The organism is Meiothermus sp., from assembly GCF_037443965.1.
GTDB lineage: Bacteria > Deinococcota > Deinococci > Deinococcales > Thermaceae > Meiothermus.
The window spans coordinates 1-56,302 of sequence record NZ_JBBINI010000011.1; the positions used below are offsets into that span (position 1 = coordinate 1).

At 61.7% G+C, this 56,302-nt stretch carries 55 protein-coding genes and 1 tRNA gene (1 of these 56 cut by a window edge); 27 read left to right on the plus strand and 29 right to left on the minus strand.

The window, feature by feature from the left end; all coding sequences use genetic code 11:
• Positions 1-484 precede the first annotated feature (484 nt).
• From cas2 to cas10, 11 genes are read right to left on the minus strand one after another with little or no spacing between them, the layout of a single operon-like run.
• Positions 485-760 (minus strand): CRISPR-associated endonuclease Cas2, encoded by a 276-nt coding sequence (gene cas2, locus WKI89_RS07705; RefSeq protein WP_337868593.1) that lies wholly within the window; start codon positions 758-760, stop codon positions 485-487.
• Between the two features lies 1 nt (position 761).
• Entirely contained in the window at positions 762-1,733 is a 972-nt protein-coding gene (gene cas1, locus WKI89_RS07710) for a CRISPR-associated endonuclease Cas1 (RefSeq protein WP_337868594.1), read from the minus strand.
• On the minus strand, positions 1,730-3,118 hold the full coding sequence (locus WKI89_RS07715) for a TIGR02710 family CRISPR-associated CARF protein (protein ID WP_337868595.1): 1,389 nt from the start codon (positions 3,116-3,118) through the stop codon (positions 1,730-1,732). The genes cas1 and WKI89_RS07715 overlap by 4 nt, the downstream gene beginning before the upstream one ends.
• On the minus strand, positions 3,066-3,869 hold the full coding sequence (gene cas6, locus WKI89_RS07720) for a CRISPR-associated endoribonuclease Cas6 (protein WP_337868596.1): 804 nt from the start codon (positions 3,867-3,869) through the stop codon (positions 3,066-3,068). The genes WKI89_RS07715 and cas6 overlap by 53 nt, the downstream gene beginning before the upstream one ends.
• Positions 3,866-4,243, minus strand: a complete 378-nt coding sequence (locus WKI89_RS07725; RefSeq protein ID WP_337868597.1) for a type II toxin-antitoxin system VapC family toxin — start codon at positions 4,241-4,243, stop codon at positions 3,866-3,868. The genes cas6 and WKI89_RS07725 overlap by 4 nt, the downstream gene beginning before the upstream one ends.
• Positions 4,243-4,509 carry a type II toxin-antitoxin system VapB family antitoxin gene (locus WKI89_RS07730; RefSeq protein ID WP_337868598.1) on the minus strand — a complete coding sequence of 89 codons (267 nt, stop codon included), beginning with the start codon at positions 4,507-4,509 and terminating at the stop codon, positions 4,243-4,245. Before WKI89_RS07730 ends, WKI89_RS07725 begins: the two co-directional genes overlap by 1 nt.
• A gap of 31 nt (positions 4,510-4,540) precedes the next feature.
• A complete protein-coding gene (gene csm5 / locus WKI89_RS07735) occupies positions 4,541-5,671 on the minus strand; it encodes a type III-A CRISPR-associated RAMP protein Csm5 (RefSeq protein WP_337868599.1) in 1,131 nt (376 codons plus the stop codon).
• Positions 5,668-6,555, minus strand: a complete 888-nt coding sequence (csm4, locus tag WKI89_RS07740; protein ID WP_337868600.1) for a type III-A CRISPR-associated RAMP protein Csm4 — start codon at positions 6,553-6,555, stop codon at positions 5,668-5,670. Before csm4 ends, csm5 begins: the two co-directional genes overlap by 4 nt.
• Positions 6,552-7,226, minus strand: coding sequence for a type III-A CRISPR-associated RAMP protein Csm3 (gene csm3, locus WKI89_RS07745; RefSeq protein ID WP_337868601.1), 675 nt, complete (start codon positions 7,224-7,226; stop codon positions 6,552-6,554). The genes csm4 and csm3 overlap by 4 nt, the downstream gene beginning before the upstream one ends.
• Positions 7,223-7,633, minus strand: coding sequence for a type III-A CRISPR-associated protein Csm2 (gene csm2 / locus WKI89_RS07750; RefSeq protein WP_337868602.1), 411 nt, complete (start codon positions 7,631-7,633; stop codon positions 7,223-7,225). Before csm2 ends, csm3 begins: the two co-directional genes overlap by 4 nt.
• A 9-nt stretch (positions 7,634-7,642) precedes the next feature.
• Positions 7,643-10,087 carry a type III-A CRISPR-associated protein Cas10/Csm1 gene (gene cas10, locus WKI89_RS07755; protein WP_337868603.1) on the minus strand — a complete coding sequence of 815 codons (2,445 nt, stop codon included), beginning with the start codon at positions 10,085-10,087 and terminating at the stop codon, positions 7,643-7,645.
• A gap of 141 nt (positions 10,088-10,228) precedes the next feature.
• On the opposite strand from cas10, the gene WKI89_RS07760 reads away from it, so the two are divergent.
• Positions 10,229-10,315, plus strand: a tRNA-Leu gene (locus WKI89_RS07760).
• A gap of 15 nt (positions 10,316-10,330) precedes the next feature.
• Here the strand turns inward: WKI89_RS07760 and WKI89_RS07765 are convergent.
• From WKI89_RS07765 to WKI89_RS07775, 3 genes are all read right to left on the minus strand, one after another.
• Positions 10,331-10,876: a DUF4256 domain-containing protein gene (locus tag WKI89_RS07765; RefSeq protein ID WP_337868604.1), complete on the minus strand. Its 546-nt coding sequence runs from the start codon at positions 10,874-10,876 to the stop codon at positions 10,331-10,333.
• Positions 10,877-11,093: 217 nt separating this feature from the next.
• On the minus strand, positions 11,094-11,783 hold the full coding sequence (locus WKI89_RS07770) for an ABC transporter ATP-binding protein (protein ID WP_337868605.1): 690 nt from the start codon (positions 11,781-11,783) through the stop codon (positions 11,094-11,096).
• A complete protein-coding gene (locus WKI89_RS07775; RefSeq protein WP_337868606.1) occupies positions 11,783-12,922 on the minus strand; it encodes an ABC transporter permease in 1,140 nt (379 codons plus the stop codon). The genes WKI89_RS07770 and WKI89_RS07775 overlap by 1 nt, the downstream gene beginning before the upstream one ends.
• Positions 12,923-13,193: 271 nt before the next feature.
• Between WKI89_RS07775 and WKI89_RS07780 the strand changes: the two genes are divergently transcribed.
• Complete coding sequence (locus WKI89_RS07780) at positions 13,194-13,667, plus strand: DinB family protein (protein WP_337868607.1); 474 nt, start codon at positions 13,194-13,196, stop codon at positions 13,665-13,667.
• A gap of 2 nt (positions 13,668-13,669) precedes the next feature.
• Here the strand turns inward: WKI89_RS07780 and WKI89_RS07785 are convergent, their stop codons facing one another.
• Entirely contained in the window at positions 13,670-14,782 is a 1,113-nt protein-coding gene (locus WKI89_RS07785) for an IMP dehydrogenase (RefSeq protein ID WP_337868608.1), read from the minus strand.
• Between the two features lie 238 nt (positions 14,783-15,020).
• Here WKI89_RS07785 and alaS point away from each other — a divergent pair, with 238 nt between their 5' ends.
• Positions 15,021-17,672 (plus strand): alanine--tRNA ligase, encoded by a 2,652-nt coding sequence (gene alaS / locus WKI89_RS07790; protein ID WP_337868609.1) that lies wholly within the window; start codon positions 15,021-15,023, stop codon positions 17,670-17,672.
• Between the two features lie 12 nt (positions 17,673-17,684).
• Here alaS and WKI89_RS07795 read toward each other — a convergent pair whose 3' ends face one another.
• Positions 17,685-18,311 (minus strand): hypothetical protein, encoded by a 627-nt coding sequence (locus WKI89_RS07795; RefSeq protein ID WP_337868610.1) that lies wholly within the window; start codon positions 18,309-18,311, stop codon positions 17,685-17,687.
• Positions 18,312-18,477: 166 nt separating this feature from the next.
• Between WKI89_RS07795 and ruvX the strand changes: the two genes are divergently transcribed.
• A complete protein-coding gene (ruvX, locus tag WKI89_RS07800; RefSeq protein WP_337868611.1) occupies positions 18,478-18,882 on the plus strand; it encodes a Holliday junction resolvase RuvX in 405 nt (134 codons plus the stop codon).
• Positions 18,883-18,914: 32 nt separating this feature from the next.
• On the plus strand, positions 18,915-19,991 hold the full coding sequence (gene mltG / locus WKI89_RS07805) for an endolytic transglycosylase MltG (protein ID WP_337868612.1): 1,077 nt from the start codon (positions 18,915-18,917) through the stop codon (positions 19,989-19,991).
• On the opposite strand, the gene WKI89_RS07810 is transcribed toward mltG, so the two are convergent.
• From WKI89_RS07810 to WKI89_RS07830, 5 genes are all read right to left on the minus strand, one after another.
• Positions 19,988-20,392: a restriction endonuclease gene (locus WKI89_RS07810; RefSeq protein ID WP_337868613.1), complete on the minus strand. Its 405-nt coding sequence runs from the start codon at positions 20,390-20,392 to the stop codon at positions 19,988-19,990. The genes mltG and WKI89_RS07810 overlap by 4 nt on opposite strands.
• A 6-nt stretch (positions 20,393-20,398) precedes the next feature.
• Entirely contained in the window at positions 20,399-20,893 is a 495-nt protein-coding gene (locus tag WKI89_RS07815; RefSeq protein WP_337868614.1) for a winged helix-turn-helix domain-containing protein, read from the minus strand.
• Positions 20,894-20,937: 44 nt separating this feature from the next.
• Positions 20,938-21,648, minus strand: a complete 711-nt coding sequence (rlmB, locus tag WKI89_RS07820) for a 23S rRNA (guanosine(2251)-2'-O)-methyltransferase RlmB (protein WP_337868615.1) — start codon at positions 21,646-21,648, stop codon at positions 20,938-20,940.
• A 24-nt stretch (positions 21,649-21,672) separates the two neighbouring features.
• Entirely contained in the window at positions 21,673-23,754 is a 2,082-nt protein-coding gene (locus WKI89_RS07825; protein WP_337868616.1) for a hypothetical protein, read from the minus strand.
• Positions 23,755-24,056: 302 nt separating this feature from the next.
• Complete coding sequence (locus WKI89_RS07830; RefSeq protein WP_337868617.1) at positions 24,057-25,169, minus strand: PilT/PilU family type 4a pilus ATPase; 1,113 nt, start codon at positions 25,167-25,169, stop codon at positions 24,057-24,059.
• Between the two features lie 337 nt (positions 25,170-25,506).
• Here WKI89_RS07830 and WKI89_RS07835 point away from each other — a divergent pair, with 337 nt between their 5' ends.
• Both WKI89_RS07835 and WKI89_RS07840 read left to right on the plus strand, forming a co-directional pair.
• Positions 25,507-25,941, plus strand: coding sequence for a universal stress protein (locus tag WKI89_RS07835; RefSeq protein WP_337868618.1), 435 nt, complete (start codon positions 25,507-25,509; stop codon positions 25,939-25,941).
• Positions 25,942-26,114: 173 nt separating this feature from the next.
• On the plus strand, positions 26,115-26,900 hold the full coding sequence (locus tag WKI89_RS07840; protein WP_337868619.1) for an ABC-2 family transporter protein: 786 nt from the start codon (positions 26,115-26,117) through the stop codon (positions 26,898-26,900).
• Positions 26,901-26,961: 61 nt separating this feature from the next.
• Here WKI89_RS07840 and WKI89_RS07845 read toward each other — a convergent pair whose 3' ends face one another.
• Positions 26,962-28,857, minus strand: a complete 1,896-nt coding sequence (locus WKI89_RS07845) for a tetratricopeptide repeat protein (RefSeq protein ID WP_337868620.1) — start codon at positions 28,855-28,857, stop codon at positions 26,962-26,964.
• Between WKI89_RS07845 and WKI89_RS07850 the strand changes: the two genes are divergently transcribed.
• The 14 genes from WKI89_RS07850 (at position 28,822) to WKI89_RS07915 (ending at position 44,353) form a co-directional block, all read left to right on the plus strand.
• Entirely contained in the window at positions 28,822-29,454 is a 633-nt protein-coding gene (locus WKI89_RS07850; protein WP_337868621.1) for a S8/S53 family peptidase, read from the plus strand. The genes WKI89_RS07845 and WKI89_RS07850 overlap by 36 nt on opposite strands.
• Before the next feature lie 218 nt (positions 29,455-29,672).
• Positions 29,673-32,807: a tetratricopeptide repeat protein gene (locus WKI89_RS07855; protein WP_337868622.1), complete on the plus strand. Its 3,135-nt coding sequence runs from the start codon at positions 29,673-29,675 to the stop codon at positions 32,805-32,807.
• Between the two features lie 206 nt (positions 32,808-33,013).
• On the plus strand, positions 33,014-33,730 hold the full coding sequence (locus WKI89_RS07860; RefSeq protein WP_337868623.1) for a hypothetical protein: 717 nt from the start codon (positions 33,014-33,016) through the stop codon (positions 33,728-33,730).
• A 27-nt stretch (positions 33,731-33,757) separates the two neighbouring features.
• Positions 33,758-33,970, plus strand: a complete 213-nt coding sequence (locus WKI89_RS07865; RefSeq protein ID WP_337868624.1) for a zinc ribbon domain-containing protein — start codon at positions 33,758-33,760, stop codon at positions 33,968-33,970.
• Entirely contained in the window at positions 33,970-36,600 is a 2,631-nt protein-coding gene (locus WKI89_RS07870; protein ID WP_337868625.1) for a C1 family peptidase, read from the plus strand. Before WKI89_RS07865 ends, WKI89_RS07870 begins: the two co-directional genes overlap by 1 nt.
• Before the next feature lie 63 nt (positions 36,601-36,663).
• On the plus strand, positions 36,664-36,807 hold the full coding sequence (locus tag WKI89_RS07875) for a hypothetical protein (protein WP_337868626.1): 144 nt from the start codon (positions 36,664-36,666) through the stop codon (positions 36,805-36,807).
• A gap of 212 nt (positions 36,808-37,019) precedes the next feature.
• Entirely contained in the window at positions 37,020-38,345 is a 1,326-nt protein-coding gene (locus WKI89_RS07880) for a TolC family protein (protein WP_337868627.1), read from the plus strand.
• The gene (locus WKI89_RS07885) at positions 38,346-39,404 is read left to right on the plus strand and encodes a TolC family protein (protein WP_337868628.1); all 1,059 of its coding nucleotides are present in this window, start codon (positions 38,346-38,348) and stop codon (positions 39,402-39,404) included. It abuts the gene before it with no gap.
• A gap of 40 nt (positions 39,405-39,444) precedes the next feature.
• Complete coding sequence (locus WKI89_RS07890; RefSeq protein ID WP_337868629.1) at positions 39,445-39,666, plus strand: hypothetical protein; 222 nt, start codon at positions 39,445-39,447, stop codon at positions 39,664-39,666.
• A gap of 143 nt (positions 39,667-39,809) precedes the next feature.
• A complete protein-coding gene (locus WKI89_RS07895) occupies positions 39,810-41,144 on the plus strand; it encodes an efflux RND transporter periplasmic adaptor subunit (protein WP_337868630.1) in 1,335 nt (444 codons plus the stop codon).
• On the plus strand, positions 41,141-41,854 hold the full coding sequence (locus WKI89_RS07900) for an ABC transporter ATP-binding protein (RefSeq protein WP_337868631.1): 714 nt from the start codon (positions 41,141-41,143) through the stop codon (positions 41,852-41,854). Before WKI89_RS07895 ends, WKI89_RS07900 begins: the two co-directional genes overlap by 4 nt.
• Entirely contained in the window at positions 41,851-43,143 is a 1,293-nt protein-coding gene (locus WKI89_RS07905) for an ABC transporter permease (protein ID WP_337868632.1), read from the plus strand. The genes WKI89_RS07900 and WKI89_RS07905 overlap by 4 nt, the downstream gene beginning before the upstream one ends.
• A 69-nt stretch (positions 43,144-43,212) precedes the next feature.
• A complete protein-coding gene (locus WKI89_RS07910) occupies positions 43,213-43,755 on the plus strand; it encodes a hypothetical protein (protein ID WP_337868633.1) in 543 nt (180 codons plus the stop codon).
• Positions 43,756-43,765: 10 nt separating this feature from the next.
• Positions 43,766-44,353 (plus strand): YceI family protein, encoded by a 588-nt coding sequence (locus WKI89_RS07915; RefSeq protein ID WP_337868634.1) that lies wholly within the window; start codon positions 43,766-43,768, stop codon positions 44,351-44,353.
• On the opposite strand, the gene WKI89_RS07920 is transcribed toward WKI89_RS07915, so the two are convergent.
• A complete protein-coding gene (locus WKI89_RS07920; RefSeq protein WP_337868635.1) occupies positions 44,328-44,876 on the minus strand; it encodes an LOG family protein in 549 nt (182 codons plus the stop codon). The two genes, WKI89_RS07915 and WKI89_RS07920, sit on opposite strands and share 26 nt — an antisense overlap.
• Positions 44,877-44,936: 60 nt before the next feature.
• Complete coding sequence (locus WKI89_RS07925) at positions 44,937-45,776, minus strand: DMT family transporter (protein ID WP_337868636.1); 840 nt, start codon at positions 45,774-45,776, stop codon at positions 44,937-44,939.
• 338 nt (positions 45,777-46,114) lie between these two features.
• On the opposite strand from WKI89_RS07925, the gene recF reads away from it, so the two are divergent.
• Together recF and WKI89_RS07935 are read left to right on the plus strand one after the other, a co-directional pair.
• Positions 46,115-47,194: a DNA replication and repair protein RecF gene (gene recF, locus WKI89_RS07930; RefSeq protein ID WP_337868637.1), complete on the plus strand. Its 1,080-nt coding sequence runs from the start codon at positions 46,115-46,117 to the stop codon at positions 47,192-47,194.
• 4 nt (positions 47,195-47,198) lie between these two features.
• Positions 47,199-47,579 carry a hypothetical protein gene (locus WKI89_RS07935; RefSeq protein WP_337868638.1) on the plus strand — a complete coding sequence of 127 codons (381 nt, stop codon included), beginning with the start codon at positions 47,199-47,201 and terminating at the stop codon, positions 47,577-47,579.
• Positions 47,580-48,068: 489 nt separating this feature from the next.
• On the opposite strand, the gene WKI89_RS07940 is transcribed toward WKI89_RS07935, so the two are convergent.
• A complete protein-coding gene (locus WKI89_RS07940; RefSeq protein ID WP_337868639.1) occupies positions 48,069-48,821 on the minus strand; it encodes a sulfite exporter TauE/SafE family protein in 753 nt (250 codons plus the stop codon).
• 136 nt (positions 48,822-48,957) lie between these two features.
• Here WKI89_RS07940 and WKI89_RS07945 point away from each other — a divergent pair, with 136 nt between their 5' ends.
• The 4 genes from WKI89_RS07945 to WKI89_RS07960 all read left to right on the plus strand — a co-directional run bounded on the left by WKI89_RS07945 (position 48,958) and on the right by WKI89_RS07960 (position 52,138).
• Entirely contained in the window at positions 48,958-49,758 is an 801-nt protein-coding gene (locus WKI89_RS07945) for a DUF721 domain-containing protein (protein ID WP_337868640.1), read from the plus strand.
• 304 nt (positions 49,759-50,062) lie between these two features.
• Positions 50,063-51,022 carry a branched-chain amino acid transaminase gene (locus WKI89_RS07950; protein WP_337868641.1) on the plus strand — a complete coding sequence of 320 codons (960 nt, stop codon included), beginning with the start codon at positions 50,063-50,065 and terminating at the stop codon, positions 51,020-51,022.
• Positions 51,023-51,266: 244 nt separating this feature from the next.
• Positions 51,267-51,779: a hypothetical protein gene (locus WKI89_RS07955; protein WP_337868642.1), complete on the plus strand. Its 513-nt coding sequence runs from the start codon at positions 51,267-51,269 to the stop codon at positions 51,777-51,779.
• A 140-nt stretch (positions 51,780-51,919) separates the two neighbouring features.
• Complete coding sequence (locus tag WKI89_RS07960; RefSeq protein WP_337868643.1) at positions 51,920-52,138, plus strand: hypothetical protein; 219 nt, start codon at positions 51,920-51,922, stop codon at positions 52,136-52,138.
• Here WKI89_RS07960 and WKI89_RS07965 read toward each other — a convergent pair.
• From WKI89_RS07965 to ada, 4 genes are all read right to left on the minus strand, one after another.
• On the minus strand, positions 52,135-52,737 hold the full coding sequence (locus WKI89_RS07965; protein WP_337868644.1) for a GNAT family N-acetyltransferase: 603 nt from the start codon (positions 52,735-52,737) through the stop codon (positions 52,135-52,137). The two genes, WKI89_RS07960 and WKI89_RS07965, sit on opposite strands and share 4 nt — an antisense overlap.
• Positions 52,738-52,850: 113 nt before the next feature.
• Positions 52,851-55,028, minus strand: coding sequence for a primosomal protein N' (priA, locus tag WKI89_RS07970; RefSeq protein WP_337868645.1), 2,178 nt, complete (start codon positions 55,026-55,028; stop codon positions 52,851-52,853).
• Positions 55,029-55,073: 45 nt separating this feature from the next.
• On the minus strand, positions 55,074-56,021 hold the full coding sequence (locus WKI89_RS07975) for a diguanylate cyclase (protein WP_337868646.1): 948 nt from the start codon (positions 56,019-56,021) through the stop codon (positions 55,074-55,076).
• 82 nt (positions 56,022-56,103) lie between these two features.
• Positions 56,104-56,302 carry the 3' portion of a bifunctional DNA-binding transcriptional regulator/O6-methylguanine-DNA methyltransferase Ada gene (gene ada / locus WKI89_RS07980; protein WP_337868647.1) on the minus strand. The gene runs 863 nt beyond the window's last position, so 199 of the gene's 1,062 nt are visible here — the last part of the coding sequence; its start codon lies off the right edge, out of view; the stop codon is at positions 56,104-56,106.

A 56,302-nucleotide genomic window follows, 5' to 3' on the forward strand; every position in this document is an offset into this window, starting at 1 on the left:
CAATCCCCTTACGGGGCTTTTTGTTTGCAACAAGATCGAAAAAGTCAAAATGACCGACGGAAGCGAAAAGCTCGTTTCAATCCCCTTACGGGGCTTTTTGTTTGCAACAGCATACCCCGTTAAACACCGTGCTGTACAGGGGTGCTGGGGGGGGTATTTATGAGAAACCGGAGTTATCCACAGCCCCCCTGTGGATAACTGGGGTAAAAAGTGTGTTTTTTGCGATGAGGGCTTACTTTCCCGCACTTTTAGATTTTTTGTGGCGTGGGTTTGCCTTTTTTATCGCAAAAGCTGGCTTTCAATGTGCGTTGTCGAATTGCTCGACAACAGCATTATAGCATTTTGCGCAAAACATAATGGGTTATTTGGTGAAAGTGCTTCCATGCTGTACTGGACTGGTTTTAGGTTGGGTTTAGTGTGTGGTGAGGTGCGATCGCGCAGGCGTTTTTGGTGGGTGGTGGCAAGGTTACGGGGGGTGTAACGCCTAAAGAATCAGGAAGTCGGGGCTTTGGGTGAGGCGGCCCAGGCCCAGCACCTCCACCGTTCCGCCGATGGGGTAGATGCGGACACTGTCTTGGGAGAGCTCGAGCTTCTTTTGCAAAAACTGCTTGAGTTGCTGTAGCTGCCCTGGGGCCAGCCAGCACTCGAACACCGAAAGCTGTACCCGCTCGCCAAAACTCTTGAGCACGTTGGCCACCTTGACCCGACGGCCATCGTCGGGGATGTCGTAGGCAATGGTGTAGAAGCGTTCGTCGGGCATTTCACCTCCAAAGATAAAAGGGGGTGTAGGCTTCGCGGCCCAGGATGGCCGCCTTGAGGCGGGCCGCCTGGGTTTCGATGAGTTCCTGGTAGGGCTTGCGGAAGCCCTTAGGGTGCTGGGCCTCCTGGCTCAAGCGCTCCTCGAGCCGCCTGAGCAGCACCTTGCGCCCGGCTTCGTTCAGATAAACCCCGCCGTTGCGGGCCTCGCTGTGCTGCTGGGGGGTTAGCTCGCTGCGCAAAAAGGCCGCAATTACCACCGCGTCCACCACCGGAACCCTAAACTCCTCCATCAGGTCGAAGGCCAGGGCGGGGGCCCGGCGGCCCTCGGTATGCAGCAGGCCCAACTCGGGGTGCAGGCCGGCTATTCCAAGGGCCAGCAGCACCCGGCCCAGCAACACCATGTAGCCATAGGAGAGCGCGGCATTCACGGCATCGGTGGGGGGGCGGCGGTTGCGCCCGGAAAAGCCATAGGGCGCAAGTACCGCTTGCAGCCCGGCAAAGTAGGCACGGGCGGCGTTGCCCTCAATGCCGCGCAGGGCCTCGAGGCTCCGGGCCTGGGGCAGGGCCTCAAGGGCGGCCTCTATCTCGGCCTGCTGAGGCGCGGTGGGGGCCTGGCGTGCGAGGCGCTCGAGCAGCATCTGCTCCGAATGCAGCTTGCCTTGCAAAAAGCTTTGGGCCAGCGGAAGAGGGTCTTGCTGAGCCCGCATCTGTGCCCGCAGCACCTGGGGGGCAAGGCTCTGGGGGGCCTGGGCCTGCCCGTAAAGCTGCCCCTCCAAGGTGGCGTACAGCACCGGAACCTCCTGGCGCAACAAGAAGGCCAGGGCCGGGGTGGTAAGCCGCACATTGCCCCAGACCACCACCCCCCGCACCTTGCGGGCGGGAAGTTCGGCCAGGGCTTGCTCGTCGAGCTCTACCCGCAGGCGGCCCTGGGAGAGGCGCAGGGTGGAGGACTGTTCGGTGAGGTGGAGGGTCACGACAGGCTTACTGGCTCCACTGCTGGGTTCAAACCAGCTTCCTCCTGTGCTTTTTGGTAGAGCTTACGGCTAAACTCACGCAGTTTCTCCAGCTCACCTCTTTTACTCACCTGCAAGCCGTGTATCAGGAGGCTCTTATTCCGTCCTTTGAGTACACCCTGATAGCCTTGCATATCGCTATCGGAAAAACCGACGCTGGAATCACCCAGGTGCCGAAGCAGGGCCACAGCCTCCAGAAGCCCAAGTTTGCCAGAGATTCGTATATTCTCTGGCTTCTCGCCTAACCAGCGACCCAGATACTGCCGCATGCTTTGCTGTTCATCCTCGCTGAGGTTAGGGCTATCGGCATCCCGTCCCTGCCGGGCCACGCGGTGCTGCAGGATTAGCTCGAGGCTGCGGTAGTAGTAAAGTGCTGCCAGCACCGGTTGCCGCTCCCTGCGTTCGTTACCAAGTTGAATCAGGGAGGCTGTAAGCCACAAAGCGCCTTTGGTTTCGCTCAGGTTCTGCGATCTGAGCAAAGTCACAATGGCCTCGAGGCCTTCCTTCTGCTCCTTCAAACGTCCTGCGTGACGCACCAAGAAATGGTTTCGATACGCATCCTGTCCTATAAACTCCAAGAGCCGCCTGGCATTACTTAGAGCAGTCTCGAAGTCCAGCGCGTACCAGTACTTGTACATTTCACAAGCCGTAGCGTGAAGATCGAATCCTCCTTGCCCAGTTTTTCGCCTCAATGAGACAAACCGTTCCGCAGCCTTACCAAATTCACGCGCATCATATAGTTCCTGGGCCAAGTGTTCGTCTAGATCACCCAACACCTCGTGGGGGTTAGGAAGCAAAATTAGCCGCTCAGTTCCAGCAACTGGTTTTCTAAGCGTGGCATCAAAGGCTTCGTTATCCACATAAGCTACCCGTAGATTGGGATAAACCCGCTGGAGGAAATAGCCTGCTGCAGCCATACCTGCGCTCATGGCCTTGGTTCCGCTGGTGAGATCGAGGGCTATCTTTTTACCTGGATGCTTGCGCACTTGCTCGCCTACCGCTTGGTATAGGCGGGTCACGTCGCTTTTGCCGATTTCTATCGGGTAAACGGAGCGGCCTAGGTCGCGCTGAAGCTGCTCGAGGTAGCGTTTGCTCTCGGGCGTGTGCAGAACGTATACCTCACCCGCGCCCAGTCCCAAAGCAGCCAGGGTGGTGGCTTCCGGGCTGGTGCCCAGGGTATGAATCGAGACGTCAAACTGTTCACGGAGCGGATATACATGCGGCTCCCGACGCCAGAGCTCGAGCAACAGCGGCCAAACGGTTTGGTTATACAACTCCTGGGCCTTTGCCCCCTCAAGCTCCTGCGTCTTGAGGTTCTGCCAGGCTTGTTGAATTTTCTGCTTCAAATCCTCCATTGCTTGCTTCCTCCTTGCGCAGGGGGTCAAACATCCGCACCCGCCCAAACCCCAGGCTGGTCTTGGCCCCTACCCCGGCGTAAAAGGCAAAGCGCCCCAGGGCCTGGAGCCACTGGGCCTCGGTGGGGCTGGCTTTGGGCAGGTAGTAGACCACCCGGCCCACAAAGCCCACCCCCCGCTCGTCCTGGTTGGGCACGATGTGGTGGGTGCGGCCCTGGAACTGGCCCACCAAAAGGCGCTCCCAGGCTTCCTGCACCTCGAGGGGCACCTTTACTGGAGCAAAGGCGTTCCAGCGCTGGGTGAGCGAGTCGAAGACCAGCCGGGGCTCGGGCAGGGGGTAGCTGTGCCCCTTGCGGCGAAAAAAGGTAGGGCTGGCGAACTGAAGCCCCAGGCTGGCGGTGGCCTGGCCCTGGAATAGCTTGGGATAGGTGCTCACGCCGGCCCAGGGGTGCTCTTCTTGCAGCACCGCGCGCACCCGGAAGGGCTCCTTGAGCCGCACGGTCTGGCCTGCCAGGCCAAACAGATGGGGCGAGAGCCGGGCATACAGGCCCTCCTCCAAAAAAGCAATCCGCACCCACCACTGCCCCAGGGCCCCGCCCAGTCCCAGGCTGAAGGGGTTGTGCTGGGCTGCGTGCAGCTCGGGGTCGAGGGTCTTGAGCAAGCTATACACCAGGCCGCGCCAGCCGTCGGGGTCGGGGCGGGCGGGGCCCTCGAGGGGGAGTACCAGTGCTGCAAGCATCATGCTAGGTGGGTCTGGGCGAAGTCGTCGCCTACATAGGCCAGGGGCATCCCCGCCACCTTAGCCACCGTGTAGCTCAGGCAGTCAAAGTTAAGGGCCGCAGGGTGGCGGCCCTTGCCGTAGCGGCGGAAGGCCGAGAGGGCTTGGTATGTATGGCTTGTCTCAAAGGGAACCACCTGGGCCTCGAGGCGCATCAGAAGTTCGTCCAGGAGGTACAGGTTGTCCGGCCCCAACCGACTGGTCAACACCATACCCACCTCGACCAGCGTGGGTGCCCCCACCACGCGCACCTCGGCCTCAAGAATGCGCTCGAGCGCCTCCCGATGCCCTGGCTCGGCAAAAATAAGCTGTACCAGAACCGAGCTGTCCAGCACCATCAGTAGCCCTCCGGGCCAAAGCCCAGAATTTCCTCTTGTTCGGCCCTGGTGGGGGCTTTACCTAGGCTTTCGGGCGGCAGTTTGGGCCAGACCTCGCGCTCTAAAAATTCCAGCACGCTCTCTTTACTGGGGCGCTGCGGGTACAAAAGCCGGGCCTTGCGTTCCAGAAGGGCCTTGCGGATGGCCTCGGTCTTGGTCTCGCCGGTCAGACGGGCCACTTCTTCGGCCAGGCGCTCGACTTCGGGGTTTTTGACAGTCAGGGCCATGGGTTCAGTATAGGTTGAAAAAGGCAGGCTTTCAGTAAGGCTCGAGCCTGGCAATAGCCCAGCCCATGGGGAAGCCGTCCTTGGGATTGGCCGAGCCGGCGGTTTTGCGGGTTTTGGGCTCCTGCCCCTCTTCGCCATCGAGCAGCAAGGCGAGGCGGATGGACATACGGCCAGAGCCAAACCCAATGCGCAGGGGAAAGGCCTTTGGGTCGTTTTGCAAGCGCTGCTCCAAATCCTTATAAATGCTCAGGGCCTTCGTCAGGTTGTGTTCTTTGGCGAATTCTTCCTCCCGTGCGGCCACTTCCTGGTAATACTCTCGACAAGCTGCTTTTAGTGCATCGGCAGAGATGGCGTGGGAAACCGTTTTTTGGCTGCTTTGCCGGGATAGGCCGGTGTGGAGGCGCAGGATTGAGGTGAGCTTCGATTTGCTGCGGAAGGTTTCGGCCAGTAGCACTGTATCATCCATGCTGCCCTTGGGATGAAACACCCCAATACGGTTAAGCAGCAGGTTATCGCAGGGCTCCGTATCGCCTACCCGTATCTGTCGAAAAGGGTCTTTGTATAGGTCTGGGCTGCGCTCGGTGGCGTAGTCCAGCACCAGGGCCTCAAACTCCTGGGCGACCCGGGTGTTGATGCTTTTGGGAGGCTGGATAAGGGGCCATTCGCCTTTCGGGGATGTCCTGCCCCATGCCCAACGACCACGGTACTCGATATCCTGACCTCGCTTTAGGATTCGCTGGAACATCCAGGCTGTGCGCAAAGCTCCCTTGATGCTCGAGCCTGGCAGGTAGGCCCCCAGCGGGCTCCTGGGCAGGGTGCGGAACTCCAAGCCCGCGGCGTCGGTGGCGTTTTGCACGGTTTGCAAGAACGGCATGCTCACTGGCACCTTCCGCACCACCGCCGGGCTGGGATCTACCAAGCGGCTATTCCATAAAGAGCGCAGGCTCTCCTGGGCGAGTTTGGGGCCCTGGGCTACAGCGTCCAGGAAATTCTTTCGCTGGCTCTCGTTCAGCAGTTCCAGCAAGCGGCCCGGATCCAGAATAAAGGCCTCTTTGTCCTTCGCATCTACCAGGTAGCTGTAGGCTGGAAAAGCCTCCCCAGTGCCCACGTGGACAGGGCCCAGGAGCTCGAGCTCGAGGCGATAAGCCTCCAGAAAACTCATATCCGCACCCCCAAGCAGAAGGGATAGAGATACTCCCACACCCGCACACCCGCTTCCGGGGCCGGTGCTGGGGTCACGTCCAGCAGGCCACCTCTGGGCTTCTCCTTGAACACGCTTCCCTCCACCGTCCGCAGGTAGGGCCGCTTGAAGGGGGTCTCGGCCAGGGCATAGTGCCCGCCCAGGCGGCCCCAGTAGGTCTCGAGGGCATAAAACCCCTCGCCCTGGGGCAAAGTGGACGATAGGGTGACCCAGTGGGTGGGGTTCTCGGCCTCGGGCAGCTCGAGTTCCTGGGTGTCTACTACCTCGAAGCGCCCCAGCCCCACGCTGGCCTTACCGCCGTAGCCAAAGGCGCCTACCTCCCGCAGGGCCTGTTCCAAGTAATCGGCCTGCTGCCGAACCTGGACATACACCGTCCAGGTCTGCCTTTGCTCCTTGTCGTTCAGCCAGTACACCCGGTCGGTAAAGAGGATGCCCTCCTGCGCAGTGCCAGTGGTGCGGTGGATGCCCACGCGGGTCTGGGTGGCCAAAGTGGCCTTGGGGGCTTTCCTCTCTTTGAGTTCGGGCGCTTCTCGTAGCGCTTCTTCGCCTTCCTGAATGACCCTCGCAAAGGTTTTCAGGCTCAGGTAGCGGATCTTCTTGAGGGCTTTGCGCGCCTGGGTGTCCTCCACCTGAAGCTGAGGGAGGTAGGGGCGGGGCAGATAACCGGTGGGGAAGGCCGAGGAAAGCAGGAAGGGCGGGTCGTGCTGGAAGGCCTCGAGCCACCCTTTCAGCTTTTCCTCTCCCTGGGTATAGCGCACCCACCAGGCCAGGTGGCCCCACAGGGTGGAAGCCCTGGGCGGGGCGGTGATGCTGGAGAGCTTGAGGTGAAAAGCCCGAACCCTCATTTTTCCTCGACTTCGTAACGCAGCTCGACCTGGCCGTACCCCCGGCTGATGTAACCCCCCAGGCCGTCGAGTTGCAGCAGCTCGAGGGCCTTCTCCACGTGGCGGAAGTTGCCCCGGTCGGTCTGGCCGCCGTCGCCGGTGTCCATCACCCGGTAGACCATCTCGAAGGCAAACTCGGCCCCAGCCGGCACGCGCTCGGCGGTGCGGGGGTTGGCGTTACCGCCAATGCGCGGAATAAACACCTCCTGCTTGACCTCGGTCAGGTAGCCGCCGCGGGCGGTCATGGCCTCGAGGGCTTTTTTGGATTCGGGCGTTAGGTAGGCATCGCGCACCAGGAGGCGGGTGGGGCCACGCTGTTGAGCTAGTTCTTTACTGCGACGGTCGTTGCCGGGAGCCACACCGAAAATGCGCCCGATGGGGCCATCCTCGTCCTTGTAGACATGGTACTGGTCGGACTCGGTGATGTATTTCCCGCCGAGGTGCCACTCGAGCAAATACCGCATCTTGCCCTTGAGCGAAGAGCCGGGGATGTAGGGTTCTTCGGTCAGGGGGTTGCGAATGACCGGGTTGTCCACGTCCCCAATGGCCATCTGGTCTTTGCTCATGCCGATGCGCAGACCGCTTTTGAGGCGAATAATGCCGTGGATACGCTTGTAGCCGAGCAATTTCATCTACGTCCCCCTTGGTTTTGCCCTTCTTTGGCATAAAAGTAGGCCAGCACGGCCTCGAGGTATTGCATCATGGCCTCGAAATCCTCCGGGCTCTTTTTTCCTGCATCAATCAGGCGGTTCATAAGGTTGACGAATCCGCCGGCATTTTGCAGAGGGCCGTTTTTGCGCTGCCCGTAGGCCAGCTTGGCCTTCAGGAGTTCAAGCTGGGGTACCAGCTTGGCAAAAGCCAAGGCATCGTCCATCTTGGCGGCGCGCTCGTAGTTGGCCTCGAGGGTGCGCAACTCGTGAAAGTAGTTGCGGAACTGGCTGGACTGGATGCCCTGCACCCCATCGGCGTCCTGTCGGGCCTGGCTGTCGAACAAGCCGGGTTTTAGGATTCGGTTATGCCTGTCCTGATAAAACTCCATACGCGCCTCCTATCGCTCCAGATAAAGCCCCCACTGCACCCAGACCGGCAGATATCGCCAGGCGGCTTGGGTGTGGTCGGTGAGTTGCAGGTAGTGCTTGCGAATCCCCTCTTCCCGCTCGCGCAGGGCATAGGCCAGAAGCGGCTTGTAGCGCATCCGCCGGGCCTCGTCCTCATCCTGATGCCCCCTCCACAGCCTGAGCAGGCGGTAGGCCAGGGCGCTGCTCAGGCCTGCTTTGCCCTCGGCCTGGAGGTGGCGGCGGAAGTCCCGCACCCAGGGGCGCAGGTTACGCAACTCGTCCCAGAGCACGCCCTGCCCGAACAGGTGCAGCCGGTTGCGGCCCGCATTTTTAGCTGCTTGCTCGGCCTCCTGCACCGCCTCCGCCAGCAGCGGGATGGGCAGGCTGGGGCTCACCAGCACCAAGCCGCCGGAGAGGGTGAGGGCGGGGTGCTGGGTGAACTGCCGATACAGCGCCTGCAGATCCAGGGCGAACTCCAAAAGCACATCCCACGGCCCCAGCAAGAAGAGGTCGTCGCCCCCGGCATACACCGAGTAGATGAGGGGGTAGCGCGCTGCTTTTTCCTTGGTCTCCAGCTCTTCCCAGCCCAGGCGCTTGGCGTAGGTTCGGGGGTTTTTGATCAGCTCCAGCACTTCTCCGGCGAAGAAGAGCTCGAGCATCCGCGATAAGCTGGCGATGCGGCTGGGGCTACTGCTGTCCTGCCCGTTTTCGTCTCTGAAGCCGGTGGCGAAGGCCTCGCCCATGCGGTCGGCGTCGAGCATCAGGGCCCCCAGGTACTTGGCCCCGGTGGAGAACTCGGCCAGCTCGGCCAGGGTGAGGGGGTCGTCGGCCTTGCGTTCACCTTCTTCCTCTTGCCAAAGCTTCTGTTCTTTAGCCCAGGCCTGGTACTCGGCCAGATCGCGCCAGCGGCCCTGGCGCAGGGCGTCCGCCAGGGTAGGGATATGCCCAGCCAGGAGGCGCACCTCCCAGGGGTGGGCCGCCGGGGTGAAATCGGGCCGGGTGCGCAGGGTGTGGACGGTGGAAGTCTCCAGCGCCACCTGCCAGGCCGGAAAGCGGTAGCGGGGCCTGGGGGCATCCTGAGGGAAGAAGCCGATCTCTGTTCGCTTGGGAATAAGCCGGCCCATATGCCCATCGCGCTCACAACCACGGCAAAGCTCGTCGTTGGCGGATTTTGCTGGCTGCACCCCGCAGGCCGTGCAGGGGCGCAGGCTGGCGCTGCCCGAGGTCAGGTAGGGCGTGGAAAGCTGGCTCGAGAGCGGCTTTAGTTTGGCCTCGGCCAGCTTCTGGTGCGCTTCTTTTAGCACCTGGCTAAAGGCCCGGAAGCCCCCCGGTGCGAAGGGATGGGCCGCCAGGAAGGGCAGCAGGGTGGCCCCTTGCTGCAGGGCCCATGCCTCCCACTCCCTGCGCACCTCATCGAGCGCCTTTAGCACGGCCTCGGTGTTGGGCAGGAGCAGGTAAAACTTGCCCCCCGCGCTCATAATGCGCTGCAAGGGAGTGAAGCCGGTGCGTTGCAGGAGCTCGAGGCCCATGGCTTCGGCGGCCAGGGAGACCTCGAGGCTGCGCGCCCGCAGCCGCTTGGCCAGGCCGCCCACCCCGGTCTGCGCTCCCTGAATGCGGTAGATGTGGCCCTGGATACCCCCCAGGTCGCCCAAAACGAGCAAGAACTTCTCGGGGCGCTCGTCCCTGAGGGCTTCCACCGTGGCCTTGCCGTCGTGATAGGCCCAGAGCGCCGCGGCGATGGCCCCGGTGAGGCGCAGGTGGTCGAAAAGCGATACGTCCGGCTCACCCTGGGTGTCCGAGGGTAGGTTCCATAGAAGCTCCTGGAAGATGCCCAGCAGGTTCAAAAGCAGGGCTTCCGGGCTTAGGGAGTGCTTGGCCAGCCCGGTCAGGCGCTCATCCAGCCGCTCGGCCAGGCGCCAGTAGGTGTCGCGGGAGACGTTGGGGCGGGGTTGGGGATAGGCCCCGCCCAGCTTCAGGCCCACCTCCTGCCCGGCTTCCACCATGCTGTAGCCGTGGTCACGCTGGCCGTAGGTTTTTTGTACCCGCAAATTTGCAAAGACCGATTTCAATGGCGTATCGGTCGCACGGCTGCCCTTTTCATCTACCTCGAGGCGCTCCCTCGAGGCGTAGGTATCGGCCAGGGCCACACACCACTGCTGGGGGGTCTGGGGCTGGTACTGGGGCTTATCGCGCCAGCCCTCGTGGTGGCGGGCCGCGGTCGGAGCCAGCCAGCCGGGCTCGAGGCCTGCCCGCTCAAAAAGCCTGTGGTGCCTCTCAATGGCCCACGCGGTATAGGCCGGGTGGCTCCAGTCCGAGACCCCTTCCGGCGCACGGCCCCAGTAGGCCCGCTGGTAGAGCTTGCCAAGGTCGTGCAGGAGGGCCGCCAAAGCGATGTTGGCTGGGTCTGACATATAGTGCCACTTTTTATACCACATCCTTAGCAATTCAACTGCCACTATATAAACCGAGTATATTATTTCGCGGACCAGCACCCTCTCTGGCCTCGAGCCATTCTTGACAAGGGGCGCGCCGCCGACTAACCTAATCTTTGCGTCTGAGAGATCAGACCACCCTCTGCCGGGATGGTGGAACTGGTAGACACACTATCTTGAGGGGGTAGCGGGCGCAAGCCTGTGCGGGTTCAAGTCCCGCTCCCGGCACCAGATTTCAAAGCTATTTCAAACTCTCAAGCAGCCGCGAAACCCTCGAGCCGCGTAGTACGAATCGGCCCCGTTGTGGTAGATGAATACGCGGTCGTAGCGTCGGTCGCCAAAGATGGCCCCGCCCAGCTTGCGGATGGCTTCGGGGGTTTTGAGCCAGCTCGATGTCTTGGTATCAAACCGGCCCAGTTGCTGCAAAGCCTGGTACTGCTCCTCGGTCAAAAGCTCGATACCCATGGCCGCGGCCATCTCCAGGGCCGAGCCGGCAGGCCTGTTCTGCTTTCTAGCCAGACGGGCAGCTTGGTCGTAGCAGAGGCTTCGGCGGCCCTTGGGGCTTTCGGGAGCGCAGTCGAAAAAAATAAAGGCGCCGGTCTGTGGGTCGTGGCCCACCACATCCGGCTCGCCGCCGGTGTTTTCCATTTCCAGAAGCGAGGCCAGCTTATCGGGCTGGGCCTGGAGGCGGGCCTCGAGGTCGGCCCAGCGCAGTCCAGGGTGACGGTGTGGGTGTTGCTCGAAGCGGTTTTTGAGCAGCCTGAGCAAGTCGTCGCGCTGCTTGGGGGTCATGCCCATGAGTTTATCGGCGGATGGGCTTCGAGCGATAGGTGGCCCGTGCTTCAAGTACAAGGCCTTCTGAGAGAACGGTCAATTCGCATTCCGGCAGCATCGTTCACTTTTGAAAGCCTAAACGATACTGCCGGAATGCACGCCTACGCCCTTCGGTCGGCTCGAACCCTTCACCTTTGATTACACCCTAAGGTGAAGGGTTCAAGCGGAACCGGTATTACTTCACCATCGCCGGGCTGTTTTCCTCCACCTTCAAAAGCCGCCCATCCCTGAGGTGCAGGATGCGCTCGGCTTTGCGGGCCAGTTCCAGGTCGTGCGTTACCAGGATAACCGTGCGGCCCTCCTGGGCCTGGCGCATCAGCAGTTCCACCACCCGAGCCCCCGAGGCCGAGTCCAGGTTGCCGGTGGGTTCATCGGCGAACAGGATGGGCGGGTTGAGGGCCAGCGCCCGCGCGATCGCCACCCGCTGTTGCTCGCCACCCGAAAGCCTGTTGGGCAGGTGTTTGGCTCGCCCGGCCAGCCCCACCGCTTCCAAAAGCGCGGCGGCCCTGGCGGTGCGCTCCTTGAGGCCAATCCCCGCCAGCATCATGGGAAAGGCCACGTTCTCGAGGGCGGTCAGGGTGGGAATCAGGTTCCACTGCTGAAACACAAACCCCATGTGCTTCAGGCGCACCTCCGAGCGGCCATCCTCGGGCAGGGTGGAGAGCGGGGTGGTGTCCAGGCGCACCTCGCCCTCGCTGGGCACATCGAAGCCGGCCAGCAGGTTCAGAAGGGTGGTCTTGCCCGAACCCGAGGGCCCCACAATGGCGGTCAGGCCAGCCGGAAAGCGGTAGCTGAAATGATCCACCGCCACCACATCAATCTCGCCCTGATGGTAGCGCTTGTGCAGGTTGATGGCCTCGAGCATCAGACCCTCCCCAGGGCTTCTACCACCTTGATTCGGCTGGCGGTACGGGCGGGCAGGAATCCCGCCAGCAAGCCCAGAACCACTGCAACCAACAGGGCAAAGGAGGCCAGGCGGAAGGTTACCGCCGAGAGGGCCAGGCCCACCTCCCGTCCGGTGTACCAGTTGACCAGCCCCGAGCCCGCCTGTCCCAAAACCAGACCCAAGAGCCCGCCCGCCACGCCCAGCAGCAAAGCCTCGAGCAGCACCAGGCCAAAGATGAAGTTGCGCTTGGCCCCCAGCGCCCGCATCAGGCCAAACTCGCGGATGCGCTCGTAAACCGACATCATCACCGTGTTGGCCACCAGCAGCCCACCCACAATCAGGGCCACCAGGCTGATGCCGAAGCGCACCAGGTCGGAGATTCGCACCGCCCGCTCGGCGAAGCGCATCACGTCGCCGCTGGTCTGTGCGTTCACGGCAGGAATTTTCTCCTTGACCGCTTTTGCCACGTCTTCGGCCCGGCGGCTGGGGTCTATCGAGAGCAGGATCGAGGTGTAGTTTTCGGTGTTGAGCACTGTCTGCACCGCCTCTATCGGGACGAAGATGAAGCTGTCGGTGATGCCCCCGGCCCTTTCCAGCACGCCTTCAACCCGGAGCGATACCGCCGGGTTGAGGCGCAAGGTTTTGCCCAGGGTCAGGTTGTTCCGCTCGGCGATGCCACCCCCTACCACCGCCCCTTGGGGACTGGGAACGGGATTTCCCGAGGCGATGCGCGCGTTGGGATACAAGACCATAGGCCCAATGCCCTTGGGCAGACCCTGGAAGATGAAGCTGCTCGAGGGGTCGAAGCCACCACGGGCAAAGGTAGCGGTGGGGATCACCTGGGTGATGCCCAGTTCGGACGCAGCCGATTGAATCTGTTGCAGGGTCTCGGGGCGCAGCTCGGGGTAGCCGGGGCTGATGGCCTCCACACCCTCCGGCAACACCAGGATGGCCGGCCCCACGTTGGACAGCTCGGCCCCCAGCGCCTTGCGTAAACCTTCACCAAAACTTAGGAAAAGCACCATCGAGGCAGTCGAAACCACAATTCCCAGCAGCGTCAGGATGCTGCGGATGGGCCGCGCCCGCAGGTTGCGATAGACCAGTGCCAAAACTTCCACGCCCATCAGGATAACCGCAAACGCCCAAAAAAGTGGGGCATATGCCAGGTTCTGAGTACCCTACGGGCAGCTTCGCCCTTTGGCCCGTTACAGCTCCCGTTCGAGCACTTATCTGCGCTTCCCGAAGGGCCCCAGGGTTTGGTGGAAAACAGCATTTGGGTGCTCAGCAGCAAATGCCCCTTGCAGCACAAAAACCCGAAGAAGCCAGTTCCGAAAGCAGGGGAACCGCTCCAGGATGCCCAGCCTTCGCGGTTTGGCATAAGCTAGATGTATGCCGAATACACTCCTAACCCGACTCGAGCTGTCGCTATCTGGGCTTCCGGAGGTGCTGGGCCAGGCCACACCCGACCAACTGCGCCAGCGCAGCCTGCCCGACAAATGGTCGGCCCACGAGAACTTTGCCCACCTGGCCCACTTCACCCTGGTCACCCAGGACCGCATGGCCCGCATCCTGCAGGAGGAAGCCCCCCTCATCGAGCGGCTGAAGCCCGATACCGAACCGGCCTTTTTGCTGCTGGTGGAGCGTTCTCCCGAGGAGGTGTTGAACCAGCTCAAGGAACTGCGGGCCCAGCTCAACCAGCAGGTAGCGGCCCTGAGCGAGGCCCAGCTCGAGCGCATCGGCATCCACAGCGCAGCCGGGCCCATGCCGCTAAGGGAGTGGCTCGAGCTCTTCCTGGTGCACGAAGCCCACCACCTCTACCTGGCCTTCTGGCGCATCCGCGAGGTGCGGCAAAAAGCCCGCTGAGTCTAGTGCACCCCCGCCTCGGTAATGGCCGCCGCCGAGTTACGGGCAAAGCGCACGTTGCCCCTGAACTCGGTGAGGTTGGTGGCGTTCACATAGGTCATTGCGCTCTGCAGGCCTTCGCGCAGGCGGGCGATGGCTTCCTGGGCGGTGTGGTGGAAAGCCCGCAGGGTTTGCGAAGAACCCTCGATAAAATTGCGCTTCTCGGTTACCAGCATGGAGGCCATACCGTAGAGCAGGACACCCTCGAGCTGCCCATCTTTCTTGATGAGCACCTCGTCCTCGAAGCTGCCGGAGGCAAAGAACTTGCCCATCATCACTCCGTCGCTGTAGGCCAGGGCCTTCACAAAGTCGCCCGAGCTGTTGACCCCGCCGTCGGCGATAATCTGCACGTCGCTGTAACCCACCACCGACTGGAACCGGCGAATCTCTTCCAGCAGCGAGAGCTGGCCCACCCCCACCCCGGTGTTGATGCGGGTGGTACAGACCGAGCCCGGCCCCACCCCCACCTTGAGGATGAAGTGGCGGAAGCCCGAGAGCTTCATCAGCCAGTAGGCGTAGGCGAAGCCCTCGATGGAGCCCACATTGCCCAGGATGACCCCGCTGTCTATGCCCAGCCCGCGAATCTTGGCCAGCACCGGCAGCACCGCCGCGTTGGCCCCGTGGGCGATGTCAATCGAGGCGAAAATCAGGTTGGGCTGGGCGAAGAGTTCGGCCAGAAACTCCTCTTTTTCGCTCGTGCCCAGGGCCACCCCCACCAGGGCTGGGACACTGGCCTGCACGTCCCGGAGGCGCTCCTCGTCGGAAAGCCCTACCCTGGGCAGAATGTGCACCCCGCCCTTGCCCTCGTCCCACACGTCGCGGGCAAAACGGGTACGCATCATGCTCATAGAAGCCCCAAAGGCCGGGAAGATTTCGCTAGAGCCCCTGATGGTGTAGAAGAGCTGCCGAACGTTGACCTGGCGGCGCGAGACAGCCTGGGTCAGGAAGGTGGGGATGATGGTTTTGTCGGCGAAGGTGTAGTAGGTTTCAAAACGCTCGTAGGGGTAGCGGGCCAGGTCGGCCTGGGTTTTTTCCAGGGCTTCCTGGGCGATTTCGTCAAAAATTTCGTAGTTCACGAACCGGTATTCTACCTGAGGGAAGAGGGGGATGTCTATTGAGAACAATCTACACAATTGGGCTTCGGACAAAGGGAATCTTTCGCTTTACAAATGCATACACGCTCTGTATATTCAAAGTCAGATGCGGTTCTCTGCACGAGCTACCCTGTAAACAGCCTCTTCTCTCTGAAGAGGTCGCCTGGGGTTTGCCTAGCGGGGAATCTTTTTTTATGCTTGTTCAGTTTGAGAGGCTAGGATGAAAACTGCTGAAATTCGGGAAAAATATCTCCAGTTCTTCGAGTCCAAGGGGCATTTACGCCTACCGAGCTTTAGCGTGGTGCCCCAGGACGACCCTACCCTGCTCTTCATCAACGCGGGCATGACCCCACTCAAGGCCTACTTCACAGGTAAAAAACCTGTATTTGCCGGCCACGAGGGCGAGTGGTATCGGGTTACGACCTGCCAGAAGTCGGTGCGTACCGGCGACATCGAGAACGTGGGCCGCACCAACCGCCACCAGACCGTCTTTGAGATGCTGGGGAATTTCAGCTTTGGCGATTACTTCAAAAAAGAGGCCATCGAGTGGGCCTGGGAGTTCCTGACCGACCCCAGGTGGCTGGGCTTGGACGGTAATCGTTTATATGTCACCATCTACAAAGACGACGACGAGGCCTTTGAGCACTGGACGCGGGTGGGCGTACCCCCCGAAAAAATCCACCGCTTCGACGCCGACGAGAACTTCTGGCCCCAGAACGCCCCGACCAAAGGCCCCAACGGGCCATGTGGGCCGTGCAGCGAGATCTACTACGACCGGGGGCCGGCCTTTGGCAGCGATACCTGGGCCGACTACTACGAGACCCGCGAGTCCAACCGCTTTGTAGAAATCTGGAACCTAGTTTTCCCGCAGTACGACCGCAAGGACGGCGGCGTGCTGGAGCCCCTCCCCAAGCCCAACATTGATACCGGCATGGGCCTTGCGCGGGTGGCCATGGTGCTGCAAGGCGTGACCGACTTCTACGAGACCGACGAGTTCCAGCCCCTGATTGCCAAAATTGTGGAGCTGACCGGCATCAGCTACGAAGGCCCCAGCTCGGTGGCGCACCGGGTGATTTCCGAGCACGCCCGCGCCGTGACCTTCATCCTTTCCGACGGGGCCCACTTCTCCAACACCGGGCGCGGCTACGTGGTGCGCCGCTTGTTGCGCCGGGCGGTGCGTTTTGGCTACCTGCTGGGCCTGCGCGAACCCTTCATGTACAGGCTGGCCGAGGTGGTGGCCCTTGTGATGGGCGGGGTGTACCCCGAGCTAAAGGAGCACCTCGAGGGCGTGCAAAAACAAATCAAAATTGAAGAAGAGCAGTTCTTGCGCACCCTCGAGAGCGGTATCAAGCGCCTGGATGCGATGCTGGCCAGCCTCGAATCAGGTGACACCCTTTCGGGCAAAGATGCCTTTACCCTCTACGATACTTACGGCTTCCCCCTCGACCTTACGCTGGAGATTGCCAACGAGCGCGGCATTAGGGTGGATACCGAGGGCTACGAGAAAGCCCTGGAAGAAGCCCAGGAGATCGCCCGCAGCAGTGCTGCCTTCGACAAGGAACTCTTCAAGAAGTCCAACGAGGCGCTTTCGGCCCTGGCCGCCGATTATGGCGGCACCAGCTTTGTGGGCTACGAAGACTTAGAGGCCCAGGCCCAGGTCAAGCTGCTCTTGGTGGGTGAGCAAACCATCCAAGAAGCACCCGTCGGAACCGAGGTGCAGGTGGTGCTGGACAAAACCCCCTTTTACGCTGAGGGGGGTGGGCAGATTGGCGATGCGGGCGTGCTGGAATGGGAAGGGGGCTGGGCCAGGGTCTCGACCACCCAGAAAAACCCCGATGGCATCTTTTTGCACATCGCGCGGGTGGAGGAAGGCACCCTTAAGGCGGGCTCGACGGTGCGGGCTTTGGTGGATGTGCACCGGCGCGACACCGAGAAAAACCACACCGCCACCCACCTGTTGCACGCCGCGCTGCGGGCGGTGCTGGGCCCCCACGTGCAGCAAAAAGGCAGCTACGTGGGGCCGGATCGGCTGCGCTTCGACTTTAGCCAGTTCGAGCCGATTGCCCCCAGGGATCTGGCCAAGGTTGAGCTGCTGGTGAACCGCTGGATTCAGGCCGACTTCCCGGTGAGCTATGCCTACAAGCCCCTGGAGGAAGCCCGCAAAGAAGGGGCCATGGCCCTGTTTGGCGAAAAATATGGCGACGTGGTGCGGGTGGTGAGCGTGGAAGGCGCTGTGGACAACGTGAGCTCCAAGGAACTCTGCGGCGGCTGCCATGTGCGGCGCACCGGCGAGATTGGGGCCTTGGTGATTGTGGCCGAGGAGTCGGTGGCGGCAGGGGTGCGGCGCATCGAGGCTCTGACCGGAACCGGGGCGACCCGGTACGTGCGCGAGATGCTGGATCGGCTGGGCGGTCTTTCCCGCGAGCTGGGTACGGCCCCCGAGCACCTGCTCGAGCGGGTGAACAAGCTCCAGGACGAACTCAAGGCCCGTGAGAAGGAGATTGAAAAGCTGAAGCTGGAACTGGCTCGAGCCCAGCTCGGAGGTAGCTCGGCGGGGTTCTCGCTCAGGGAAGCGAACGGCTACAGGTATCTGGCGGTCAAGCTCGAGGGCCTCGAGGCCGGGGCCCTGCGGGGCGCAGCGGACGAGCTGCTGGACAAGCACCAGGCCGACCTGGTGGCGGTGGGCTCGGGACAGAACCTGGTGGTCAAGGTGGGCAAAAAGGCCCTGGATGCAGGGCTGGATGCCGGTATGGTGATGAAGAAGCTATCGGCTGTCGCAGGTGGGCGCGGCGGCGGCAAGGGGGCGCTGGCCCAGGGCGGCGGCTTCGACCTGGACAAGACTTTTGCGGCAATGGAAGAGGCGCTGCGTTGAATCTGCACCTGCCTACCGGCGCAACCCTTTAACAAGGCGGCCCCACAGGCCCTGGCGGGCGGGGGCCGGGTTGAGCGGTTGTTGCAGGCGGAAGGCATCGAGGGCCTGCACATAGCCCGACTGGCGCAGGCTGTAGAGGTTGTAGAGCACGGTTTCCAACGAGACCCGCAGATGGGCCGATAACTCGTGGGAGGAAGCCCCTTTGGGCGACTCGAGCCAGTAGCTGGCCTCGATCAAAAAACGCCCGGCTATTCCGGCGGGATAGCCGTCTTTCTCGGTGCGGCAGAAGCGGGTGTTGGGGTCTATAAACTGGTCGGCATAGGTGGGGCGGGCGTTGGTGTGGGCCACCAGGTCTACCATCATGTTGGGCAAAAAATAGTTGAGGCCATCGGGCACTAGCTGGATGGGTCGCCCGGTAAACTCGAACGGGGCCTCGGGGAGCTGGGTTAGCTCGAGCAGGATCTCCTTGGCTTGCTCGAGGCCCAGCCGCTCCTGGTTGCGGTAGGCGCGAACCAGGGTGCCCTGGTTGAGTTCCATCGCAATGGCCGCCGAGGGCGTGTACACCACTAGGCCCCCCGAACGCTTGACCAAGGGGGGGATCAGTTCGGTGAAGGAGATGTATTTAAAATTCCCGAACAATGGCATATGGCAGTCCGTTGCCCAAAATTTATCAAATCCTGGGCGCGCTGTGCTAGCCGAGGGAACCGCGATAATCGCTCCAGTGCGCTTTGGTTGGATTTCTGCAATGCGAGAGGGGCAGCGAATCCTCATTTTTTCCAGCCAGCCAGACCGGATAATGGGCGGGATGAAACTGGCGGCACTGGATGTGGGGGAGGCCCGGATTGGCCTGGCCGTGGGCGAAACCGGCGCGCCCTGGGCTTTTGGCCGGGGCTACCTGGTGCGCAAAAACCTCGAGGCCGACCTCGAGGCCCTGGCAGCCTTTGCCCAACGCGAACGGGCCGAGCGCTTCGTGGTGGGGCTGCCTCTGCGCACCGACGGCCGGCCCAGCGCCCAGGCCGAGCGGGTGCAGGCCCTGGTGGAAGCCATGCGCCAGCGGGGTATGCAGGTCGAGCTGCTGGATGAGCGCTATACCACCAAACTGGGACAAAACCGCCTCAAAAATGCCCCCAAGCGCATTCGACAGGAGAAAGGTAAGCTGGACGAAGCCGCGGCCATCGCGCTGCTGGAATCCTATTTGGCAGGCGCATAAGCCGGGCTGTACCGAGCCGTGGAGCTTTTAGCATGGACGATTCGAACAAGCCAACCCCTCCCGATGGGCCTGTTGCAGCCCTCGACGACCCCCAAGAAAGGGGCAAGTCGCCCACCCGCTGGATTCTGCGGGGGGTGCTGTTCATGTTTGCCCTGGTGGCGGCGGTTTTGGGCTATGCCCTGTATTTGATGGGCCCCACCGGCACCACGGCCGAAATCCGCATTCCCAAAGGCAGCGGGGCCGCAGCGGTCGGTCGCATCCTCGAGCAGGCCGGACTGGTGCGTTCGGGCTCTATGTTTGCCCTGTACCTGCGCTTTTCCGGCCAGGATAAAGAACTCAAGCCCGGCTACTACAAGCTCGAGGGCAAGGGATTGCGGGCCATTGCCCTGGCCATCACCGATGAGTCGCGTCCCCTCACCGTGCGCATCACCTTCCCGGAAGGCTGGCGGGTGGTGGATATGGCCCAGCGCCTGAGCGAAAACAACCTGGACGGGCCCGGGTTCCTCGAGCTCGCCAACAACCCCCCGCCCGAGCTGCGCCCAAAAGAGGCCAAGGGGCCCACCCTCGAGGGCTACCTCTTCCCCGCTACCTACGACTTCCCCCTCGACTACACCGCCGAGGACATCGTGCGGGCCATGACCCGCCGCATGGAGCAGGAGTTTGCCTCAGCAGCCCAAAGCCGCCTGCAGCAACTAGGCCTGGACAGCATCCACGACTGGGTTACGCTGGCCTCCATCGTACAAGCCGAAGCTGCCAATTCCAGCGAAAAGCCCTTGATTGCAGGGGTTTTCCTCAACCGCTTGGAAATCGGCATGCCCCTCCAGGCCGACCCCACCGTGGCCTATGGCCTGGGCAAACGCCTGCCCGAGCTTAACCGCAGTGCGGGCGACTTCGAAAAGGACACCCCCTACAACAGCTACACCCGGCGCGGCCTGCCCCCCGGCGCCATCGGCAACCCCGGCGCCGAAGCCCTGCGCGCCGTGCTCAACCCCATCCGCACCAACGACAAAGGCCAGAAGTACCTTTACTTCCTACACGCCCAGGGGCGCTTGTTTCTGAATGTAAGTTTCGACGGGCATCTGCGCGACACCGCGAAGTATTATCGCTAGCCCTCTTCAAAAAAGTCCCTATCAACCCGCTTCACCTCATACCGTGCCGCTACCGTGACTCCAACGTTGAACTCGATCATGAAGTCAGCCAGGGTATTTCCATCAATAAGCACGATATTCCCGAGTGCCTTAGCTGTTTCAATCGCATTACTGGAAAAGTCCGAGGTGGTGATGATAACCCCTCGGCTTGCTTTTCGAAGGGCTAGGCTTCCGTGAAAGGTTCTAACAACTTCACTTGGGACGGTTCTTTCCCAACGCTTGGCTTGAATGTAAATGTTGTCTAGGCCAAGCCGGTCTTGTTTGATGATGCCATCAATGCCATCATCCCCACTTCGCCCCACTGCCCTACCCGCATCTGCTACCGAACCGCCGTAACCCATTGCTACCAAAAGCTGAACCACAAGACGCTAAAAGAATGCAGGTGAGCACTGCGAGACACGTGCCAAAAGCTCCTGCGCTAGCTGTCTCCTCAAAACTAGATGAAGCTGCTCGAGCTGCTCATCTGGTGTTGTCTCATTGCCAACCTCTTCTTCTGAGCTCGTCTCATCCGTGGTGCGGTCTCTGCGCCGAAACCCAACGAATCTAGGGAATTGCATAAGGTATTGGACGTTAAGTTCGGTAATGCCAGACTGCAAAACTTTGCGACCTTCCGCAGTGATTTTGAATTGTCCTCGGCTTGGTGACTCCAACAATCCGGCTTTTGTCAAATAGGTTCTGGCCCATCCGACGCGGTTCTCATACCTGCTTTGCCCACCACTGGGCAGCAATTCAGCCCGATCTTCTTTACTCAGGTTGAGCTTTCCGGCCAGCGCCTCGTAGGCTTCCTCCATCGAGTGCGCTTCACCATCCGCTGCCATCTCGAGCAATGGGTACATGAATCGCTGGTAGCTTGGAATTGGCATTTCATTACCATTCTACTTCCACGATGAGGCTTGCTTCGTCTGTTTCAGCCGCGTGAAAGCCCTGCCTGATACAACACTACCCCCAGCGCCACCGCCGCGTTCAGGCTCTCGGCCCCTTCGGCCAGAGGGATTCTAGCCAGCTCGTCGCAGTGCTCGGCCACCAGGCGGCGCATGCCCTCGCCCTCGGAGCCAATCACAACGGCCAGCGGGCGTTGGTAGTCGAGCTCGGCTATGGTCTTGCTGGCCTTGCCGCTGGTGCCATAGACCCAGACCCCTTGCTGCTTGAGTTGCTCGAGGTAGCGGGCGATGTTCTTGACCTGCACCAAAGGGATTTTGCTGGCCGTACCTGCCGAGGCCTTCATCACCAACGCAGACAACGGCGCACTCCGGCGTTCCTCGGTCACCACCCCATGCGCTCCCAGTGCAAAGGCGCTGCGGATAATGGCCCCGTAGTTGCGCGGGTCGGTGATGCCATCCAACACCACCAGCAAAACCGCCTCGCCGCGCTTTTTCGCCACCAGGAAGGGAGCTTGGGGGTCGGCGTAGGTGGCCTCTTCAATTTCAGCCACCAGACCCTGGTGCTGGGTGGTTCGCACCATCTGATCGAGCTCGATGCGCGGCACCAGTTTGTACGAAGCCCCCAGCTTGTCTAGTTCTTTCAAAAGCCAGCTTTCCACACCCTTGGCTACCCAGACCTGCCCCACCTGGCCCTCGCGCAGGGCCTCCAGAACCGGGTTGCGCCCGTAGATCAACATGTGAACAGTCTAAACCTGATTGCTTTATGGGCAGCCCAACTTACGAAGACCTTCCTGTTTTATCTCGATAGATTTTTGGTAAGCTTCGATTTCGTTTTGGCTTAGTTTCTCGGGAAACCCTACCGGATACCTCCACCGGTTGTTTTGATGAACTATCTCATGCTCTACATGAGCCTTGAACAAAATTTCACCGGCGTCTCCACCGTATTCACTGATATACGATTCATAGGCTTTGTTGTAGTCGTCTGTGCGTCTTCTCTCCATGTCAATTATCTGAACCCAATCAGTCTCACCTCTTTTGCCTTGGTTAAAATAAATACTGCCAGTATCAGGGTCAAACCCCATTGCAGGCCCAAACGACTTTTCGGTTCGCTGTGAGGTAAACATAGCAGCCACATCCTCTGGCGTTAGGAAAGAAGGCGTTTGGGCTTCGTCCAAGACTCTGGATACGTAATTTTTTACCCCCTCATTGTATTCACGATCGTCGAAGTTCCTATCCGTTGCGTACTTGAGCAAATCGGGATTTTTATATGCGTTCAAAACTATCTGTTCCAATAACAGTTCGTCCTTGACCGTTTGGCAGACATCTTTCTTGTCGTTGCCCTGGTTGGATTGGGCCAGCCGCTGGCGGGCAGTGTTGCCCGGAGCGGCAACGCCTCCATCAAGCTCCTTGTTGGCGGTTTGGAACAAGCTCGCCAACCGGGTCGAAACCCACTGCACTAAAGGGCCGTGAGCAGAGGCCATCCCCGGAGTGCCCAGGCAGCCTCCCTCCCGCTGACACAGCGCAGCTTGCCAAGCCCTATAGGCCAGTCCTAGGTGTTCTTTGGCCCAGGCCGGGGCTTTGGGCTGGCCCTCGAGGGCTTTACTCAGGGCCTGGGTGTAGAGGCCCAAGTCCACCACCGCTCGAGCTTCTCCCTGCACCTTGAACACCTGATCGAGCCGCCCTACCTGGCGCAGGTGCTCCACCGCCCAACGATAGCGCTCGGCAGCGTCGGTGTAGCGGCCAGGGGGTGAACCCACCGAACCCGTACCTGTGGGCTGGCCCTGTAGCGTCCAGCCCTGGCTCTGCCAAGTAGCCTCCAAAGTCAAAACCATTTCGGGGGGAATGGGCTGGATTCTCACCATACGAATCGAGCTAAAAGCGTAACCCCGAACGCCGGGTTCGTTGGCGATGACCAGCGGCAAAATACCCTCGTCGTAGGCAGTCTCGATACGGTTGCCCATAGCATCGGCAATCGAGACAATCCGGCCCAGCGCATCGCGCTGCACATCGAAAGTTTCAGGCACGTATACTTCGGTGCGGGTTCTGGAATATCCCTGGGGAAAGTAGCGGATGAAGTAGCCATCGGGGTGATACGACCAGCGTCCCTCTGGTACCTCTCGGCTACCCTCACCACGGGGAGCCAGCCCGAAGCGCACGGCGGCCTGCTCGAGCTGCTCAAACGTGGTGTTGACCTGGGTCAGCAACGAACGCAGCCGAGCCTCGGCTTCCAGCATTTGCTGGATGGGTTGGGGCAGCCGGGCCATCATCTGACGCCACAAGCCCTCGGGAATCAGGCCCAAAGCACCCCCGTTCACCTCGAACATCTCTTGGGGGGTGAGAAGTTGGGTCGCGACTGCCAGCATACGCGGGGGCATGTCGCTCAGGCGGGTACGTGAAAGAATAGCCCAGATCAGCGCCTGAACATCGCGTTGGGCAATCTCGGGGTGCGCCACCGAGCGGTGCAGCAGGCTGGCAATCACACCCGCACGGGAGCCTTTGAGCGGGGCATAAAGGTAACCATCTCCCTTGCTGGGGGCGTAGGCTCCGGCATTCATGCAGTAGCTATGGGCCTCGAAAGCGAAGAGCCCAGGCCGCAACACAAACCCCTGCTGAGGGCCTTTGGGCAAGGCCGAGATGCCCACAAAACCGCTGGGGTTGAACCCGTCCAGAAAGGGAACCTCGGTTACGGCATCGTTCAGGCTGGTTGTGATGGGAGGCTCACCTTGTAGGATTTGCTCCAAGCTCGGCCAAAGCGGCAACTGCGCCAAGGCGGGAACCTGCACCCAGCCAGCCCCAAACCACAACGCTACCAGCAATCTGGTCAAAACATGCGTGGTTTTCACGGGACACCTCTCGAATGACTAAACGTAAATCAAAACGACCTAGAAGTCTGCCCGAATTGTATCTCCAATGGCTTGGGAAAGATGTCCTAATCAGGGGTTGCGCCATCCGCGTTGGCTATAACCTTGTACAACACCTCTAGCCTTGTAAGAAGGGGGTCTCAAGCATCGCCCTGCATGGGCGCTTCCTAATCTAGGAGGAGGAACCTACCCGATCGAATTCTTTATACGTCCGGTTGGCCAGATGAATGTACGGCAAATAACCCACCCCTCAATGGGGTGGGTAGGCTGAATATGTGCAGTTTTTAGTTACCGCGCTGGGCAACCGATTCGTCTATCAGGGTCTGGCGGGCCGCATTGATTTGCAGGGCTTTGACCTTGACGTACTGGGCGCTGGTAGCGTGGGCCAGGGCGGTTTCCAGGTCAATCTGGTCGCGGGCGTAGAGTTCGGCCAGGTGGTCGTCGAAGGTCTGCATCCCATCCAGCGAGGAGTCCTTGAGGGCTTCGTAGATTTCGTTGGTGCGGTCGGGGTCTTTGATCAGGTCGCGGATGCGCAGGTTGCCCTTGAGGATTTCCATCGCGCAAACCCGGCCCCCCTGCTTGCTGGGGAGCAGGCGCTGGGAGACAATCCCCACCAACGACTCGGCGAAGAGAATGCGGGCCACCTCCCGCTCGTGGGGGGGGAAGAGGTCGAGCACGCGGTTAACCGTGCGTACCGTATCGAGGGTGTGCAGCGTAGAAAAAACCAGGTGGCCGGTCTGGGCCGCTTCCAGGGCGGCAGCGGCCGTGGCATGGTCGCGAATCTCCCCAATCATGATGACATCGGGATCCTGACGCATGGCTGCTACCAGCCCATCCTTGAAGCTGGGCGCATCCTGGCCAATCTCCCGCTGCACCACGATGGAGTTTTTACCCCGGTGCAGATACTCGATGGGGTCTTCCAGGGTGACGATCATCTTGGAGTGGTGCTGGTTGATCTCATCGAGGATGCGGGCCAGGGTGGTGGACTTGCCCGAACCGGTGGGGCCGGTGACCAGCACCAGGCCCTTTTCTTTATCGCGGAAGTGGTTGATGGTCTCTTGCGGGAGCGAGACGATCTTGAGCTTGCTCTCGTCGGAGTTGACCACCCGCATCACGCAGCTCACCGAGCCGCGCTGCTTGAAAAGGTTGACCCGAAACCGCGCCACCCCCGGCACCGAGTAAGCCAGGTCTACCTGCTGCCGCTCGGCAAAGATAGCCTTCTGCTTCTCATTGCACATCATGTCAACGAGGGCCGCAGTGTACTGGGGCGTGAGGGGACTTTGGGTAATGGGGCCAAGTTTGCCATGTAAGCGGGCCATCAAGGGCAGTCCCACATGCATGTGGATGTCGGAAACCCCTCGGGCAACTAGATTGGTGAGCAGTTCGGGAAAGGTCATAAGCAATTGCGATTGTAGGGTGACTTCATCCGGCTGGCGGGGCTTCATAAACGCTCGGTTGTTACGTTAATTTTGGTTATTTGCGCTTGACAGTTGCTAAGGGGAATTGGCCCATATCTATCGAGTTTTTACCTCAGAACGGGGGCGTTACGTAGCCCGGCAAGGGCGTTACAAACTACGTCTTGTGGAAGGGGTTTTCGTCCCCTCGAGTTGCGGCCAAAGCTGCACCATACAGTCGCCGCCACTGAAAACGGGGGAACGATACCCGGCTTGATACAGGGACATCCATATCCCGCGAGAGCGTTTAGATTTAAGCTAAGTAGAAAAGGAGGGCGCAATGTACAAAAAAATCCTAATGCCCACCGATGGCAGTGCTTGCAGCCAGAAAGCCATCACAGAAGGCTTGGAGGTCGCCAAAAGGATGGGGGCCAGCGTGACGTTCTTGTACGCCGTGGAGAACATCAGCTCGAGCCTCTGGATTAGCCCCGAGAGCGTGCCCTACGGCCTCGAGCTGATCGAAGACCTCAAGCGGGTGGGGAATGAAGCCCTGAGCAAAGCCAGCGCGCTGGCCCAGGAGGCCGGGGTGGAAGCCGAGACCAAGCTCGTCGAGGCCAGGCCGGTGGAGGCTATCCTGGCCGAGGCCAAAAACCACGATCTGATCGTGATGGGCACCCACGGGCGCAGCGGACTGGATCGCTTCATGCTGGGCTCGGTAACCGAGGCGGTATTGCACCGCTCGGACAAGCCGGTATTGGTGTTGCGCAGCAAGTAAGACTTCTTGTAGAAGTGGCCCGAAGCCAATAGCGGATAGCTACGGCAGGCACGTCAAACCTGACGGCATCTGGACACCCTCACAACAGGCCTGATACCTGCCCCAGCACTCCAGTTGGGGCCAGGGATTTCTAGCACCATGGGGGCAGAAAAGTCAAGCGGTACACTACTGGGGTGCTACGCAAGCCTCGCGCCCTTCTGGCCGTCTGGTACGCCTACTTCCTGGAATACCGCGCCGAGGTGCTCTTATGGGCGCTCTCGGCCATGCTACCGCTGATTTTGATGGGGGTCTGGACCCAGGCCGCCGAAGGGGGTGGCTTTGCGCTTTCGGCCCCGGAGTTTGCCCGCTACTTTCTGTGCGTCTTTCTGGTGCGCCAGCTCACCATCGTCTGGGTGATCTGGGAGTTTCAGGACGACGTGCTGCAAGGGCGCTTATCGTTCAAGCTCTTAAAACCCATTGACCCCGGCTGGGATCACCTGATGCAGCACCTGGCCGAGCGCCTGACCCGGCTGCCCTTTGGCCTGTTGATTGTGGCGGTTTTTCTGCTGGTGTATCCGCAGGCCCGCTTTGTGCCCGATATAGAGGGGGTGCTACTGGGCCTGGCGGCCTCGGTGGCGGCTTTTTTGCTGCGCTTCCTGATGCAGTACACCTTCGCCATGCTGTGCTTCTGGACCGAGCGCGGGGCCGCGGTGGAGGAGCTGTGGTTTGTGGCCTACCTGTTTTTGTCGGGCCTGATTGCGCCGCTTTCGGTGTTTCCTGAAGCGGTGCGCAACCTAGCCCTACTCACCCCTTTCCCCTATCTGGTGTACTTCCCGGCAGCCTTGTTTGCCGGGTTGCCAGTGCCCGGTGGGGTGGGCCAGGGCTTCTTGGTGCTGGGGGTCTGGTTTGTAGTCTTCTGGGTGATCAACCGCTGGCTATGGCGCAAAGGGCTTCGGCAGTTCTCCGGCATGGGGGCCTAGGCTTCTGACGACAACGGCCTCAAAGGGAAGCCGCTGGCGCTGCCCCAATAAGGTTCAATGCTCACACCGTCCGGAGCAGTTTACCGGCGAACGCAACGGCCTGCTCATTCGACATGGCGTAACCGCGGTACCACATCTGTTGCCACTCGAGGTCGGTGAGGCGTTGTTGCACGCTTTCACGCCGCTTTTCCTGCAAGGCGCGATACAGTGCCGACAAAGGCGCACCGGTTCGCTCGGTCAACCCGGCTACCACACCCAGCGATACCGCAGCGCACCGGGCATCTTCCAGGAGTACGCGCTCGCGGGTGGCGCACCAGCCGGCCAGGGTGGTGAAAAAGCAGAGCGCCCGCCGAACATGGCTGTGAATGTGGGGCAAAGCAAGCTGCAGGTGTTCTTGTGCAGTCGCGCCATCGCCGCGCAGCAGGGCTATTTCGGCCAGGTTGGTGTGGGCCAGGGCCAAAAACCGTAGGATGCGCTTATCCAGGTGCTCGAGCCCCTGAAGGGATCGCTTTTGCGCCTCATCGAGCTTTCCGAGGGCCAAGGCCAGTTCCCCAAGCTGGGTGAGCGCAAGCCCCAAGGCGTGTTCATCATGCGTCTTTTTTGCGATCTGCAGGCATTCGCGCAGGGTTTGTTCTGCACACACATAGTCCCCTTGTTCGATAAAAATTCGCCCGCGCGTGTTGAGCGCCCAGGCCAGGCCTAACCGGTGGGCTTTAGCCAGTGCAATACTCTGATCGGAGAACTCCAGCGCCGCTGCAAAGTCGTGACGGTTCCAGGCCAGATGGCAGGCGCCGTTCAAAAAACTCAGGCGCAACCCAGGCTCGGCATTCTCCGAGACCCGCAGCACCGCATGCGCCTTTTCCAAGCCCTCGAGCAAATATCCCCGGGTCTCCCAAAAATCGGCCAGCGGTCTACCAGTGGTCAGGGCCAGCGCAGCATCGCCTTGGCAACAGGCCCATTCCAGGGCTGCAAGAAAATTGGCATGGTCGGGTTCGATAAATGAAGCCTCGAGCGGTGCGGGTGCGTTCAAACGCGCGGCAAAATAGCGCGCGTGGCGCTCTTCTGCCAGGGCGAGTTCAGCCGGGGCCATCTGTTCCAGGGCAAATTCGCGGATCATCTCCAACATGCGCCAGCGTGTGCCATCGTGCGCGAGCAAGTGCTGGTCGGTCAGCTCTGCCAGGGCGTTGCCAACCAGGTGTTCATCCAACCCGCAAACCGCGCTCGCCGCAGATAAATCGAAACCCCCTCGCAATACCCCGAGCTGGCGAAACACCTGCTGCGTGCCTGTGCCGAGCAAGCCATAACTCCATGCCAGTGCGTTATACAAGGTCTGCTGGCGCGGCGGCAGATCGCGCGCTGCTGTGCGCAAAGCCGAGAGCCAGTGGGGTTCGCCGCTCAACGCTCGCACGAGCTGCTCGAGGGTCATACGGCGCAAAGAGGCGGCGGCCAGTTCCAGTGCAAGCGGTACACCCTCGAGCCGCACGCACACCTCGGCAATCAGCGGTGCGTTGGCCGCAGTAATTGCGAACCGGGGCTGGTGTTCTTTCACCCGGGCCAGAAAAAGCTGTGCGGACTCGGCCTGACCAAGCTGGCTGAGCGTTTGCTCACGCTCTGGTAACGACATGGGCGGCAAAACATACGCATGCTCGCCGTAAAGGTGTAGAGGTACGCGGCTCGTCGCCAAAACTTTCAATCCTCTACAGGTTTTCAGCAACTCGGCCACCTCAGTGGCGGCATCCAGCACCTGCTCGAAGTTGTCGAGCACCAGCAACACGCGCTTGCCTTGCAATGCCGAGGTCAGTTGCCTGAGCGGGGTTCGTGGGCCCGACTCGGCGATGTCGAGTACCCGCATGATCGCAGGCAAGACAAGGGCTGGCTCAGTAACTGCGGCCAGCTCGACAAACCACACGCCATCCTGAAAATGCTCGAGCAGGTTTTCGGCAGCGCGAATGCTCAAACGCGTTTTGCCGATGCCCGGCAGGCCGGGCTGGGCGGCAGCTTCAAAATTTCCAACGACGGCGGAGCCAAGCTGCTGGTGCTGGTGGCGGCAGCGGGGAACAACGGGCAAAACTACGGGTTCGCGCCTTGCATGCTAGATGGGGTGATCTGCGTCGGGGCCTTGGCCAACGATAGCAACACCGCCATTAGCAACTCCAACTACGGCTCCTTCGTGGACATCTGGGCCCCCACCGACATTCACGCGGTTTATGGAGACAACCCCCCGCTGGGGCTGGCATTCTTTGGTGGCACCAGCGCCTCCACCCCCTTTATTGCCGGGGTCGCAGCGCTCATGCGGGCCTACAACCCCTCGCTTACCTCTGATCAGGTTAAGACCATCCTGCAGCAGACCGGCTACAACAACTCCCCCGACCCCAAGGTGAATTATTACGTGAACGCCTTTGCCGCCGTGCTGAATGCAGCCGGAAACTACCTGAACCCAGACCCCCTCGAGCCCAACAACACCCCTGCCCAGGCCAGCCTCCCATCGCCTACAATAGCGCCTCTGGCACCAATATCGGTGGCGGCTTCACCCTGCTGCCCGGCGCAGCCATGAACTTTGCGGTAATCTTCTCGGTACCCAAAGGAACCGAGGTCAAAGCCCTGGTGCTGCGGTTGGGCGAATACGGCGATACCGGCAGCAAGGATGTGCGGGTAAGCCTGTAGACGGGTTAAATAGCCCCTCAAAGAGAACAATCCTCTGCGCTTGCAGAGGATTGTTTGGGTGGGGTAACGCCGATATAACGTTGGTTCGTCTAGTCTGGAATCTGGGTCATGGCCAGGCTGGAGACTCCAAATACCCAAGCGGCGTTCATCGCCTCAATACGCCCCCGCCTCAAGAGCGTAGTACTCAAGCGGGCTGGGCTGGCCTTGGCCCTCTCGGGCGAGCCAGGTGTTGGTAAGACTCACCTGGCCCAGCAGCTTTTGCGGGAGACCCCTTGTCGCAACTTTAGCTTTCACGCCCTAGCACCGCTGAGTACATGGGTGCGCGGCCTGCCCCACCCCGACAGGCTACCCGCCTGGGTCGAACCCCTGCTGCTCAAGCTGCAAAAAGGTGAGGCGCTGGATGGCCAAAGAACGGCGGAGGCGCTGGGCACCTGGTTGGCTGCACTGGCTCCGGTGGTGCTGTATCTGGAAGACATTCACGAAGCCAGCCCGGAGGGCCTCGAGTGGATCCAAACCCTGGCAGCCTTGACCCTGCGCACCAAAGGGGTGGCCCTATTGGTTACCAGCCGCAACCCACCCCCCGAGCCCTTCGAGGCGTACCGCCTGGTGCCCCTTTCTCCCGAAGCCTCCCAGCGGCTGCTCGAGGCCGAGATAGGCAGCCACCTGCCCAGTGCAGCTCTGGCCTGGATTTATGAACGGGCCCAGGGCAACCCGCTGTTTAGCCTCGAGTACCTGCGCTACCTGGCCCGGCAGGGCTTTCTGTGGAGCGATGGGCGGCAGTGGCACTGGCGGCCTCCAGAGGTAGGCGCCCTGCCGCTTACGGTAGAGGCGCTCCTGGAGCAGTGGCTGCGCGAGGTTGCCCGCACCCCAACCCTGCGCCAGGCCCTGGAAAGCAAAGCCCTGCTGGGGCCGGGGGCCGACCCTGGGGTGTGGGCCAGGGTAGCCGAACTTTCGCCCGAAGAGCTGCGTATGGCCCAGATGGCCTTACGGCGACAGGGCGTTTTTGGGGATGAGGAATTGGCTCATCCGCTCTACCAGGAAGTTACCCTGCGCGGCCTCCTGCCCCCGCAACGCCGGGCCTATGCGCAAAGGGCACTCGAGGCCCTGAAAGTTGAAAATCCCGGCGCAGCAGTCGAATTTCTGCAAGAAGCCGGGCTCGACCCCAAGGCCGCCATGGATCTGCTCAACCGCGCAGCGCAGAGCGCCAAAGCGGCCGGGAATGTCCTTCAGGTGGCCCGCCTGCAAGCCCGGATGGTCGCGTATGCCGACCCGGACGAACGGGGGCGGCTGGCCCTCGAGGCCGCGCAAATACTCCAGCACCACCACCTGCAGGAGGCCCGCCGCCTGACCGAGGTGGTTTTGCAGTCACCCACAGCCAGTTCTCAGGCGGTCTATTTGCATGCCCATCTGATGGCGCGGCTGGGGTCTTTCCCGGATTTACAGCGGTTGCTGGCCGGGCTTCCAAGGCCATTGCGAGAACAAATAGACCTCCATGCGCTTTCTATCAGCACCCACAACATTGCGGGCAACCACCAGACGGCCCTCGAGATCTGGAACGCCCATTCCGAACTCCACACCAACCCCACCCTCGAACTTCTAAGGGCAGTAGCGGCCTCGGCCCTGGCTTGCGGCCAGATGGAACAGGCCCAGGCGCTCTGCGCCAAGGGGCTGGATCGGGCCCCTACCCCGGAACTGCGCTGTGAGTTTTTATCCATCCAGGCCCTAATCGCCCACCACCAAGGCCATTTCGCTCAGGCCGAGGCTACCATCGCCGAAGCCATCGAGGGGCTCTCCACGCTGGATGCACCCCGTCTCCTGAGCATCGCCCTGGTCAACCGGGCGGCTTTCCTGAGGATGCTCAACCGCTACACCGAGATGGGCCAGTGCCTAGAGCAAGCCCTGGAAATCCGGCGGCAGGTGGGGGATGCCAAGGGCTATGCCTTTGCCCTGGCGGCCTTGGGCGAGCTGCTGACCGAGCAAGGCCACTACGAACGCGCCGAAGAGGCCATTACCGAGGCTATCCAGACCCTCCAGCCCCACGGCCCCAGCCGGTTCCTGACCAATGCCCACGCCATGGCCAGCTTGCTCTACGGAGCCCAGGACACCCCGATCAGCAAGCTACTGGCCCTCAAGCATGCTGAGACTGCGCTTGGCTACGCCCGGCAGATGGGTAGCCCCCGGCTGGTGCGGGAAATCCTGTTTGATGCGGCCCTGGCCAACATTCGCTCGGGGTACATCCAGCGTGGAATGGACCTGGCCAGTGAGGCGCAAGCTCTGGCCGAGGCCGCTGGCAACTCTCCTCACGATAACTTCCGCACCCTCTGGGCCCAGGGCCTGGCCCTCGAGGCTTTGCGGAAGCGGGCGGAGGCAGTACAGGCTTTGCAGCAGGCGCTGGATATGGCTCGACAACTAAAAGTGGCTATAGACGAGCAAAAGCTGGGGCTGGAGCTCGACCGAATAACCGGGAATCTGGACAGCGCCCGCCGCCGTTTGGCCTGGTTTGAGGCGCATGGTCTGATGAACGGCGCCTATCTGGCCCATCGCTACTTCCCTCAGCTTGACCAGCGCCCCCCGTCCGACGCCGCACCCTCCGTTCGGTTCCGCCTGGAGGTACTGGGCCCTATGCAATGGACATTCGAGGGCCAAAGCGATGCACTGCGCGGGCAGAAACGCAAAGAGTTGCTGGCGATGCTGCTCGAGGCCCGGGTAGCAGGGCGCGCCGAGGTGAGCAAGCTCGAGCTGCTGGATGCCCTCTACCCCGGCGAGGACGAGGAGAAAGCGACCGCTGCCCTCAAGGAACTGGTTCACACGGTGCGCTCGAGCCTGGAAGCCTGGGTTGTGGCGACCACCCCTGCGGGCTATGCCCTGGGTGCAGGGGTTGGTTCCGATCTGGAAGAGTTCCTGCGTACCGGCGAGGCCCGCCTGTGGCGGGGGGTTTACCTGGAGGGGCTTCCTTCCTCGCAGGAAACTGTACGTGAGTCGGTGTACCAGGCCTTGCGCAACTGCGTGCAGGCTTTGCTCGAGTCCGAGCCTCAGGAGGCAGCCCGGCTGGGGCGCATCCTGCTGGAGGCCGACCCCTACGACCTCGAGGCTTTACGCCTGACCCTTAAGGCCCTGCGGCAGGCCAGGAACCATAAGAGCCTGGGCCGGCTCTATCAGGAAGCCAGGGGATGGATGCTCGAGGTAGGTGAACGCCTACCAGCCAACTGGGCCGCGTTTCTGGAACCAGAAGCAAGAGCTTAGAAGACGCCTTGCACGCAGGGAAGGAGCCAATAATACCGGTTCCGCTTGAATCCCTCACCTTTGGGTGTAATCAAAGGTGAGGGATTCGAGCCGACCGAAGAGAGTAGGAGTGCGTATAAATCAGTTTTGTGCATCGGCGCAAGCCGCCCTTTTTCTAACCGTCGCCTGACCAGCCCTGACGCACCCTAAGCTCGAAAGGAGAAACCATGTTCGACCTTAGAATGCGCATCCTGGTTCTGGTATTGGGGTGCGGTCTTGTTCTGGCTGCCAGCACCACCTACCACATCGTGATCAACGGCCAGGTGGCTGCCGATAACGCCATCGTGATGAACGGCAAGACCTATGTGCCGGTCTCGGTGCTAAAGTCGCTGGGGGTAAGCTACAGTCTAAAGGGCACTACACTTACCCTGGGCAATCCGGCTCCTGCCAACCAGACCCCCGGTGGGGCCAATCAGCGGGCCTCGCTAGAAGGTTGCCTGGGTGAGACCCTTTTCAACGGCATCTGGCGCCTCAGGGCTGCCAAGCTCGAGCCCATCTTGAAGGATGCTGGAACCCCCCTGCAAACCCCCGGCTGGGGCGTGACGGTGGAGCTGCGCAGCAGCGCCAAGGCAATGCTGCAACCAGCCTTGAGTGGCCTGCGCGATCAGGGTATCCAGATCGCCTTCGACGATGCACAAACTCTCACCGCCGATGCCCTGGACGTACAGAAGCTGACGTTCGCCAACCTCCCGCCGGGGGGTGCGGTGGTTCATCAGCTCAAGTTCTGGTACCGCTACGATACCCCTAAAGACCAGGTCAAAACCCCCAGCAAACTGCTTCTCGAGATCAACCCCAGTGGCTTTGAGAACGCCATTCGGGCCAGCGGGGCTGGCTACACCACAGCCACCCCCAGCTTTCGTGTGCGACTCGACTGCCAGAAGTAAGGCCAGTGTGAGAAAGGAAGTGCGCCAGTGAAAGAGGAGACCGTTATCTCTTACCGCATCTGCCCGCACTGCAACCGCGCGGTTCCAGCCAGCTCGCAGGAGTACTACTGCCTCAACGATGGCGAGCGGCTACTCGAGGCCTGTCCCCGCTGCAAAGCCCGCTTCACCTCGCCCTATGCGCGCTTTTGTGGAACCTGTGGGCTCGATTTCACTCTGGTTTTGGAAGAAAGGGAGGAATGATGAAAGCAATTAAGCGGCTGGGAGCAGTTGTTTTTCTCTTAGGGGCATTGGTGGCCTGTTCGCCAGGTGGAAGCAAGTTGGACTCCAATCTGTTTAGCGAGACCAACGCTTGGAAGGAGGGTATTCCTGCCGATGCCCAGATGGTGAGTCCCGATGAGTTCCAAAAAGGCATCGCCTCGGGCGAACTGGTGCTCAGCAGCACCGCTACTGTAGCGGCTACCAAGCAGGCCAGGGAAAAACAGTACCAAAATGACAAAACCACCCTCAACAACATTTCCAACAAGGATCCCAACATCAAGGCCTTGCTGGATGAGGCTGCCACCACCCCCAACTTCGAGGGCGATCGTCCGGTGAGCGGACCGGGGGGGCAAGAAGTGGTGCTGTTCGGCTTAGGTACCCAACTCCGCAACGCCAACGAAAGCTATAAACTCTCACAAAGCGTGGACAACGCTCTGGACGATTACACCTTGAGCTATGCGCTTCTGCCTGACGATCTCAAACCGCAAGCCCCCACCCCCGACAGCCTGAAGGGAAAATCGCTGGTCGAGGTGAGGGCGGCCCTTGAGCTGCTCAATAACCTGCTGGGAAGCAGACCTTTGAGCCTAAAGACGGCACGCCTTGAATCCGGTGGGGGGATCCAGCCTCAAGCGATCAACCCTGGAAACGGAAGCGACCAAGATGCCAATTGTGCCGCTCCCACTGGTCTGGTGGCGCGGTATTGGTTCCCCTTAAAAAATTTCATCAGCCCTATCAAGAATCAGGCCAAGCGCGGAACCTGTTGGGCCTTCACCGCTATCGGTGCGGTGGAAAGCCGTGAGCGGGTGCAAAACAATAACCCCGCCAATCTTTCGGAGCAGTTCTTGATCAATAAGGTCAAGCAAGACTGGGACTCCGACGACTACTCCGACGGCTACTGGTCAGAGAAGGCCCTCGGTACTGCTGTGGACAGGGGACAAAGCATTCCCAGCGAGGGTGGCTGGACCTATAACCCGGCTTGGGGCCGCCCCACGGTCAAAGACGGTGACAGCAACTCGTATGCCAACAGTTGCAACAGCTACAGCGGCACATGCTCCGATACCGCCCATCAAAGCCGCCGGGTCTGTACCACCTTCATCTTCACCTTTTGTAGCTACGCCAAGGTGACTTTCGGCGGACCAGGAGTAGCCGCCTCAAAAACCATTCAGGTCTGGAAAAATGGTGATTCCTTCGATCTCAACCGCTTGCGCAACTACCTTTCACAAGGCTACGTGTTGCTGGCCTCGTTCCCAGTCTACAAAGGCTTCATGGACGATGTTAAAAGCGACGGGATAGTGAGCAACTACGCTAGAACCAAGCTCGAGAATGGTAAAGAAGTTAGCGGCTCCTACGGGGGCCATGCGGTTCAGATCGTGGGATTTCTCTCCAATGAAGATATGACCCAGTTCGGCCAGACCCCCAACGTCGGCGGGGGTGGGTATTTCATCGTCAAGAACTCCTGGGGTTGCGGCGCAGGCGATGGAGGTTTCTATTATGTCCCAGCCGACTACGTAAGCAGCATCTTCAACTCCCTGAGCGTGCTGAACTTTGATGGCCGCCGCAGCGATGCCTGGAAGCAGGAGCAGGCCGCCCCAGGGGGTTCCGAAGCGCCCAAAATCACCATCAAGACCAACCCCGCCAGCGTGAACCTGCGGGTTGAGACCAACCTCGCGCAGTTCTTCGCGGTCACCCACCCTGTGGCCAAGAGCGTCAACCTGACCGTAACCTCCAACACAGACGGCATCCTCTACAGCGGCAGTTGGAGCACCGACCGTAACAGCCTATTCGGCCCCGAGCTCAAACGTACTTTCACCTCGGCTGGGAGTAGAACCCTGACGCTCCTCACCAAGTACGGCAGTAGCCAGGCCAGCAGTAGCTTTGTGGTCAACGTGACCAACACCCCGCCTACCCTGAACCTGCAGTACGGAGGAGACCCCCACCAGGGTGAAGCCTATCCCATCACCGCACTCATCACCGACCCCAACGAACCCGACACCACCCGGCTATGCGGCAGTACCCAATGGTCGGTGGATGCGCCCGACACGCTATCGGGCACTGCCGGTTGCTCGGTCTCGGTTACCTTTGGCACTACCGGTGCCCGCCAGATCCGGGTGACCACCCAGGATAGTGAGGGGGCCACCGCCAGCAGAACCCTTACCCTGGATGTGCTGCCCCCACCTGTAAACCCTTATCCCAAAATCACCGATTATGGGGTGTACTCGAGGGAGTTCACAGGTGGACAAATCCGCTTTTGCGGCAGTGTGAAGGTAGCAGGGGGTAGTACGATCGTCCTGAGCGATATTGGTTGTACCTTCCGCATCGGACCTGCCCCTACCCGCTACTATGGCGGCATAACTGTGGAAAACCCCGACAACGAAGCCCTGACTTACGACTGGAAGCTGTACGTGAGCGGACCAGGGTTTGATAAACTCCTCCTCGCCAATACTGCCTCTACCAGCAATGTTTTCGACTTATACAACGTCAACAATGCTGGGCTGGGCACCGACAATTGTCGTGTAACCGTGAAGGTCAACGCCCCCGACCCCAGCCGCAGCAAGGGGCCCATCACGATCTGGACTGGCAGGTGTACCTATTACTCGTTTAGGCTAAACTAGCCTGGAGTACAAAACCACAATACGGCGCGCACTGCGCCGTATTTTTTGAAGTACCATACGCCCATGCGAAAGATTGCCGGCGCTCTGTTTGCATCGCTGGACAGCGTGATGCAAGCCCCCGGTGGGCTAGAGAAAGACCCCAGCAAGGTTTTGCGCTGGGGGTTGGAATGGGCTCATTCGGACGATATGACTTGCGGGGCCGTGTAGGGTTAACTGCTGAACGCACCCTTATGAACTCCTGCTGGGGCGCAAAACCTATGAAATTTTTACTGGCCTCAGATGTCCCCGAACACCCCGGTTCAGTCCTACGGCCACGAACTTTGTGGCGTTCTTTTGTAAGGGTCTTCACCAAACCTACACATCCTGTACTGTACCTATACACAAGAATCGCAGAATATGACCTTTGTGGAGGTACCGACTTGAAGAGGCTATTGCCAACCCTAGCAACCCTGCTGGCCCTAGCACCTCCGGCCCTGGCGCAGGGCCTCGAGCTTCCCCAGGCCCTTCAGGCTTTGCCCAGCACCCTGGATTGGAAAAGCGCCGACCTCAACTACGAGAGCGCGGTGCGGCAACTCGAGGCTGCCCTGGCCGCCCAGGGCCTCAAGCTCTCAGGTGGGGCCGACTACACCCTGCGCGAGGGTAGCGGTAGCGGCCTGACCGTCTCAGGCACCGCCAGCCTGGGGGTGCTGCCCTGGTCGAGCAGCGCCGATGCCGTGCGCAGCGCCGAGCGGGCCCTGGAGCGGGCCGCCCTGACCCGGCGCGAGGCCCGCAATAACCTGTACATCGCCCTGCACACCCAGTACTTCAACTTACGCCAGGCCCAGAGCGACCTGGCCCTGGCCCAGGCCACCCTGGCCCTGCGCGAGCGCCAGCTACAGATTGTGACCGCCCAGAACCAGGCCGGCAGCGCCACCCTGAGCGACCTGCTCACCGCCCAGCAGAACCTGGATGCGGCCCGCTCGAGCCTGGTGAGTGCCCAGGGGGCGCTCGAGCTGGCCCGGCTCACCCTGGCCGGCACCCTGGGCCTGGCCCCCCAGCAGCTCGGCAACCCCACCACCCCCCCCGGGGAGCCCAGCCTGCCCGGCGAGGGCCTGGAAGCCCTGCTGCAAAGGGCTCTGGCAGGCCGCCCGGATGTGCTGCGGGCTTTGTCCCAGCTCCGCGACGCCGAGGAGAATCTGGCCAGTGCCGAGCGCAACCGATTGATTCCCAACGCCTCGATTAGTGTGGGCTACAGCGACAGCGGCAGCACGCTCTCGGCGGGCCTGAACTTCAAAAGTGGCACCGCCTCGCTCTCGGCGGCCCTGCCTGTGACCCAGAGCACCAGCAGCACGGTTTTGCAGGGCTACAGCCTGGGCCTGTCGCTGAGTGTACCCATCTTTGACCCCGTGAGCGATAGCAACATCCGCACCGCCCAGACCGCTTTGCAGGCGGCCCGGCAGGCCCTGGAAACCGTGCGCAAGGCCGCCGAACTGGATGTGCGGCAGAAGTATCAGAACCTGCAGACCGCCCAGGCCGCCGTTGCTGCGGCCAGGGCCGCTTTGAATACGGCCAACCAGAGCCTGCGCACCGCCCAGGCCCGGCTCCAGGCCGGCACCGGTACCAGCGTGGATGTACAAGCGGCCCAGGTGAGCCAGCTTCAGGCCCAGCGCAACCTCGAGAGTGCCCTAGCCCAAGCCCAGTTGGCCGCACTGGCTCTGCAGAACGCCTTGGGCGCCGACTTCACCATAGCACTTGGAGGAAAATAGATGACCCACCTCGCAAAACGCTTTTTTTGGCTGCTGCCGATGCTAGTTTTTTCGGCTGGGCTGGCCCAGAACAGCCTGACCCTGGTACAGGCCCTTGCACAGGCCTATAGCCAGGGCCCCTCGCTGCAAAGCGCCCAGGCCACCCTGCAAAACGCCACCCTGCAGCTCAACGCTCTCAAGGCCGATCCCAGCACCCTGATTCTGGCCCTCACCCAGGCCGAGCAGAACGCCAAGCTGGCCCAGGTCAACCTCGAGGCCACCCGGCTTTCGGTAATGCAGAGCGTGGTAAACACCTATACGAATCTCTACGAAGCCCAGCAGAACGTGGCCTTGTTCCAGGCCCAGGTGGCCCTGAACCAGCGCAACCTGGACGTGGCCAGGGCCCGTCAGGCCGCGGGCAACGCCACCGCGCTGGATGTGGCCCGGGCCCAGACCACCCTGGACAGCTCGAGGCAGTCCCTCACCAACGCCCAGGCGCAGATACCGGTGCTGGCCGCTCAGCTCGCTACGCTTCTGGGCTTGAGCGATCTGGGCAACGCAACGGTGACGGCCCCACCCGCCCCGCCTACCTTGCAAGCCAACCTCGAGGCCCTGCGCAACGGCCTGTTCGAGCGCCTTCCCAGCGTGCTGCAAGCCCAGCAGGCGGTGGAGCTTTCCCAGCTCAACGTCAAGCTGGCCGACAACGACTACACCCCGGCGGTTCAACTCAACACCGCCAAAACCAGCCTGGAAAACAACCTGCGCACCCTGCAAACCGCCCAGCAAAACGCCCAGACCAGCCTCACCAACACCTACCAGGCCGCCCAGAGCGCCTACAAAAGCATCGCTCTGGCCCAGGCCAATCTGGCCAACGCCCAAAAAGTGGTGGAACAGAGCCAGGCCGCCCTGCGGGCCGGCACCATCTCGGCTTTGCAACTCCAGACCGACCAAGTCTCGCTTAGAAGCGCCGAGTACGCCTTGGTGCAGGCCATCGGCAGCTACTGGAGGGCCCTGGCGGCCTTCTCGGTGGCCGCCGGCCAGGACTTCACCGGCCTGGTGCGGGTGGCCAGTGCGCCCTAGCCTCTTAGCCCTTCGGAACCCCAATCGAGGAGACGCAGAGATGTTAGACGGCCTTGAGCGAATCCAAGCCCGCAACCGACTGCTGCTGGAAGAGGTGCGCCAGGAGGCCCAGCGGTTCGCTGGGCTGCTCGAGGCCCGGACGGCTTCGGGCGGCGAAGACCTGAAAGACGAGCTGGAGGTCATGCCCGAGAAGGGTAAGCGCTCTACCAGCCTTTCCTGCCAACGCTGCCTTGAGGAGCGCTACAGGGCAGCGCATTGTTGAGGTTTTCTCTAGCGACTGCTTTCGTTCAGCCAAAGCCGCAAAGGAAGTTTTTATATCCCAGACAGGCCAGGTGCGTCTTCACCAAATCTTCGCATGGCATACACCGAACATTGGATATCCTGGGAGAAACTCGAGGGGTGAACATGACACAAGCCCGTTCCCGCATCCGCATACCCTGGCGCTGGCTGGCTGTGGTTTTGGTGTTGGCCGGTCTGGGGGGTGCGGCCTACTGGTTCCTGCGGCCCAAGCCCACCAGCACTGCGCCCACGATCGAGACCGCCACCGTGCAGCAGGGGGTGTTCCGGGTCTCGGTCTCGGGGCCAGGCACCCTCGAGGCCGTGCAGACCCTGGCGGTTAAGCCTGCCGTAAACGGCACGGTGCTCAAGCTGCCCACTGTGGGCGACCGGGTGCAAAAAGGCCAGCTCATCGTGGAGCTCGACCCCACCGAGTATGCCCGCGCCCTGGAGAACGCCCGGCTGGCCCTGCAGAAGGCCCAGGCGACCCTCGACAAGCTCCGGGCCGACCAGCAAAGCGCACTGGCCTCAGCCCAACAAAGCGTTTCCAGTGCCGAAGTAGCCTACGACAGCGCCCGGCGCGACCTCGAGGCCGCCCGCACCAACCTCGAGGCCACCCAGAAGCTCTTCGACCTGGGAGGGGCCAGCGCCCAGAGCCTGCAAGGCGCGCGCGACGCCTACGCCAAGGCCCAGGCCAGCCTGGAGATGGCCCGGGTTAACCTGAACACCGCACGCCAGGCCCTCACGCTCCGCAGCAACGCCAACGCGCAGGACCTCAAGAACGCCCAGATCGCCGTGGAGCAGGCCCGCCTCGAGGTCAAAAACGCCGAGGAAAACCTGGCCAGCACCAAGATCTACGCCCCCTTCGACGGGGTGGTCTCGGAGGTCAACGCCCAGGTGGGGAGCATCGGGGTGGGGGCCACGGTCAGCAACAGCACCGCCCTGCTCACCCTGATTGACGACAGCAGCGTGAACCTGCCAGCGCAGATTGACGAAAGCGAGATCGCCAAGGTCAAGGTGGGTCAGAAGGTCGAAGTCACCCTCGATGCCTTCAGCAACGAGACCTTCGAGGGGGTGGTGACGGCCATCTCACCCAGCGCCACCATTCAGCAGAACATCGCGGTGTTTTACGTGACGGTGCGGATTGCCAACCCCGAGCGCAAGCTGCGGCCCGGTATGACCGCCGAGGGCGAGATTATCGCTGAGGAAATTCCCAACGCCCTGACCATCCCCAAGCGGGCGGTGCAGACCGTGCGCAACCGGGCCTACGTGGACGTGCTGCAACCCGACGGCAGCAAGGAGACCGTGCGGGTGGTGCTGGGGCCCGACGATGGGGTGAACCAGGTGGTGCTGGAGGGCCTCGAGCCGCGCCAGACCGTGGTGCTGCCCAGCCGCGTCCAGTCCACTTCCAGCAGCTCCAGCAACCAGGGCGGCCTGCGCCTGCCCATCGGAGGTGGGCGGTGACGGTGGTGTCCCTCCAGCAGGTGCGCAAGGTGTACAAAAGCGGGGCGCTCGAGTTTGAGGCCCTCAAGGGGGTTTCGCTGGAGATTCGCCAGGGCGAGATGGTGGCCCTGATGGGGCCTTCGGGTTCGGGCAAAACCACCCTGATGCAGATCATCGGCCTGCTCGACCGCCCCACCGAGGGCCGCTATATCCTGGCTGGGCGGGACGTCACCACCCTGAGCGAAAACGAGCGGGCCGAGGTGCGCAACCAGGAGATCGGCTTTGTTTTCCAGGCTTTTCACCTGTTGCCGCGCCTGAGCGTGCTGGAGAACGTGGAGGTGCCCCTCACCTACGCCGGTTACAGCCCTCAAGAGCGGCGGGAGCGGGCCCTCGAGGTGCTGCAAAAAGTGGGCCTGGGCGACAAGCTCAAGAACCTGCCCTCCCAGCTTTCGGGCGGTCAGAAGCAGCGGGTGGCCATCGCCCGGGCCCTGACCATGCGCCCCTCCATCCTGCTGGCCGACGAGCCGACCGGCAACCTCGACTCCAAAACTGCCGCCGAGGTGATGCGGCTGTTCCAGGAGCTCAACGATGAAGGCACCAGCGTGATTATCGTGACCCACGAGGCCGATATCGCCGAGTACACCGCGCGCATCGTGCGCATCCGGGATGGGCAGATCGAGTCCGACGGCCCCAACCTCCACCGTAAACGGGCTGTAGGAGGCTTGGCATGAGTGTTTCTGTAGCGAGATCGGCTCCGCAAAAAGCACGCTCGCACGTGGGCGGCATGAACCCCTGGCAGGTCTTCCGCATCGCCTGGCGGGCCATTCTAGGCAACCCCTTGCGCTCGGTGCTCACCACCTTGGGGGTGATTATCGGGGTGGCGGCGGTGGTGGCCCTGACCATGGTGGGGCAGGGTTCCACGGCCAACATCACCCGCAGCCTGCAAAGCCTGGGCACCAACCTGCTCACCATCGGCAGCAACACCGGGGGGCGGGGCGGGGGCTTTGGCCTGGTGCGCTTTGGCGGCCCCCAGACCATCACCCTGGCCGATGCTGAGGCGGTGAAATCGGCCTTCGCGGATCGTCTGGCCGGTGTGGCCCCGGCCTTGCAAAGCAACCAGCAGGTCAAGGTGGGGGCCAACAACCTCAACGTCACCGTGATTGGCACCTGGCCTGACTACGCCAGCGTGCGCAACGCCCAGCCGGCCTCTGGCAGCTTCTTCAGCGAGACCGACCTGCAAAGCCGCCGCCGGGTGGCGGTGATTGGGTATGGCATCGCCCAGGATTTGTTTGGCGGCCAGGATCCCCTGGGGCAGCGCATCCGCATCGCTGGCATCTCCTTTACGGTGGTGGGGGTGCTGCCCGACAAGGGCGACTCGGGCTTTGCCAGCCCTAACTACCAGGTGATGGTGCCGCTCTCGACCTACCTCCAGCGCCTCTCGCGCAGCAGTACCGGCGAGCCGAGGGTAAATGCCATCTACGTGCAGGCCCCCGACAAGGACTCACTCAGCCGCTTGCAGCAGGAACTCACCGACTTTATGGCCCAGCGCCGCAAAGTGACCGACCCCAGCGAGTACGACTTCAGCGTGCAGAACCAGGCCGACGCGCTGGCCTCGGTCAACCAGGTAACCCAGACCATGACCCTCTTCCTGGGCGGGGTGGCCGGGATCAGCCTGCTGGTGGGGGGCATCGGCATTATGAACATCATGCTGGTCTCGGTGACCGAGCGCACCCGTGAGATTGGCATCCGCAAGGCCCTGGGGGCCAAGCCCCGCGACATCCTGACCCAGTTTTTGGTGGAGTCGGTGGTGCTCTCGGTGGGGGGCGGCATCCTGGGTATCTTTTTGGGTCTGGCCATGGCCGGCAGCGTGGGGCAGTTGCTGCGGGTGACCCCGGTCTTCGACCCCTTCAGCATGGTGCTGGCCTTTGTCTTCTCGGTGGCGGTGGGGGTGTTCTTCGGCTTTTACCCGGCCTCGAGGGCGGCCCGGCTCGACCCGGTGGAGTCGCTTCGGTACGAGTAGCATCCGGCTAAGCCAATCTTTATCGCTTCTACACAAAGCGGTTGCAAACTACCCAAACGGGAGGCACACATGAAGAGACTGATGGGCTTATTGGCCATACTGGCTTTGGGTTTAGCGCTGGCGCAGGGTGGGCCACCCAACCTTAGCCCCGAGATGCGGCAGCGGTTCGAGGCCTACCGTCCGGTGCTGGATCTGGTGGCTACCGTTGGGCTTTTGGATGAACTGGACAAGCAGCGGGGCCTGGCTTTTACCAAGACCCAGGCCCAGAAGCTGCTGCCCATTCTGCGCGACCTGCAAACCCGCACCGACCTCAAGCCCGCCGAGGCCAGCAAGATACTAAGCAACATCGAGGACAACATCCTCACCCCGGCCCAGCTCAAGTGGATTGACCAGACCATCCTCAAGCAGCGGGAGGAGGCCCGCCAGCGGCGCGAAACCGCCGGGCAGAACCCCCAGGCCGGTCAGGGCAACTTCCAGGGTCAGCCGCGGCAGGGGGGCCCAGGGGGGTTCTTCCAGGCCGTGACCCTGGGCAAGCCCTACAATCCCTTCAAAGAGCAGCCCCGTGCGGCCGATAACCTCAAAAACCTGATCGCCTTGCTGTCCAGGAGATAGGGGAGGAACCATGGGGAGGTTGGTTGCACTGCTACTACTTTTTGGGATTGCCCTGGCCCAGAGCCGGCTCGAGCTCGTCCCGGCCCAGAGCGAGGCCCGCTACCGGGTGCGCGAGCAGCTTGCTGGTGTCAACTTTCCCAGCGACGCGGTGGGGGTTAGCAAGCAGGTGCAGGGGGTGGTGCGGCTCGACCGCAATGGGCGGGCCCTCGAGGGCTCCCGTTTTACGATGGATCTTTCGGCTCTCACCAGCGACCAGACCCGGCGCGACAACTACCTCCGCCGCAACACCCTCAACACCGCCCAGTACCCCCTGGCCGAGTTCCTGCCAAAAGAGGTGCGCGGCCTGAGCTTCCCGCTGCCCGCGAGCGGCAAGGCCCCGGTGCAGATTGTGGGCGACCTGAAGATTCGCGACGTGACCCGGAGCGTGACCTGGGAGGGCGAGGTGGAGTTGCGGGGCGATACCGCGGTATTGCAAGCCCGCACCCGCTTCACCTTCCGCGACTTTGGCCTGACCCAGCCGCGGGTATTGTCGGTGCTCAGTGTGGACGAGACCATCCGCCTCGAGGTGAGCTTTACCTTCCGGGTGCTGGAGCGCTAGAGAGCCCCTGCAAAAACCTTTGCAGGCTTCGCAGCGAGTCAATGGGGGTGAGCAGCTTGAGGTTGTCGGGGGTGACCTCGAGGCTGGGGCGGATGACCTCGAGCCAGCCCACGTGCACCGCCAGCGGCTTTAGGGGCTTGCCGTGTAGCTGCGCGATGTGGTTGAGGTTCCAGGCCGCCAGAATCTCGGCCAGGGTGCCTACGCCACCGGGCAGGGCTAGGCAGGCTACGCTCACGTCAATCAGCCGCTCGATGCGGGTGAGCAGCGAGGAGGAGGGCAGCTCCAGATCCACGTGCAGGTTGGGCCCATTGCGCTGGGGAAACAGGCTGGGTGCGGTGATGCCCACCACCAGCCCCCCGGCTTCCTTGGCCCCCTGCGAGACGGCCTCCATGGCCCCGTTGTAGCCGCCGGTGGCCACGCCGAACCCGGCCAGGGCAATGGCCCGCCCCCAGGCCTGGGCCTCGGCAAAAGCAGGTGTACCCGGCTGCGCCCTTGAAGAACCAAACACCGTGACAAGTTGCATGCCTACAGCCTACCGGCCTGCCTGCGAAAGCTAAAGCCCCGAAGGGTTGGCAAGCGCCCATCAACCCGAGGCAATCAGGGTAATGGCCACCAGCGAAAGCAGCACCCCCAGCGTCTGGCCCCGGCTCAAGCGTTCGCGCAACAAGCCCCAGGCCAGGAGGGCTGTAAAGGCCGGATACAGCGAGGAAATTACCGCGGCCACATCCAGCCGGCCCGCCTGGGCGGCCACCAGAAAAAGCACGTTGCCCCCGGCGTCCAATAGTCCCGCCAGGCCCACCAATCCCAGGGTAGCGGAAAGCCCGGTCTCCCGGCGCAACAGCCCCATCCACCCGACCAGGAGCAGCATGAGAAGGGTGGCCACCAGCTTGGCCAGGGCCGAGGGCCAGAACAAACCCTCTACCTGGTGAATGAGGGCAAAGTAGCCGCCAAAACCCAGTCCCGCTAGAAAAGCGTAGATTAGGCCCTGCGAAGGGCCAGCAGCGCCTTCGGGACGGGCCGCCAGCCAGACCCCCAGCAAGCCCACGGCAAAACCCAGCAGTTGCAAAGGTGCCGGCAGACCCTCGAGGAAAAGCCCTGCCAAAGCCGCCAGCACGGCCCCCACCACCCCCGCGATGGGGGCCGCCAGACCCATCTGCCCGGCCTGGAAGGCCCGGTACAAAAACACCAAGCCCACACATCCGGCCAACCCGGCAGCCATGCTCCAGGGGATGTCCTGGGGTTGAAACGCTTCCGCGCGCAGCAAGGCCAGCAGCGTAAAAAGCAGCAACCCTGTGGCGTGCACCAGCAAGGCAATCAGGTAGGGGTTGAGCCTGCGCGAGGCCACCCCACCGCTAAAATCGCCGGCCCCCCAGGAAGCCGCCGAGAGCAGGGCAAACGCAACCGCGGCCAGCTCAGGGCTCACCACCAGCTCCCAAACGGTGCACCCAAAGCCAGCCAAGCCGGGTAGATTGCCAAGTGAATTTCCACTCTTCCTGCCTCATGCTGGCCAAAGCCCGTAGCGAGAAGGCTCTGCTTGCCTGCCACGAACATCCTGTCATACGCACTCCTACTCCCTTCGGTCGGCTTGAACCCCTCACCTTTGATTCCATCCAAAGGCGAAGGGCTCAAGCGGAACCGGTACCATGGGGCCATCTTAAGGTACGCATGGCCGATTCCATTGGTGGGGACATATCGAATCGCGGCCTGAAAATGAGCCTCGAGGCCTTGAGCCTCGGGCGCTGGGCATATAGCCTATAGCCAGTGCGTCTGTTGCGGTTGCGACAAAAAAACTTTCGGAACCTCTCCACCCCGCTCTTCGTTCCCCCGGCGGGTCTGACCACCATCGTGGGCGGAAATGCCCAGGGCAAGACCAACCTGCTCGAGGCCATCGAACTGGCCTTGGGTGGCGAACTGCGCAACGGCCTGACCGAGCGCATCGCCTTTGGCGAGAGCGAGGCCTGGGTACACGCCGAGATCGAAACCCAGTTTGGCAACAGCCGCCTGGAGGTCAGGCTGAGCCGCGAAGGCCGCGAACACAAGCTCAACGAGTCCCCGGCCTCGCTGCGCGAACTCGTCCAACTCCCCGGTGCGGTGCTCCTAGGCCCCGACGATCTGGAATTGGTACTGGGGCCGCCGGAGGAGCGCCGCCGCTTTCTGGATGTGCTGCTTTCACGCTTCTCGGCCCGCTACCGCTCGATGCTGAACCAGTACAACCGGGCCTTGCAGCAGCGCAACGCCCTCCTAAAAAGCAGCCTTCGTCCGCACGCTATGCGCGGGGTGCCCAACGGCGAGGGCAAATCGGGCTCCATCCAGGCCTCGATTGGCGTCTGGAACCACGAGTTGGTCAAGTACGGCAGCGAGATCCTGAGCCTGCGCCGCCGGATGCTGTCCAAGCTGACCCCCCTGGCCCGCGAGGCCTACCGCGAGCTTGCGCCGGGTGAGCTGGGCCTCGAGCTCTCCGAGAGCGTAGACCCTGAGCGCTTCCTGGCAGCGCTGGAGGACAACCTGCAAGACGACCTCCAGCGCGGCGCAACCAGCGTGGGCCCCCACCGCGACGATCTGAACATTCTGCTTTCCGGGCGCGAGGCGGCCAAGTTCGGCAGCCGGGGCGAGTGCCGCAGCATCGCGCTGGCCTTGCGCCTGGCCGAGCACCGCCTGCTCTGGCAGCACTACGAGGAGGCCCCGCTGCTCCTGGTAGACGAGTGGAACAGCGAACTCGATACCCGCCGGCGCGAAGCCTTGCTAGCCTATGCCCAAAGCCTGCCCCAGGCCATACTGGCTGGGTTGGAAACCCCTGGCGGCGGGGCCGTGGTGGAGATAGAAGCAGGGGTTTGGAGCTGAAGGTATGCCGAGTCCAGACCCCATCAGCGAAGCGCGGCGCAGCCTGGCCTGGGCACTGCTGCTCTCACTGGCAATTCTGGCCCTGATGGTAGCCCTGCTGGCGGGCTTCACCCTACTGCGCTTGCTTCCCCACGCCCCGTTGCTGGTGGGCTCGAGCGAGCCCGTCACCCTGCCTTCGGGTGAGCGGGTACATCCAGCGTGGCTTCGCGTGGCCGTGCCCGCTTTTGCCATTTCGCTGGGACTGGGGGCCGCTTCGGTATGGGGTTTGTTCTGGCTGCGGCGGGAGTGGGCCAAATCTCCCACAAAGGTCGAAACAAAATCTCACAAGAAATCCACACAAACCCTTGCACCATCGAATAAACCTAAAAAGAAGCGCAAGCGTTAAATTCCCCCAACGCACTTACCCCTTCGCACCAACATAAACCCAACAAGTGCCACGTGCGCCATCGTGAGCCTGCCATAGCGTGAACCAAAGGGCTTTCATACGCATTCCTACTCCCTTCGGTCGGCTTGAACCCCTCACCTTTGATTAGACCCAAAGGTGAAGGGTTCGAGCGGCACCGGTATCACCGGGATTGCGCAAGCGACCCTGCTCAGGGCGCACTTCACAAAGATGGAGCCCTCCAGGGTCAAGAATCCTCTGTCCCAGACCAGACCGTTGCCACCTGGAACCTCAAGCCCAAGCGTGCCACCTACTTTGCGGCGAAGAAAGCGTCTCGCCTCGGTGAGGCACGTCTGCTTGTTGCTCGTTTTCGCCGGGCGGCAACGTCTGTGAGGTGCGCGATAAGGCCCGTCCAGGGGTCTTTTTCGTCAACATTTGGGTCGTTTATAGACAGACTTGGTATTAGCTCAGAGCAGTTCCCACAAACCGCATCTACGCCAGCAACAAACGCAGCCCGCCCAACAAGGCCAGCGTAAGGGCCATCCATTCGAAGGAATTCTGGTGGATGTAGCCCAGCAACCAGCGACCCGCGATTGCCCCCAGTACCACCGCCGGAACCAGCCAGAGGTTGAACGAAAGGGACTCGAGGGTTATCAGACCCAGCCCCACCGCGAAGGGAACTTTGAACAGGTTGACCACCAGAAAGTACCAGGCGATGGTGCCCACCACCTCGAGCTTGCCCATCCGCATCGCCAGCATATAAATCAGCACAAAGGGCCCCGCTGCGTTGGCCACCATGGTGGTGAATCCCGCCGCCATGCCCATGCTGGGCGCAAAAGCCGGGTGTTCGGAGATGGCCACACTGCTAAGCCCCAGGGCCTTGCGGTAGAGCTGGTAGACCATCATCCCCACGATGATGCCGCCCACAATGCGCTGTACCTGAAGGTCGTTGATAAAAGCCAGCAGGATGGCCCCGCCCACCACCCCCACCGCCGTCCAGGGGAAAATTTGCAGGAGCTGGGGCCAACGCACGTTCTTGCGCAGCATCCCCACCGCGATGAAGTCGGCGCAGATCAACACCGGCAGTAAAGCCCCGGTGGCCTCGCGGGCCGGGATGATACTGGCAAACAGCACCACGGCCAGCGTCACCGCTCCCGACAGTCCGGTTTTGGAAGCACCCACCAGCCAGGCAGCCAATAGGGCCACCGCCCACCCCGCAGCACTCAAATCCACAGCCTCCACCATACCCGAGGGGCCTCCTTTTGCCTGGCCTCAACAACCCGGAAGAATGGGCGTTCGCGCTGCGGGAGCTTTCGGTGTTGCTTGGCTCGAGTGTGTGCTTGCTCTGGCCGATCGGGGTTTTATTGCATAACCTGAGGTGATGTCCAAGGCCAAGCACACCGCCGACATTGTTGCTAAAATCCTGCGGCAAAAGGGGCTCGACGCCGGGGTTCAGCGGGGCAAAGCCCTGATGCTATGGCCCGAAATTGCAGGGCCGGCCCTGAGTGAGCTAACCGAGGCCGAGCGCCTCGAGGACGGGATTTTGTTTGTGCGGGTAGCCGATTCGGTGGTAGGTCATCAGCTAACCTATCTGCGGGAGGAGTTCATCCAGCGCTACCAGAAAAAGCTGCCCGGCATGGTGCGGGAGTTGCGTTTCTTGGTAGGAGCGGAGAAAAAAGCCAAGCCTAAAAGCCAACCCGCTGCTATACCCAAACTTAGCCCCGAGGAAGAAGCCGAGCTGCGCCAACTGGCTGAGCGCTCCCCCCAGGAGCTCCAGGGTGTGATCCTACGGGCCGGGAAGGCGGTTGTGCAGAAGCAAAAAGAGAGCCCCCACCCGCCCTGCATCATCTGCGGCACCCCCAGCCCGGAAAGCCCCTGCAAACCCTGCCAGAAGCTGCTCGGCGAGGCTGCTGTGCAGCGCGAGGCCCTGCGGTTGACCCGTTTTCCCCTAAAGACGCGCCTCGAGGGCCATGCTTTGAGTGCTGCCCGCTACCTCGCACAAAGCAAGCTCGAGGCCCAGCTACGCGACCTTCTACCCCATGTTATTCAGCAGCCCGAACTGATGGCCATCCTCCAGGACACCGCAAAGCGCTACTTGCAGCTTCGCACCGGTGAAAAAGAGGTTCGGGCCTACCGACATCTGTTACCGGGTACACTGGGCGCCCTCCTCAAAGAAATATGATTGAAGGGTCAGCAGTACGTCCCGGCTTGCACACCAGGGAGCATCCGGGCGAACCCAGGGAGGACGATGGCTCACCCGCAGCATAGCCCATCCAGGGTATAAGCTGTCCCGTACTGCGTTGGCTAAACCTCGAGCAACCGACCTCAGCAAGCCCTTGTATCGAGTTTGGGTGAAAAGTCCCCGTTTGGGAGGCTGTTCACCCCCACCAAAGGGAGTAAACTAGGCTTTACAAAGATGCACCTCGGCTCTGCTCTGAGCAGCAGCTTCGCGAGGCCGCTATCAGCATTCCCCGCTGGAGGAAACCATGGCAACCGAAATCAAACCCAAAAGCATAGGCGGCGACAGCAAAATGAAGACTGGACTGATCTGGTTTAACGGGCAGATGGTGCCCCAGGAAGAAGCCAAGGTATCGGTACTGACCCACGCCCTACACTATGGCACCAGCATCTTCGAGGGTATCCGGGCCTATGAGACTCCCAAAGGCCCCGCCATCTTCCGTCTACAAGAACACACCGAGCGTTTCTTCCACAGCGCCAAGGTGATGATGTTCGAGATGCCTTTCACCCCGGAGCAGATCAACCAGGCCATTCTGCAGGTCATCCGCGAAAACGGCTACAAAAGCTGCTACATCCGCCCGCTGGCCTGGATGGGCGCCCATACCCTGGGCGTCAATCCGCTGCCCAACAACCCCGCCGAGGTGATGGTGGCCGCCTGGGAGTGGGGCACCTATCTGGGCGACGAGGCCGTGCGCAAGGGGGCCCGGCTGATTACCTCGTCCTGGGCTCGCTTCCCCGCCAACGTTATGCCGGGCAAAGCCAAGGTGGGGGGTAACTACGTCAACAGCGCCCTGGCCCGTGTGGAGGCCCAGCAAGCCGGGGCCGATGAAGCCCTGTTGTTGGACAAGGAAGGTTTTGTGGCCGAGGGGTCGGGAGAAAATATCTTTTTCATCAAGGGGAATACCCTTTATGTAATCGAGCACTCGGTCAACCTGATGGGCATTACCCGCGACTCGGTCATCACCATCGCCCGCGACCTGGGCTATGAAGTGCGCGAGGTGCGGGCTACCCGCGACCAGCTCTACATGGCCGACGAGATGTTCATGGTCGGTACCGCCGCCGAGGTCACGCCCATCTCTTACCTCGACCACCGGGCTATCGGCACCGGCAAGGCCGGCGAACACACCATGAAACTCCGGGCAGCCTACATGGATGTGGTGCAGGGGAGAAACCCCAAGTACGACGCCTGGCTGACCTATGTGATGTAGCATCAGCCAAGTTTTTATACCGTTTCCGCTTGAATCCTTCACCGCCCGCCGCAGTCAGAGGTGAAGGATTCAAGCCGACCGAAGGGAGTAGAAAAGCATTTCGGCAGTATCGTTTAGGCTTGCCGAAGTGAACGATACTGCCGAAATGCGTATTACAACATTGTCTGGCCTCGCCGGCGGGTGCGCAATCCGGGAAGGTGGGCTTTGGGGTAATTTTTCTTACATTTTGACGCTAGACTAATGTATGCACCTCAAGGTAGAGACCCACAACCTTGTCGCCAAGACCCACACGGTCAAAGTCGGTACCTTTCCGGTTGCGCTGTATCACGAGCACAGCCACGGGGTCTATGTCGAGCGTGCGTTTGTGGGGCATCCAACCTTTCGCTACTGGAAAGCCCATATTCTTCCCGCACAACATCTACAAATTTGCCAGTACACCACCCACGACGACGTTTACCCATTCGAGTTTTATATAGACATCGTGCAGGTCGAGCGCGAGGGGCCTATTCTTAGGGTCAAGGATTTGTATCTCGATCTGGGCATTGCTTACAACGGAACCCTCACCCTGATGGATACCCACGAGCTATTCGAGGCGGTGAACGCGGGCCTGATCCGGCTGGACGAGGCCTTCCTGGCCACCCAGACCCTGCACGACCTGATCAACCGACTGGGCCAGCACGACAACAGCCTGGATCGCACCCTGCGAGCGCAGGGCATCGAGCTGGCGTGGGAGTCCGATTTGTTGTCCACCTCCTGATACCGGTTCCACTTGAACCCCTCACCTTTAGATGTAATCAAAGATGAAGGTTCAAAAAAGTGAACGATACTGCCGGGATGCGTATGAGATTGTAATTTTGCGGGTAGGGGCGAAACTCGACCCACCCCTAGAATTTTCCCATGACCCCTTTTCGTAAATGGCAACTCTTTGCCCCCCTGGGCCTGACCCTGATTGGAGCAGGTATCTCCCTGACCGATCACGCCAGTTACCTCAAATCGCAGGGTGAGCCCTGGTTCTGGCTGGGAACCTTTGGGCTGGTGGTGTTAAATTCGGGCGTGGCCCTGATGGCCGATGCAGTGAAGAACCGGGTGCTGTACGAACTCCGTCAGAACCGCTAGCCCTCCAGCTTCAGGCCGTACTCGAAGCCCCAGGGAAATTCCTCCAGAAGCTCGAAGCCAACGCGCCGATAAAAGGCCACTGCGCCCACATTGCGCCGACCCACCCCCAGGTGCACGCCCCGAACTTTGAATTCGCACAAGCGCTCCAGAAAGGTATTCATCAGCTTGCGACCCAGCCCCTGGCCCTGTGCTCTGGGTAGAAGGTCTATGTGTAGGTGAGCCGGGTAGGCACGGGCCCAGCGTGAGGGAATATAGCCCTTGTGAATCAGACGGATCATGGCTGCATCCCTCGAGGTGTCGCCCTCCGGCGGCAGGGGGTACTTTTGCCGTAGCGGGGGCAGCCATTCGTTTTCCATCCAGGCCGCGAAATCGTACGAGTCGCGGCAGCCCAGCACATAGCCGCACACCCCTTGCACATCGGTCAGGACGAAGGTCAGGTCTGGCTCTCGAATCGCGTAGGGTGCCGCATAGAAATGGCCCAACAGCTCGGGGTCTCGGTACAGGCCGCTGGCATCGGCCCCGCTGTCGCCGGTGAGCAGACAGATGCGGTAAAGTTCGGGTAGATCGGCTGGCTGGTAGGGGCGGATGGTAAAACCCATGCGTCAATCCTACTCCGGTTAGAAAAGCGGCCAGGAGAAGGGAGTGCCTCAAAGGATGGGTGGCCGCTTGCTCACCCCGACCCCCCTCCCAAAAGGAAAAGGGCTATAACACTTTAGTCCTCCAAGAGCCCCACGAAGCTCTGCGGGTCGGGGTCGAGGCGCAGCCGGGCGCCGCGCACCGGCGGCAGGTTTTCCATCAGGGCTTGCAAACGCGGCTCTGAACTTTTGAGCAACAGGTGAAACACATACTGGCCCCGCAGGCGGGCCACCGGCGCGGGCGCCGGGCCCAGCAGTTCGCCGGACTGGGCCTTGGGTTTGAGGGCTTCGGCAAGCTGGTAGATGGCGTCGCGGGCCACGGGTTCCTTGGGGTGGGAGACCTCGAGCTTGACCATCCGGGTGGCCGGTGGGTAGCCCAGGGTGTGGCGCAGGGCCAGCTCAAACTCCATAAAACCCTGGGGGTCAGCGGCCTGTAACGCCCGGTGCGCCGCATGGCCCGGCTCAAAGGTTTGCAACACCAGCAAGGGACGGCGGCGCGGGTGCAGATCGGCCAACTGCCACAGCAGCCGGTGGTAGCGCTCGGCAGCCCGGAAATCCGACTCCAGTATGAACCCATCGGCATAGGGCAGGAGCACCAGGGCCAGCTCGGGCAAGACTGGCCCCCGCAAAATGGCGGTGGTGCCCACCAGTACGCCGGGTTCGCCCGAGAGCAGTGGCCGCAGGTCGTCTTTGGCGTCGGCGGTGTAGCGGTAGCGCGGTAGTGTCGGGAGGTGCTGGGCCAGGGCCTCCAGAAGCCACTCCACCCCAGGCCCCCTGGGGTCGAACACATCCGACTGGCAGTTTGGGCACAGGTCGGGGGCTTTCTGTTCGTGACCGCACTGGTGGCACTGCATCAGGCCGAACCGCCCGCTTTTGTGGTAGCGCAGGGGCAGGGCGCAGTTGGGACACATGGCCTTCCAATCGCACCGCTTGCAACGCAACACCGCACTGTAGCCCCGCCGGGCCGACAGCACGATGGCCTGACGGTTTTTCTCCAGGGTCTGTTGCAAGAGCGCCAGGGCCGCGCCGCTCAGGGGCCAGCCCCGTTCTTGCCGCATATCCAGCAGGTGCAGACGGGGGGTGGGGGTGGGCAGATCCAGCGCCGTCTCGGCCCACACCTCGGCGCTGTTGACCCCCGACCAGTAGGAGAGCGGGAGGCCCAACTGCCGGGCCCTAAGCCGGGCCAGGCGGGGCACAAAGGCTCTCGAGCCCGCCGGCAGTTTGTAGGCTTCCGAGGCCTCCTCCACCACCACCAGGCGCTTTACCTCCACCGGCAACAGCAAGCCCTGGTAGGTACAGAGCACCGAGATGCTGTCCTGCGCCCGCTCCCCTACCCCTTCCCAGACCTTGCGACGCTCCTCCGCCTTCATCTCGCCATGAAAAACCAGGGCTTGGGGAAAAAAGGGCTGGAACCTTTTGAGCAGCGAGACCTCGGGAAAGAGTACCAGCACCGATTCTTTTTGTGCCAGTGTAGCCAGGGCCCGAATGCGATCCAAGAGCCTCCCGCCCTCGAGCCGTGCGGGGAGGGTGGGCAGTTCCAGGGGCTCGAGCTTGCGCGTTACCGCTGTTTCGGGCACCGCATCTATCTCTACGAAGCCGATGTAGCCCTTATCCACCAGCCCCTTCACCACCCCCACCCCTACTCCGGCGGCCCGCGCCAGCGCCGCCATACTTTCCACCTGGCGCAGGTCGCCCAGGGCGTACCAGGCCGCCCTGGCTTTCTCGCTCAGCTTCTCCGATGGCTCCCGCAACACCACCAGAGCCTCGCGCACGCTTCGCTGCTCCTTCACTTCTTCCTGCAAAATCCCCGCCTCGCGCAGAAAATCCAGCAGCTTAGGATCAAAGCCCTTGGCATCCTGCCAATCTTCGGCCAGGGCCTCCAGGCCCTTGGGCAGCACCGCCGGATCGGCTTCCGGCAGCAGTCGCACGCGGTGCAGCAGGGGGGGCTCGAGGAAGGGTATTAGATCGTCCAACAGGGTGCCTACGGCACAAAAGCTATCGCGGGCCGCCGTGGCCAGAAATTCAACCTCGGCCGGGCGCAGCCACGGTCTGGCATCCAGGTAGGCAACGGCTTCCCGCAGGGCGAAGCTCTTGTGCGGGCCCTCTTCGCTGCCCACCACCAGCCCCACCCGCAACTCGCCCCGCCAGGGCACCACCACCCGGTAGCCCAGCGCGTCCCCTTGCTTTTGGGCATGGGGGGGCAGATACGACATCGGCTCAACCGGCAGGGGCAGGGCAACCTTCAAGACCTGCATCCCACTCAGGTTACTGCCAAACCAGACCTGGCAGCGACCACCCGATTACGCTTTGGGTACGGTAGACAGGGCGTGTTCGGATGAAGGGGCCTGGTACAAGAGCCGCTGGGTTTGGGCCAGGGCCTCCTCCAGCGTCAGGCCGTTGCACACCACCCAGACCAACTGCGCCTGGGTAAAACGCCGGCTCAGTCGCTCGGCGAGTTCGTCGCCACTGACCAACCCGATGTGCAACCCACAGAACTGGCTTTCCTCCAGGCGGTACATTCCATCGCCCTGCCGGATCGCTTCGCGCATAACCTGGGCCAGGTTCTGCAAAAGCTGGGCTTGGTGGGCCTGGCTACGTGGGGATGTTCGCAAAACCCAGTAAGACAACAATAGCGGCTGGTCGCTCCGGCTGGCCAGGGCCTGGTAGCGCTCGTAGTCGGCCTCGAGGGCCAGGTGGGTCGAGAGGCCGGTCTGGCGATCCCGCAGCGCCACTTTGGCCAGTTCTTGCTGGGCGGCCTCGAGCCGGTGAACCCCTTTGAAAAGTGCCAGCCCAACCAAACCCCCCATCAACCAACCGGGCCACACCATCCAGTACAGCGCCGACTGGGGGTGCGGCATCCCTACCGCCATCAGCACCAACGCGGCCATCATCACCCACAGCCCCCCAAACATGCCCAAAACCGTCAGGCCCAGCGTGGCCAGGCTGGCGCCGACATAGAGCACCATTTCCCGATCCCACCCCGGCACAATAGCCCCCCAGGGCTGATGGCTGGCCCAGATCAAGATGCCCAGTGCGGCCAGCAAATGCGCAACCAGGGCGGTCTTAGGGTAGAGGCGGGATAGCGGAAATGCCACCAAACTGGCCATTAGATAAGACACAGCCACTACCTGGGCGGCCCATGCACCTATCCAGAGCTGGGGAAGGGCCAGGGATATCCCCACGAACAGGGCCGTGTTCCAATACAGACGGCGCAGCCAGGGCCAGAGTTGCTCGGACGGGCGCAACATGGGTCTAGTCTAGGTAAGCTGCAAGAGATGGTCTGGCTAAAATAGGCGTAACCCCCCCAGGACGGCGTTACATGAACAGGGGTCATCCGGGCATAGCTAAATACTGTATTTTTTCCTGTTCCAATAGTTTTTTCTTGCGCTCTACGCCCCAGCGGTAGCCGGTCAGTTTGCCATCCCGACCCACCACCCGGTGACAGGGAACGATGAGTGAGATGGGGTTGGCCCCACAAGCCGCAGCAACCGCCCGCACCGCTTTGGGGTCGCCGATGATGCGGGCCAGT

Coding starts and splice junctions, on each gene's coding strand:
- cas2 (WP_337868593.1), bottom strand. CDS start 760: ATGCCCGACGAACGCTTCTACACCATTGCCTACGACATCCCCGACGAT.
- cas6 (WP_337868596.1), bottom strand. CDS start 3,869: ATGATGCTTGCAGCACTGGTACTCCCCCTCGAGGGCCCCGCCCGCCCC.
- WKI89_RS07725 (WP_337868597.1), bottom strand. CDS start 4,243: ATGGTGCTGGACAGCTCGGTTCTGGTACAGCTTATTTTTGCCGAGCCA.
- WKI89_RS07730 (WP_337868598.1), bottom strand. CDS start 4,509: ATGGCCCTGACTGTCAAAAACCCCGAAGTCGAGCGCCTGGCCGAAGAA.
- csm5 (WP_337868599.1), bottom strand. CDS start 5,671: ATGAGTTTTCTGGAGGCTTATCGCCTCGAGCTCGAGCTCCTGGGCCCT.
- csm4 (WP_337868600.1), bottom strand. CDS start 6,555: ATGAGGGTTCGGGCTTTTCACCTCAAGCTCTCCAGCATCACCGCCCCG.
- csm3 (WP_337868601.1), bottom strand. CDS start 7,226: ATGAAATTGCTCGGCTACAAGCGTATCCACGGCATTATTCGCCTCAAA.
- csm2 (WP_337868602.1), bottom strand. CDS start 7,633: ATGGAGTTTTATCAGGACAGGCATAACCGAATCCTAAAACCCGGCTTG.
- cas10 (WP_337868603.1), bottom strand. CDS start 10,087: ATGTGGTATAAAAAGTGGCACTATATGTCAGACCCAGCCAACATCGCT.
- WKI89_RS07765 (WP_337868604.1), bottom strand. CDS start 10,876: ATGACCCCCAAGCAGCGCGACGACTTGCTCAGGCTGCTCAAAAACCGC.
- WKI89_RS07770 (WP_337868605.1), bottom strand. CDS start 11,783: ATGCTCGAGGCCATCAACCTGCACAAGCGCTACCATCAGGGCGAGATT.
- WKI89_RS07780 (WP_337868607.1), top strand. CDS start 13,194: ATGCCGAATACACTCCTAACCCGACTCGAGCTGTCGCTATCTGGGCTT.
- alaS (WP_337868609.1), top strand. CDS start 15,021: ATGAAAACTGCTGAAATTCGGGAAAAATATCTCCAGTTCTTCGAGTCC.
- ruvX (WP_337868611.1), top strand. CDS start 18,478: ATGAAACTGGCGGCACTGGATGTGGGGGAGGCCCGGATTGGCCTGGCC.
- mltG (WP_337868612.1), top strand. CDS start 18,915: ATGGACGATTCGAACAAGCCAACCCCTCCCGATGGGCCTGTTGCAGCC.
- WKI89_RS07815 (WP_337868614.1), bottom strand. CDS start 20,893: ATGCCAATTCCAAGCTACCAGCGATTCATGTACCCATTGCTCGAGATG.
- rlmB (WP_337868615.1), bottom strand. CDS start 21,648: ATGTTGATCTACGGGCGCAACCCGGTTCTGGAGGCCCTGCGCGAGGGC.
- WKI89_RS07830 (WP_337868617.1), bottom strand. CDS start 25,169: ATGACCTTTCCCGAACTGCTCACCAATCTAGTTGCCCGAGGGGTTTCC.
- WKI89_RS07835 (WP_337868618.1), top strand. CDS start 25,507: ATGTACAAAAAAATCCTAATGCCCACCGATGGCAGTGCTTGCAGCCAG.
- WKI89_RS07850 (WP_337868621.1), top strand. CDS start 28,822: ATGCTCGAGCAGGTTTTCGGCAGCGCGAATGCTCAAACGCGTTTTGCC.
- WKI89_RS07855 (WP_337868622.1), top strand. CDS start 29,673: ATGGCCAGGCTGGAGACTCCAAATACCCAAGCGGCGTTCATCGCCTCA.
- WKI89_RS07860 (WP_337868623.1), top strand. CDS start 33,014: ATGTTCGACCTTAGAATGCGCATCCTGGTTCTGGTATTGGGGTGCGGT.
- WKI89_RS07870 (WP_337868625.1), top strand. CDS start 33,970: ATGAAAGCAATTAAGCGGCTGGGAGCAGTTGTTTTTCTCTTAGGGGCA.
- WKI89_RS07875 (WP_337868626.1), top strand. CDS start 36,664: ATGCGAAAGATTGCCGGCGCTCTGTTTGCATCGCTGGACAGCGTGATG.
- WKI89_RS07885 (WP_337868628.1), top strand. CDS start 38,346: ATGACCCACCTCGCAAAACGCTTTTTTTGGCTGCTGCCGATGCTAGTT.
- WKI89_RS07890 (WP_337868629.1), top strand. CDS start 39,445: ATGTTAGACGGCCTTGAGCGAATCCAAGCCCGCAACCGACTGCTGCTG.
- WKI89_RS07895 (WP_337868630.1), top strand. CDS start 39,810: ATGACACAAGCCCGTTCCCGCATCCGCATACCCTGGCGCTGGCTGGCT.
- WKI89_RS07905 (WP_337868632.1), top strand. CDS start 41,851: ATGAGTGTTTCTGTAGCGAGATCGGCTCCGCAAAAAGCACGCTCGCAC.
- WKI89_RS07910 (WP_337868633.1), top strand. CDS start 43,213: ATGAAGAGACTGATGGGCTTATTGGCCATACTGGCTTTGGGTTTAGCG.
- WKI89_RS07915 (WP_337868634.1), top strand. CDS start 43,766: ATGGGGAGGTTGGTTGCACTGCTACTACTTTTTGGGATTGCCCTGGCC.
- WKI89_RS07920 (WP_337868635.1), bottom strand. CDS start 44,876: ATGCAACTTGTCACGGTGTTTGGTTCTTCAAGGGCGCAGCCGGGTACA.
- WKI89_RS07935 (WP_337868638.1), top strand. CDS start 47,199: ATGCCGAGTCCAGACCCCATCAGCGAAGCGCGGCGCAGCCTGGCCTGG.
- WKI89_RS07940 (WP_337868639.1), bottom strand. CDS start 48,821: ATGGTGGAGGCTGTGGATTTGAGTGCTGCGGGGTGGGCGGTGGCCCTA.
- WKI89_RS07945 (WP_337868640.1), top strand. CDS start 48,958: ATGTCCAAGGCCAAGCACACCGCCGACATTGTTGCTAAAATCCTGCGG.
- WKI89_RS07950 (WP_337868641.1), top strand. CDS start 50,063: ATGGCAACCGAAATCAAACCCAAAAGCATAGGCGGCGACAGCAAAATG.
- WKI89_RS07955 (WP_337868642.1), top strand. CDS start 51,267: ATGCACCTCAAGGTAGAGACCCACAACCTTGTCGCCAAGACCCACACG.
- WKI89_RS07960 (WP_337868643.1), top strand. CDS start 51,920: ATGACCCCTTTTCGTAAATGGCAACTCTTTGCCCCCCTGGGCCTGACC.
- WKI89_RS07965 (WP_337868644.1), bottom strand. CDS start 52,737: ATGGGTTTTACCATCCGCCCCTACCAGCCAGCCGATCTACCCGAACTT.
- priA (WP_337868645.1), bottom strand. CDS start 55,028: ATGCAGGTCTTGAAGGTTGCCCTGCCCCTGCCGGTTGAGCCGATGTCG.
- WKI89_RS07975 (WP_337868646.1), bottom strand. CDS start 56,021: ATGTTGCGCCCGTCCGAGCAACTCTGGCCCTGGCTGCGCCGTCTGTAT.